52 protein-coding genes (2 of these 52 only partly in view) are annotated in these 56572 nt (G+C 71.6%); 24 read left to right on the forward strand and 28 right to left on the reverse strand.

All coding sequences use genetic code 11. The features are described 5' to 3' along the window. Both ACI2K4_RS28700 and ACI2K4_RS28705 read left to right on the forward strand, forming a co-directional pair. Positions 1-251 carry the 3' portion of a CoA-binding protein gene (locus ACI2K4_RS28700; RefSeq protein WP_404515820.1) on the forward strand. It extends 238 nt beyond the left edge of the window, so only the last 251 of its 489 coding nucleotides appear in the window; its start codon lies off the left edge, out of view; its stop codon occupies positions 249-251. 114 nt (positions 252-365) lie between these two features. Further along, positions 366-1451, forward strand: a complete 1086-nt coding sequence (locus ACI2K4_RS28705) for a DUF2293 domain-containing protein (RefSeq protein WP_404515822.1) — start codon at positions 366-368, stop codon at positions 1449-1451. A gap of 189 nt (positions 1452-1640) precedes the next feature. On the opposite strand, the gene ACI2K4_RS28710 is transcribed toward ACI2K4_RS28705, so the two are convergent. From ACI2K4_RS28710 to ACI2K4_RS28745, 8 genes are all read right to left on the reverse strand, one after another. Then, positions 1641-3485 carry a hypothetical protein gene (locus ACI2K4_RS28710; RefSeq protein ID WP_404515824.1) on the reverse strand — a complete coding sequence of 615 codons (1845 nt, stop codon included), beginning with the start codon at positions 3483-3485 and terminating at the stop codon, positions 1641-1643. Next, positions 3478-7962, reverse strand: coding sequence for a DUF6603 domain-containing protein (locus tag ACI2K4_RS28715; protein ID WP_404515825.1), 4485 nt, complete (start codon positions 7960-7962; stop codon positions 3478-3480). The genes ACI2K4_RS28710 and ACI2K4_RS28715 overlap by 8 nt, the downstream gene beginning before the upstream one ends. After that, entirely contained in the window at positions 7959-9284 is a 1326-nt protein-coding gene (locus ACI2K4_RS28720) for a ComEC/Rec2 family competence protein (RefSeq protein WP_404515826.1), read from the reverse strand. Before ACI2K4_RS28720 ends, ACI2K4_RS28715 begins: the two co-directional genes overlap by 4 nt. Before the next feature lie 64 nt (positions 9285-9348). Next, positions 9349-11601, reverse strand: coding sequence for a LamG domain-containing protein (locus tag ACI2K4_RS28725; RefSeq protein ID WP_404515828.1), 2253 nt, complete (start codon positions 11599-11601; stop codon positions 9349-9351). Then, on the reverse strand, positions 11598-11783 hold the full coding sequence (locus ACI2K4_RS28730; RefSeq protein ID WP_404515830.1) for a hypothetical protein: 186 nt from the start codon (positions 11781-11783) through the stop codon (positions 11598-11600). The genes ACI2K4_RS28725 and ACI2K4_RS28730 overlap by 4 nt, the downstream gene beginning before the upstream one ends. Positions 11784-11845: 62 nt before the next feature. After that, on the reverse strand, positions 11846-15421 hold the full coding sequence (locus ACI2K4_RS28735; RefSeq protein WP_404515831.1) for a hypothetical protein: 3576 nt from the start codon (positions 15419-15421) through the stop codon (positions 11846-11848). A gap of 445 nt (positions 15422-15866) precedes the next feature. Next, positions 15867-16457: a TetR/AcrR family transcriptional regulator gene (locus ACI2K4_RS28740; RefSeq protein ID WP_404515832.1), complete on the reverse strand. Its 591-nt coding sequence runs from the start codon at positions 16455-16457 to the stop codon at positions 15867-15869. Between the two features lie 77 nt (positions 16458-16534). Continuing rightward, the gene (locus ACI2K4_RS28745) at positions 16535-17929 is read right to left on the reverse strand and encodes an MFS transporter (RefSeq protein WP_404515833.1); all 1395 of its coding nucleotides are present in this window, start codon (positions 17927-17929) and stop codon (positions 16535-16537) included. A gap of 244 nt (positions 17930-18173) precedes the next feature. On the opposite strand from ACI2K4_RS28745, the gene ACI2K4_RS28750 reads away from it, so the two are divergent. Next, entirely contained in the window at positions 18174-18602 is a 429-nt protein-coding gene (locus tag ACI2K4_RS28750) for a Fur family transcriptional regulator (RefSeq protein ID WP_404515834.1), read from the forward strand. Positions 18603-18625: 23 nt separating this feature from the next. After that, positions 18626-20902 carry a catalase/peroxidase HPI gene (gene katG, locus ACI2K4_RS28755; RefSeq protein WP_404515835.1) on the forward strand — a complete coding sequence of 759 codons (2277 nt, stop codon included), beginning with the start codon at positions 18626-18628 and terminating at the stop codon, positions 20900-20902. A 56-nt stretch (positions 20903-20958) separates the two neighbouring features. Here the strand turns inward: katG and ACI2K4_RS28760 are convergent, their stop codons facing one another. Together ACI2K4_RS28760 and ACI2K4_RS28765 are read right to left on the reverse strand one after the other, a co-directional pair. After that, entirely contained in the window at positions 20959-21612 is a 654-nt protein-coding gene (locus ACI2K4_RS28760; RefSeq protein WP_404515836.1) for a response regulator, read from the reverse strand. 4 nt (positions 21613-21616) lie between these two features. Then, positions 21617-22969, reverse strand: coding sequence for a sensor histidine kinase (locus tag ACI2K4_RS28765; RefSeq protein WP_404515838.1), 1353 nt, complete (start codon positions 22967-22969; stop codon positions 21617-21619). Positions 22970-23137: 168 nt separating this feature from the next. On the opposite strand from ACI2K4_RS28765, the gene ACI2K4_RS28770 reads away from it, so the two are divergent. Both ACI2K4_RS28770 and ACI2K4_RS28775 read left to right on the forward strand, forming a co-directional pair. Next, entirely contained in the window at positions 23138-24109 is a 972-nt protein-coding gene (locus ACI2K4_RS28770) for an ATP-binding cassette domain-containing protein (RefSeq protein WP_404515839.1), read from the forward strand. After that, entirely contained in the window at positions 24106-24900 is a 795-nt protein-coding gene (locus ACI2K4_RS28775; RefSeq protein ID WP_404515840.1) for an ABC transporter permease, read from the forward strand. Before ACI2K4_RS28770 ends, ACI2K4_RS28775 begins: the two co-directional genes overlap by 4 nt. Positions 24901-25034: 134 nt before the next feature. Here the strand turns inward: ACI2K4_RS28775 and ACI2K4_RS28780 are convergent, their stop codons facing one another. From ACI2K4_RS28780 to ACI2K4_RS28805, 6 genes are all read right to left on the reverse strand, one after another. After that, positions 25035-26231: an NAD(P)/FAD-dependent oxidoreductase gene (locus tag ACI2K4_RS28780; RefSeq protein ID WP_404515841.1), complete on the reverse strand. Its 1197-nt coding sequence runs from the start codon at positions 26229-26231 to the stop codon at positions 25035-25037. A 92-nt stretch (positions 26232-26323) separates the two neighbouring features. Continuing rightward, a complete protein-coding gene (locus ACI2K4_RS28785) occupies positions 26324-27268 on the reverse strand; it encodes an RNA polymerase sigma-70 factor (protein WP_404515842.1) in 945 nt (314 codons plus the stop codon). A gap of 277 nt (positions 27269-27545) precedes the next feature. Further along, entirely contained in the window at positions 27546-28550 is a 1005-nt protein-coding gene (locus tag ACI2K4_RS28790) for a MerR family transcriptional regulator (RefSeq protein WP_404515843.1), read from the reverse strand. 6 nt (positions 28551-28556) lie between these two features. Continuing rightward, entirely contained in the window at positions 28557-29225 is a 669-nt protein-coding gene (locus tag ACI2K4_RS28795; RefSeq protein ID WP_404515844.1) for a HEAT repeat domain-containing protein, read from the reverse strand. Positions 29226-29258: 33 nt separating this feature from the next. Further along, positions 29259-29681, reverse strand: coding sequence for a hypothetical protein (locus ACI2K4_RS28800; protein ID WP_404515845.1), 423 nt, complete (start codon positions 29679-29681; stop codon positions 29259-29261). Between the two features lie 15 nt (positions 29682-29696). After that, positions 29697-30212 carry a hypothetical protein gene (locus ACI2K4_RS28805; protein ID WP_404515846.1) on the reverse strand — a complete coding sequence of 172 codons (516 nt, stop codon included), beginning with the start codon at positions 30210-30212 and terminating at the stop codon, positions 29697-29699. A 225-nt stretch (positions 30213-30437) separates the two neighbouring features. Between ACI2K4_RS28805 and ACI2K4_RS28810 the strand changes: the two genes are divergently transcribed. From ACI2K4_RS28810 to ACI2K4_RS28820, 3 genes are read left to right on the forward strand one after another with little or no spacing between them, the layout of a single operon-like run. Then, positions 30438-30800, forward strand: coding sequence for a DUF2089 domain-containing protein (locus ACI2K4_RS28810; RefSeq protein ID WP_404515848.1), 363 nt, complete (start codon positions 30438-30440; stop codon positions 30798-30800). Next, positions 30797-31057, forward strand: a complete 261-nt coding sequence (locus tag ACI2K4_RS28815; RefSeq protein ID WP_404515849.1) for a hypothetical protein — start codon at positions 30797-30799, stop codon at positions 31055-31057. The genes ACI2K4_RS28810 and ACI2K4_RS28815 overlap by 4 nt, the downstream gene beginning before the upstream one ends. Before the next feature lie 20 nt (positions 31058-31077). Beyond that, positions 31078-31509, forward strand: coding sequence for an SHOCT-like domain-containing protein (locus ACI2K4_RS28820; RefSeq protein ID WP_404515850.1), 432 nt, complete (start codon positions 31078-31080; stop codon positions 31507-31509). A 114-nt stretch (positions 31510-31623) separates the two neighbouring features. On the opposite strand, the gene ACI2K4_RS28825 is transcribed toward ACI2K4_RS28820, so the two are convergent. The 3 genes from ACI2K4_RS28825 to ACI2K4_RS28835 form a co-directional block, all read right to left on the reverse strand. Then, positions 31624-32694, reverse strand: a complete 1071-nt coding sequence (locus ACI2K4_RS28825) for a GDSL-type esterase/lipase family protein (protein ID WP_404515851.1) — start codon at positions 32692-32694, stop codon at positions 31624-31626. Between the two features lie 26 nt (positions 32695-32720). Then, on the reverse strand, positions 32721-33725 hold the full coding sequence (locus tag ACI2K4_RS28830) for an NADPH:quinone reductase (protein WP_404515853.1): 1005 nt from the start codon (positions 33723-33725) through the stop codon (positions 32721-32723). Between the two features lie 176 nt (positions 33726-33901). Continuing rightward, positions 33902-34501, reverse strand: a complete 600-nt coding sequence (locus ACI2K4_RS28835; RefSeq protein WP_404515854.1) for a TetR/AcrR family transcriptional regulator — start codon at positions 34499-34501, stop codon at positions 33902-33904. 221 nt (positions 34502-34722) lie between these two features. Here ACI2K4_RS28835 and ACI2K4_RS28840 point away from each other — a divergent pair, with 221 nt between their 5' ends. After that, complete coding sequence (locus ACI2K4_RS28840; RefSeq protein WP_404515855.1) at positions 34723-36186, forward strand: FAD-binding oxidoreductase; 1464 nt, start codon at positions 34723-34725, stop codon at positions 36184-36186. 130 nt (positions 36187-36316) lie between these two features. On the opposite strand, the gene ACI2K4_RS28845 is transcribed toward ACI2K4_RS28840, so the two are convergent. Beyond that, entirely contained in the window at positions 36317-36781 is a 465-nt protein-coding gene (locus ACI2K4_RS28845; protein ID WP_404515857.1) for a hypothetical protein, read from the reverse strand. 94 nt (positions 36782-36875) lie between these two features. On the opposite strand from ACI2K4_RS28845, the gene ACI2K4_RS28850 reads away from it, so the two are divergent. Continuing rightward, the gene (locus ACI2K4_RS28850) at positions 36876-37103 is read left to right on the forward strand and encodes a DUF6289 family protein (protein ID WP_404515858.1); all 228 of its coding nucleotides are present in this window, start codon (positions 36876-36878) and stop codon (positions 37101-37103) included. 199 nt (positions 37104-37302) lie between these two features. On the opposite strand, the gene ACI2K4_RS28855 is transcribed toward ACI2K4_RS28850, so the two are convergent. The 6 genes from ACI2K4_RS28855 to ACI2K4_RS28880 form a co-directional block, all read right to left on the reverse strand. Next, on the reverse strand, positions 37303-38379 hold the full coding sequence (locus ACI2K4_RS28855; protein ID WP_404515859.1) for a LacI family DNA-binding transcriptional regulator: 1077 nt from the start codon (positions 38377-38379) through the stop codon (positions 37303-37305). A gap of 95 nt (positions 38380-38474) precedes the next feature. After that, positions 38475-38666: a hypothetical protein gene (locus ACI2K4_RS28860; protein ID WP_404515860.1), complete on the reverse strand. Its 192-nt coding sequence runs from the start codon at positions 38664-38666 to the stop codon at positions 38475-38477. Positions 38667-38794: 128 nt separating this feature from the next. Next, complete coding sequence (locus tag ACI2K4_RS28865) at positions 38795-39682, reverse strand: arginase family protein (protein WP_404515861.1); 888 nt, start codon at positions 39680-39682, stop codon at positions 38795-38797. A 131-nt stretch (positions 39683-39813) separates the two neighbouring features. After that, on the reverse strand, positions 39814-40935 hold the full coding sequence (locus tag ACI2K4_RS28870; RefSeq protein ID WP_404515862.1) for a discoidin domain-containing protein: 1122 nt from the start codon (positions 40933-40935) through the stop codon (positions 39814-39816). A gap of 155 nt (positions 40936-41090) precedes the next feature. After that, the gene (locus ACI2K4_RS28875) at positions 41091-43163 is read right to left on the reverse strand and encodes a SpoIIE family protein phosphatase (RefSeq protein ID WP_404515863.1); all 2073 of its coding nucleotides are present in this window, start codon (positions 43161-43163) and stop codon (positions 41091-41093) included. 132 nt (positions 43164-43295) lie between these two features. Beyond that, a complete protein-coding gene (locus tag ACI2K4_RS28880; protein ID WP_404515864.1) occupies positions 43296-43970 on the reverse strand; it encodes an ANTAR domain-containing protein in 675 nt (224 codons plus the stop codon). Between the two features lie 203 nt (positions 43971-44173). Here ACI2K4_RS28880 and ACI2K4_RS28885 point away from each other — a divergent pair, with 203 nt between their 5' ends. The 11 genes from ACI2K4_RS28885 (at position 44174) to ACI2K4_RS28935 (ending at position 53802) form a co-directional block, all read left to right on the forward strand. Then, positions 44174-44920, forward strand: coding sequence for a glyoxalase (locus tag ACI2K4_RS28885; RefSeq protein ID WP_404515865.1), 747 nt, complete (start codon positions 44174-44176; stop codon positions 44918-44920). Between the two features lie 310 nt (positions 44921-45230). After that, positions 45231-45992 carry a DeoR/GlpR family DNA-binding transcription regulator gene (locus ACI2K4_RS28890; protein WP_404515866.1) on the forward strand — a complete coding sequence of 254 codons (762 nt, stop codon included), beginning with the start codon at positions 45231-45233 and terminating at the stop codon, positions 45990-45992. Then, the gene (gene pfkB, locus ACI2K4_RS28895; protein ID WP_404515867.1) at positions 45989-46933 is read left to right on the forward strand and encodes a 1-phosphofructokinase; all 945 of its coding nucleotides are present in this window, start codon (positions 45989-45991) and stop codon (positions 46931-46933) included. Before ACI2K4_RS28890 ends, pfkB begins: the two co-directional genes overlap by 4 nt. Before the next feature lie 132 nt (positions 46934-47065). Beyond that, positions 47066-48235 (forward strand): mannitol-specific PTS transporter subunit IIC, encoded by a 1170-nt coding sequence (gene mtlA, locus ACI2K4_RS28900; protein WP_404515868.1) that lies wholly within the window; start codon positions 47066-47068, stop codon positions 48233-48235. A gap of 32 nt (positions 48236-48267) precedes the next feature. Continuing rightward, positions 48268-48576: a PTS lactose transporter subunit IIB gene (locus tag ACI2K4_RS28905; protein ID WP_404515869.1), complete on the forward strand. Its 309-nt coding sequence runs from the start codon at positions 48268-48270 to the stop codon at positions 48574-48576. Continuing rightward, positions 48569-49027, forward strand: coding sequence for a PTS sugar transporter subunit IIA (locus tag ACI2K4_RS28910; protein WP_404515870.1), 459 nt, complete (start codon positions 48569-48571; stop codon positions 49025-49027). The genes ACI2K4_RS28905 and ACI2K4_RS28910 overlap by 8 nt, the downstream gene beginning before the upstream one ends. Further along, on the forward strand, positions 49027-50067 hold the full coding sequence (locus ACI2K4_RS28915; protein WP_404515872.1) for a zinc-dependent dehydrogenase: 1041 nt from the start codon (positions 49027-49029) through the stop codon (positions 50065-50067). The genes ACI2K4_RS28910 and ACI2K4_RS28915 overlap by 1 nt, the downstream gene beginning before the upstream one ends. 34 nt (positions 50068-50101) lie before the next feature. Then, positions 50102-50386 carry an HPr family phosphocarrier protein gene (locus ACI2K4_RS28920; protein ID WP_404515873.1) on the forward strand — a complete coding sequence of 95 codons (285 nt, stop codon included), beginning with the start codon at positions 50102-50104 and terminating at the stop codon, positions 50384-50386. Beyond that, the gene (gene ptsP / locus ACI2K4_RS28925) at positions 50379-52028 is read left to right on the forward strand and encodes a phosphoenolpyruvate--protein phosphotransferase (RefSeq protein ID WP_404515874.1); all 1650 of its coding nucleotides are present in this window, start codon (positions 50379-50381) and stop codon (positions 52026-52028) included. Before ACI2K4_RS28920 ends, ptsP begins: the two co-directional genes overlap by 8 nt. A gap of 145 nt (positions 52029-52173) precedes the next feature. After that, the gene (locus ACI2K4_RS28930; protein WP_404515875.1) at positions 52174-53220 is read left to right on the forward strand and encodes a methyltransferase; all 1047 of its coding nucleotides are present in this window, start codon (positions 52174-52176) and stop codon (positions 53218-53220) included. 126 nt (positions 53221-53346) lie between these two features. Next, the gene (locus ACI2K4_RS28935) at positions 53347-53802 is read left to right on the forward strand and encodes an Lrp/AsnC family transcriptional regulator (protein WP_404515876.1); all 456 of its coding nucleotides are present in this window, start codon (positions 53347-53349) and stop codon (positions 53800-53802) included. Here the strand turns inward: ACI2K4_RS28935 and ACI2K4_RS28940 are convergent. Continuing rightward, a complete protein-coding gene (locus ACI2K4_RS28940; protein ID WP_404515877.1) occupies positions 53783-54385 on the reverse strand; it encodes a histidine phosphatase family protein in 603 nt (200 codons plus the stop codon). The genes ACI2K4_RS28935 and ACI2K4_RS28940 overlap by 20 nt on opposite strands. 147 nt (positions 54386-54532) lie before the next feature. Between ACI2K4_RS28940 and ACI2K4_RS28945 the strand changes: the two genes are divergently transcribed. Beyond that, complete coding sequence (locus ACI2K4_RS28945) at positions 54533-54727, forward strand: CsbD family protein (protein WP_404515878.1); 195 nt, start codon at positions 54533-54535, stop codon at positions 54725-54727. Positions 54728-54820: 93 nt separating this feature from the next. Here ACI2K4_RS28945 and ACI2K4_RS28950 read toward each other — a convergent pair whose 3' ends face one another. Beyond that, positions 54821-56236 (reverse strand): KamA family radical SAM protein, encoded by a 1416-nt coding sequence (locus ACI2K4_RS28950; protein WP_404515879.1) that lies wholly within the window; start codon positions 56234-56236, stop codon positions 54821-54823. Between the two features lie 140 nt (positions 56237-56376). Between ACI2K4_RS28950 and ACI2K4_RS28955 the strand changes: the two genes are divergently transcribed. After that, on the forward strand, positions 56377-56572 hold the 5' portion of the coding sequence (locus ACI2K4_RS28955; protein WP_404515880.1) for a zinc-binding alcohol dehydrogenase. 836 nt of this gene lie beyond the right edge of the window; the window shows 196 of its 1032 coding nt (coding positions 1-196); it begins with the start codon at positions 56377-56379; the stop codon falls past the right edge of the window.

Here is a 56572-nt window from a genome sequence, read left to right on the forward strand (position 1 = left end):
TCGTCAACGTCTTCCGCGCGCCGAACGCGCTGCCGGGCATTGCCCAGGAAGCTGTCAGCATCCAGGCCGGCACCCTCTGGTGCCAGTTCGGCGTGGTCAACGCCGAAGGTGCGCGGATCGCCGAGGACGGCGGCATGACGGTGGTCATGGACCGTTGCATGAAGATCGAGCACGCCCGCTACCGGGGCCGGATGCACTGGCTCGGCTTCAACACCCAGCGCATCACGTCGGTCCGCTCGGGCCTCCAGTAGCGCGCGACAAACTCGCACCGGTGGGGTCGCGGGGCAGCGGACGAATCCCGCCGCCCCGCGACCCCACGGGGCACATCCCACGTCGGATCCGACGGCTGACTATCCTCGTTCGGCATGTCCACTGCCCCGCACCCGCCCACCGGATCGCCGACGGGCACCAAGCTGGAGCGGCGCGTCGTGGCCGCCGCCCAGGCCGCCCTGACCCGCCACCGGTACGTCGCACCGGTCGCCCTGCTCGGCGCGCTCGGCTGGCTTCCCGGTGACCTGGTCGACCGGTGGCGCCAGGGCCGTGTCCCGGAGTTGGAGCAGGGTGCGGCCGTACCCCCGGCACGGCTGCTGGAGGCGCTGGAGATTCTCGCCCGCTGGGCCCGCGGCGAAGGACTACAGCCCGGCGAGGTCGAGTACCTCGGCGCGACCCGGGACCGGCGTCGGCTGCGCTTCACCGCCGCCGACGACCCGGAGATCGAGCGAACGTACCGGACGCACTGGACCTCCGCCGCGCTCTCCGAGACCGCCCGGGAACGACTCGTCCAGCGGCAGAGCGCACCGCCCGACCTGGTGGTGTTCTCGGCGGTCACCGAGTGGACCTGTGCCGAGTGCGGCGACACCGGCGAACTGCTCGTCACCGAGGACGGGCAGACCCTCTGTCTGACCTGCACCGACCTGGACCACCTGGTCTTCCTGCCGGCCGGCGACGCCGCGATGACCCGGCGGGCGAAGAAGGCCAGCACCCTCTCCGCCGTGGTGCTGCGCTTCAACCGGACCCGAAAGCGGTACGACCGGCTCGGGCTGTTGGTGGAGCCGGCGGGGCTGGACAGCGCCGAGCGGCAGTGCCTGGGGGACGAGGCCGCGCGGGCGCGCCGCCGTGAGCGCGACCGGGAACGCCGGGCCGACCAGGACGTGGCCCTGATGGCTCGGATGGCCGAGGAGATCCTTCGGCTCTTTCCGGGATGTCCGGGGCACCGGGCCGAGGCGATCGCCGGGCACACCGGTCTGCGGGGCAGCGGCCGGGTCGGGCGTTCCGCCGCCGGCCGTGCCGTGGACGAGGACGCGATGACCCGTGCGGTGATCGCCTCCGTCCGCCACGAGGACACCGAGTACGACCGGCTGCTGATGGCCGGTGTCCCGCGCGCCGAGGCCCGGGAGCGGATCCGGGCCGACATCGACCGTGTCCTCGCCGCCTGGCGCTCCGCCCCCTGACCGTCGCCGGCCCGCACCGCCCGTTCGGGCCGGGCAGACCTGCCCGGCCACCCGGTCGGCCACCAAAACGCACTCACCGTAGCGTCGACAAACGACGGACCGACCCGGCGGGAGTGCGGGCCGACGTCACGGCCGACCACCGGCCGGCAGCGGGTCCGGGGCGGCGCTCGCCCCGGACCCCCGACTCGGTCAACCCCGCAGGAACGTGACCCGCTCGGCGGTCTCGGTGAGTTGCAGCGCGAGATCACCCGAGTCGAGGTCGGCCGGGGCGAGCCCGAGTGCCCCGGCGATCGCCGTACCCAACGCCGTCAGCGGTACGGTCCGCCGGTCGCCCAGTGGCATCGGCCCGACCGAGGCCGGGGTGCCGGTGGTGCCACCCGGAGCCCGCAACGTCTTGCCGAACGTGCTGTCGCCCAGTCGTTCGACCGCCAGGTGCTGCCCCTCCGGCGGCTGGTGCAGGTCCAGGCGCCCGAGTGGCAGGTCACCGCTGAACAGGCAGAGCAGGATGTCCGGCGCGAGCCGGGCGGTACGCCACGGTGCCAACGGCTGGGTGCCGGCCGCGTCGGCGTACCCGTCGACCAGCAGTCCCGGATAACCCGGAACCACCGCCGAGCGGATCAGCGCCCCGGTCACCGTGGGGAACTCCAGCGGCAGCGGGTCCGCCGCGTCCCGTCGCGCGTCCGCCGGCCCGAGCCGACCGATGCTGGTCGCCCCGTCGAGCAGGTGGCGCACCCAGCGCTGGTCCAGGCCGACGAACCGGACGCTCTCCACCGGCAGCAGCCGCTCGTCGGGCAGCAGGTAGCCGAACGGCACCCCCTCCAGCCGGGCCAGGCCGCGCAGCCAGCCGAGCAGCCCCTCCGGCATCGTGGTGTCGACGGTTGGCACCGCCAGCGGGTAGCCCTCGGACACGGTCTGCTTGGCGTCCGCGTCCCGCCGTCGGCGCCAGGTGAAAAGGCTGCTGCTGATGTCGGTGCTGCGTAGCGCCAGCAGCCGGCCGAGCTGCCACGCGGCGGCGTAGCTGACGTCGAACATGCCGACGTCCGGGTGCAGCCGCAGCAGTGCGTCGGCGGTGCGGACCGGTTCGACCGGGCCGCCGTCCACCGCCCCGACGGTCAGCGGCCCCCGGTACCAGCCGATGCTGCGGCCACCCTGGCGCAGCCGGTGCCGCAACGGCACCAGCCCCCGCCCCAGGTAGCGGTCGGTGGTCGGCTGGCCGACCCCGGGCAGCCGCAACTCCCCGTCGTCGGCGGCGAGGTCACGCACCAGCGCCGGGAAGGAGTGGTCGGCGCTGACGCAGGCGAACCGCCAACTCGCCAGGCTGATCACCGGCACGGTGGCGACCGTGGTCGCACCCCGCCCCGGGTGTGGCAGGTCCAGGTGCGAATTGCCGCTGCCGTCGACGGTGAACCGCTGCTCCAACGAGACCAGGTGGACGGTGCTGGTGGTACCGGCGGCCGGCAGCCGGCTGCCGACCACCACGGCCGCGTCCGGGTCCGCCGTCGGCCCGGTGCCACCGCGTACGTGCGCCAGCAGCCGCAACTGCGGGTACGGCGGGACCAGGTCGGTGAGCAGGTCCGTCGGTACGTCGATGACGGTCACCGGGTCGTCGGCCGAGTCGTGCTTCTCCCGGCTCGTCGCGGCGGCCGGCACCGTGCCCTCCCCGGCCAGTGCCCCCAGCGTGGTGGTTCGCGGCTGCGGCTGCTCGCCCTCGTCGAACAGGAGCAGCGCCAGCCACGGCGGCTGGTTGTCGCCGCCCCCGCCCGGGTCACGTTCCCAGGGCAGCGACGGCCGGTCCAGCACCACGTGCGGCAGCACGTTGGCGTGGTCGCCGAGGCTGCCCTCCGGTGGGAAGACCGAGCGGATCGCGTTCGGCGGTAGCGCGAACCGGTCGCCGCCCACGCTGAACTTGCGCACGGTGCTGAACGAGTCGGTCGTACCGCCTGCGGTGACCTGGTGGGACACGGTGATCGTGTAGTCGCCGGCGGCGAGCGACGGCCGGCGGTGCGCGGCGAACGTGACGGTGCTGTCAGGCATTTGCGGCCACCCGGGGGATCTCGTGGAACTGGCTGGTGTCGAAACTGGTCAGGTCGACCGAGGCGTCGGGCAGCAGCGCCGCCAGCACCCCGGCCCGGGCGGTGGCCACCGCCGGTGCCCGGACACTGCCGACGATGAGCTTTGCCCGTTCTGCGGCGTTGCCGGTGCTGTCGGCCACCGTCGCCGGGGTCTGGAGCGCGATCGCGTCGGCGACCTGGAACAACGCGGTGTCGGCCTGCAACGCGGCCCGGTCCACCCAGGCCGGCGCGGGTGCCGAGGTCGGGCGGGCGGTGACGGTGTACCCGGTGAGCAGGTTCGGCAGCAGCGCCGGGTCGGTCGCCGACGGGGTGAGCCGTCCGCCCCAGAGCGCCGCCGGCATGCTCTTGACCGCCGGCTGGTAGTCGAACCGGTCCTCCACCGCCACACCGTCGCGGGTGATCTGGATTCGGTGGGTCGCCGCCGCGTTGCCGACCGCCACCCCCATCGGCGCGACCCCGAACCGGGTGGTGGCCGAGCCGGTGTCCAGCGAGCGTTCGGCGCTGTCGACGCCGCGCTTGGCGACGCTGGCCGGGATGGTGCTGTCGGTGCTCAGGACCAGGGTGGTCGGATCGACCAGGCCCAGGTCGTCGCCGGCCGCGTCCGCCGCCGCCCGGTGGCTGTCACCGCGCAGGGTGACACTCAGCATCTCGTTGCCGGCCGGCAGCAGGGCCGACCGGAAACTGGACCAGGAGAGCGCCTTCGGACCGCCGCCCCGCCCGGCACCGAACGAGATCCGGATCGAGGTGATCGACAGGTCGATCTTCGCGGTGCCACCGAAGTCCGGTCCCCACAGGTCGACGTCGGTGCCGACGTGCACGCTGATGGTGTGCGTGCCGAGGAAGTGGTACGTGTACGACGCGCCGACGCTGACGTGCAGCGACGCCTCGTAGTGGTACGGCTGCCAGGAAATCAGGAAGTCCATCGCCGCGTCGAACCAGGCGCGCAGCGACCCGTCCTGGTAGACCGCGCTGAGCCCACCGCCGGCCATCAGGGCGCCCGGGGTGAGCGCGTAGTACGCCGACCCGGACATACTGAACTCCGACGACACCTGCCAGTTGAACCCGAGCCGGGGCACGGTCGGGTAGTGCGCCGGCACCGGGAAGTGCGGGTGGTAGCCGCCGGCGGTGAGCACGAAGTCCCCGCTGTGCCCGCCCGAGAACCAGGTCGAGAAGGCGATCCCGCCGGTCAGGTGGCAGGCCCGCGACAGCAGGAAGGAGTCACGGGTGAGCTGAGCCAGCACGGTCAGGTAACCGTCCTCGGGCACGAAACTGGCCCGCAGTGCCAACTGCACCTCGGCGATCGGGGTGATCGCCGGGCCGCCCGGCTCCCGGGCCGGCAGCGTCAGCGTCGACAACCCGAGCACGTCCAACTCGAACCGGTGCCCGAACGTCGCCGCGACCAGCACGAACGAGTCGACCATCTCGAACGAGGTGAAGTGCACCCCGGCGGTGAGCAGGATGTCGCCGACCGACGGCGGCAGCCACCTGGCCAGGGTGCGCAACTCGTCGCCGAGACTGGTCCCCTTCGGGCTGGTCCCGGTCGCCTCGGCGACCAGCGGGAACGACGCGACGTCGTCGACCGGCGGGAGCACCAGGCGCCGGTTGTAACCGAAACCGGCCGCGATGCCCCGTACGTGGAAGAACGGCGGCCCGCCGATCGGATAGTCCAACCAGGCGTAGACGAAGACCGACGGTCCCGCCGGCAGTTGCGCGTACGATCCGAGCGCGGCCAGCGACAGCTCTCCGTTACGAAGCTGCGCCGTGCCACCGTACGCGGGGTAGCTGACCCCCTCGTACACGATCTCGTTCCTGAGGAACGCCCCGGTGATGCTCACCGGTCCCTCGGTGTACGACAGCCCCAACCCCGCCAGGTCGAACGACGGCACCGACAACGGGTCGGTGAGCGACACCCCGACCTGGAGCCCCTGCAACGACAGGGTGAGCCCGCCGACCCCGACCGACGCGTCGAGCAGCAGCGCGAGGCGCGGATCCTGGCCGCCGTCCTGGCGGAACGCCAACCCGACCCGGGCGACCCGGACCGGGCCGAACGCGCGCTGCACCGGGAGCCAGGCCGCGTTGTCCGAGGTCGTGCTCTGGGCCGGCGGGATCGGCACCGGCCCGGCCGGCGGGCTGGTGGTCCCGTTCACGCCGCTCACCGGCAGCGTCACCGGCTGGTCGAGCGGCCCCAGCCGCAGGGTGCCGTCGACGGTGAACCCGGCGGGCAGCCCGGCGGCCGGCAGCGCGGGCACCGCCGCCGGGAGCAGCGCGTTGAGGGCGGTGACGTCGGCGGCGGCCAGGGCGCTCGTGGCCGCGAGGATCCGCAGCAGGTCCAGGCCGATCGTGGTGTCGCCGGCCAGGTGCTCGCCGACCACCGGCAACCGGGCCAGGTCGACCGTGAGCTTGAGGTCCACCCCGAAGACGTACGCCGTCCCGGCCCCGCCTGCCGGTTCGGTCAGGGCGAAGAGCAGGTGACGCGGATCGACGACGATCCCGTGCGGGACGTAACCGGCGGCGGTCGGGGAGACGGCACCGACGAGCGCGCGCATCTCCGGCACCGGGTCGGTGTCGGCGTGCGCGTACGACGCGGCCAGCCGGCGGGCGGTCGGATCGCCGGCCAGGTGCAGGTCGAGCCGAGGGTGGAAAACGCCGTCCTCGACCGGTACGGCGAGTTCGATCGCCCCGTCGAACGAGCGCTGCGCGGTGTCGACGGTGACCGTGATCGCCACGTCGGTCCCGTCGACCGGGAACCGGGCCTCGCCGGTGACAAAGAGCCGCTTGGCGCCGGTGGAGATGTCGACACCGAGGTTCTCCACGGTCAGTTCGGCCAGCGGCGCCGGCAGGGTGAGATCGGTGTACCGCCGGGCGAGGTCGTCGACGAGTCCGCCGATCGGGATGCGCTGGCCGGTGCCGGTCTCGCCGGAGAACTCCCACTGCCGCTGCGGGTCGGAGTCGTACGCCGCCCGTACGGCGAGCGTGACCGTGTGGATGGCGAGGGTGGCCAGGGCCCGGAAGGTCGTCTCCTGCGGCGTCCGGCGCAGGTCGAAGATGACGTCCACCAGGTCGATCCCGTCGGTGATCGGCCAGTCCCCGGAAAGTATGACCTCGCCGTCGAACGTGGTTCCCTGGCTGTCGGTCGGCATCTGGGCGGTGGTGTGGAACTTCACCACGCCCAGGTCCGGCAGGTGCGCCGGGTCCGAGTGGGTGAAGTGCTGGTACACCTCGCGGATCCGCAGTGGCGGGTCGCCGTCGCGCAGCGATCCGCCGAGCGTGCGGGTGGCCGGGTTGGCCGCGAGCTCCAGCACGCCGTGTTCCCCGATGCCCACCAGTCCGCTCAGCAGCACCGCCATGCGCGGGTTCGAGATCGGCGTGTCGATCCGTAGGTTCAGGTCGATCTGCTCCAGGGTGAGCAGGTTGTCGACGATGGTCCAGTCGGCCTCGGTGTAGACCTTCATGGTCAGGTAGTCAATGGGTGCCGAGGCGCCCGGTGTGAGGTGCAACGCGACCGGGCCGAGCGTGATGCCCGGTCCCGCGTCGATGCCGAACGGTACGGGGACGTCCGACATCCCGCCGATCCGCGCGATGTCGGCCAGTTCCAGCGGGCCGAGCCCGGTGAAGTCGGCGGTGAGGCCGATCGGGGCGCCCCACTGGCCGACCCGGGCGTCCACCAGCACCCGTCTGGTCCGGGTGTCGCCGGCCGGCCCGGTCGTCACCGGCAGCGCGCCGGTGATCAACAGGTACGCCTCGACCTCCTGGTCGACCGTGTAGCTGTTCAGCCGAGGCTCGCCGATCACCTCGTACCGCAGTTCGGTCATGGTGACCAGGCCGAGGTCGAGGGTGTGACCCTCGGCCCCGTAGAGCAGGACCAGCGGCACCGTCGGCGTTTTCACGTCGAGTGTGTCCGGTGCGAGCCGGACCATGGTGATCTCGCCGGTGACGGGGTGGCTCCGGCCGGGGAAGAGCAGCGCGATCGCGGCCATCTCGGTGGTGATCCGGAGCGACCCCTGGAACGTCATCGGCAGGTCCGCCGGTTCGGGCGCCGGTTCGGTGCCGGCGGGGTCGAGACCGGCGGAGTCGAGCACCAGGGTGGGCGCGTCGAATCGCAGGTCTCCGAGGAGACCGTCGCGCAGCACCGGGAAGGCGTCCGCGAGTGACCAGGTCGGGCCGGCGGTCGCGGTGACGCTCACGGCTATGACGGTCTGTCCGTCCAGGGTGAAGCGTACGGTCACCGCCATGGTGCCGAACGGTGCTCCGTCGCCGGTCCCGGTGACGACGACCGCTCCCTCGCGGTCGGACCGGGAGGCACCGGCAAGGGTCAATCGACCGGTGGACAGGAACCTGCCCAGGTACGCCGCGACGCGTGGCGGAAGCTGGTCGACCGGTAGATCCAGGCGGCCGGCGGCGACGCCGGCCAGCAGCGTCTCGAGTTCGTTCCTGGTCATGCCGGCTTCCAGACGAGGTCGAGCTTCGACTCGGCCCACGGCTCGGAGGTGATGGAGCCGGTGACGTAGACCGGAGCGGTCAACTTTGCCTTGGTCTGGACGATCTCGTCCTTTCCGACGACCCAGTACCAGACCTCATGTTCGTCGGCCGTGTTCGCGCCGAACTGATTGGCGTACGTGTTCACGACCTCGCTGTCCGGCAGGTGGTGGAGGGCCTTCCCGGTCTTTCCGGCGCTGACCACCGCCTGGGTCGTGGGTTTCACGAGTTTCACGAAGTCGGGCGAGGACGAGGTGAGGTTGCTGCCGTGATGCCCCACGTGTATCACGTCGACACCCGCCAGATGTTTCTTGTTCTCGGCGGCGTAGACGCTCTTTTCCATCAGGTAGATCTCAGTCGATTTGGTGGCGTCCCCGCAGAGCAGCAGCCTCTTACCGAAGACCTCGACGAGGAGCACCATGCTGGCCCGATTTTTCAGAGCGTCGGTGTCGTGGTCGTCGACGTACCGTTTCTTGACCCCACTGGCCAAAACGCTGATCTTGCAGCTGCTCTTCTCGTGATGGATGACGAGTCGGCCCCTGTCGTCGAGGTAGTTGAAGAGGTCACCCTTCTTCACCTCTTCGTCCGCGTCCTTCTGTTTCTTCTTTGCGATGTCCGCGTTGCTGTATTTTTTGTCCTGGTTGCTGCGTTTGGCCAGCGTGATGTCGCCCGCACCCCCGACGTCCTTGGCCTCCTCGTTGAAGGTGACCATGTACTCGAGGCCGGTGTCGAGCTGTGAATTCCGCACCCAGTTCTGGGTCGAAAACTGGTAATCCCCCATGTCTGCGCTGTGGTAGACCCGGTCGACCCGCGGCGACACCTTGTCCCGGGTCAGTACGGCGGCCAACTTGTTGTTGTGGTCGTCGTCCGGATGCGTCAGAACGAGGATGTCGAGCTGCCTCGTCGTGCCGCCCGGCCCCGTCCCGCCGAAGAACCTCTTGCTGTAGAGGCAGTACTGGGCGAATCGCTTCAAGGTGCCGTCCGCCAGACCGTCCGATCCGATGGAGCCACAGTCGACGAGGATGAGCTTTCCACCCGGTGTGGCCATCACGATGCAGTCGCCCTGACCCATCTTGACCCAGCGGGCGTAGAAATTGCCGTCGCCCGGGTACCCGGAAAGGTCGATACCACCGGCCGAGGCCGTCTTGTGGCGGGCCGTCAACATGTTGATGTCCTCGATGACCCCGTTGGCGGTGTTGTTGAGCACGAGCGTGGCTCTCTTCTTGGCCGTGCCACGATCGCTGGGTGCGGCCTCGACCTCGCTGATCTTGCGTTTCGGTGGCATCGGACTCTTCCTCCGGAGGCGGTGGGTGGAATCGGTCGCGGGCGGGTGACGTCGGCGGGGCGGATCAGAACGGGAACGGGAAGCGGCGACCCAGGTCGAGCAGGCGTCGCAGCTCGCCCTCGGTGAGAACGGTCGAGCCGAGGCGTAGCTGGGAGAGCGTCGCGGTCCCGGCGAAGATGTCGCGCAGGTCGTCGGTGGCGGTGTTGCCGTCCCTGAAGAAGAAGCCCTCCGGGCGGCCTTCGATCCGGTGCCAGAACTTGTGCGCGTGGTGGAACCGGATGCTGGGGAAGACCACCTGCCCCGCCGGCGTCTCCGGCTGGAAGAGCTCCAGGTACACCTGCTTGCCGAGGGCCCGGTCCGGTCGCTCCAACCGGAGGTGCCCCTCGGCCCCGGTGGCCAGCACCTTGTCCACCCGTACCGAGGTGAAGACGCCGAGCCGGGCGAAGATGTCGCTCAGATCGTCGCTGGTCGGCGGCCCCCACTTGAACATGAACCCCTCGGGGCGGCACTCCATCCGGTGCCAGAACTTGCTCGCGTGGTGGAACCGGATGCTCGGGTACGTCACCACGTTGGCCGGCGTCGCCGACTGGTACAGCTCCAGGTACACCTGGTTGCCGCCGGACTGGTCCTCCCGCCGCAACTGGAGATGCTCGGTGCCCGACTTCACCGTCAGCTTGAACGGGGCGCTGCCGGTGCCGATGCCCACCTGGCCGCCGACGAACAGCAACGGGCTCCGTTCCACCTCGACGCTGACAAAACCGTCCTGGAAGCCGGGGATGTTGCGGTACGACAGTGCCACCGGCGCGTGCCCCGGCGTGGCCAACCCGTAGATCGGCCCGATGCCCAGCTCCAGCCAACCGTCGGCGGTGATCGCGGTGTCCGCCTGCGGGGTCAGCGTCCACGTCGCCCGCTCGTTACGGATCAGGTCGTCGACATCCCAGGCGACGCCGGTGGTGCCACTCAGTGCCACCGCGATCGACTCGACCTGGCCGGAGGTGGTCAGGGCCCAGTCCCGGGTCTCGTTGGCCAACTGCACGTCGAAGGAGAGGACCAGCGCCGAGGCGCGCTCCTTGCCGACCTTCGCCGATCCGGTCAACGGGATCGGTACGTCCCGCGAGACGTTGGCCACCCGCAGCCTCAGCGAACTGGTCCCCGACCCGTCGCTGAGCACCCGGTTGCCGCCGACGAACGCGATGTCCAGCGGGATGTCCGGGCGGCCCCGGTGGTTCACCACCTCCAGCGACTGCTGCCGGGTGCCGACGATCTCGCTGGTCTCCCCGACGTACCCGAGGCGCTGGTAGGCAAGCTCCACCCGGGTCACGTGGGTGCCGTCGGTGCCGTCGGCGCGCAGCCCGGTCAACGGCAGCTCGATCGACTTACCCGCCGGAATCACCGTGTTCGCCGGCCCGAGCAGGTGCATCTCGGTACGGTCGTCGCTGGCCGCCAGGGTCCAGCCGGCCGCCGCCAGCCCGACCGCGCTCGCCGGGGCGAGAGTGCCCGCCCGCCAGTTCAGGGTGAAGTGCCGGCTCGCCGCCGACACCGGACCGCTGACCGGCCGGAGCGTGATGTCGTGCCGCGCGGAGTTGGCCACCCGCAGGGTCAGCGTCTGACTGGTGGCCGCGTCGTCGATGTACAGCACCGGCTGTTGGTCGACGTTGGCCAACTCGAAGTCGAGCGGGTGGGTACGGACGAACGCGGTGATCGGCGACTCGTCCACCGCCATCAACTCGCTGACCTCGGCGGGGCTCAACGGCACGTCGAACACGCGTACCGCGGCCACCGACATCGGCTGGTACTGGCTGGCGTTGCCCGCCGGCCGCCCGACCACGAAGCTGCCCTGCACCGTCGGCGGTGCCGGCACCATCTTCTCCAGCAGCATCGCGCCGTCCAGGTAGATCCGCAGCCGTTCCTTGCCCCGGGTCACCGTCAGGTGGTGCCAGGTGTCGAAGGTGAACACCCCGGCGGCGGTGTTGTACCTCAGGGAAGCGGGACCCGGCGTATCGGTGATGATGTTGCCCAGGAAGTTCACGGCCAGCATGGCGCTGCCCCGGCCCATCAGCGTCTGCATGCCCGAGGCCGGCTTCGGCACCCGGAACCAGCCGGAGAGCGTGTAGGTCGCGGACGGCGGTAGTGAGCTGGGCGAGACCACCGCGTCGCCCACCCCGTCGAGCACCACCACCGCGCCGAACTGGTCGTTCGGCGCGACCGTCGGATTGCCCTCGATCCGACCGTCGAACTGCCCAACGCCGTAGTCGACGATGACGTTGCCCGGGGCGATGTCGTCGAGCTGCCAGAACAGCAGCGGCTGCGGGCTCATGCCGACCGCACCGGGGACAGGCCGGGGCGCTCGGCCTCGACCGACGGGTTCTGCACCTGCGTGCTGGCCTGCCGGCCGATCGTCTCGACCAGCTCGTAGACCCGGGCGTACGGCAACTGGCCGAGCGCCTCCAGCACCAGGTTCGTCTGCTCCAGGGACAGGGTGAGATTGATCTGTGGCATCGGATCGCTTTCTCGTGCGAGGGACGTACGACGGGGGACTTGCCTTGCCGTGGGTAGGTAGATCAGTGGCGCGGGCGCAGGGTGAGCCAGCCCTCCCGGGCGGTCAGGCCGGTGGGGAACGCCTCGGCGAGCTCCGGCGGCTCGGCGACCTCGACCCAGTCGGCGCCGTCGCGTTCCCGCCACGACCAGACCCGGTCCGGGTCCGCCGCCGGGGAGACCAGGGCGAGGGTGTCGGCGCCGGTCAGCACCGGCGCGGTGAGGAAACCGGTCTCCAACCGGGCCAGCGCCTCCTGGTGGTGGGCCGGATCCAGCCGCGTCGACACGGTCGGCAGTACGCCGGTGGTGGCGTGCACCGCCCCGGCCGGCTCCAGCAGCACGGTCAGGGTGAGCGCCGGCAGGTCGACCCCGACCGCCAGCGGCGGTTCGGAGTCCTCTTCGGACTGGCTGACCACGTCGTGGTAACGGTCACCGAGAGAGCCGTCGGCCTGCTCCAGCCAGTAGCCCAGGGTGCCGTCGCCGAGCCGGCCCCGCTCGCCCAGGCGTACCGGGAACCGCACCGACGGGTACTCGTTGCTCTCCCGTACGTCGCGGTCGAGGTCCTGCCGGAAGATGTTCCAGTCCTGGTGGATCGCGGGCAGTCCGGGCGACTCCAGGTCGAGCGTGAGCCGCACCACCGCCACCGGCCGGCCGACCAGCACCGCCCGGGCCCGGTGCTGCCCCGGATCCTCCGGCTCCACCGCGTCCAGCGACTCGTCCAGCCCGGACACGAAGTCGGCCAGCCCGGCGGCGCCCAACCCGCGCAGTCGCCGTACCACCGTGCGCAGCCGCTCGTCGTGGATCAGCCCGACGTCGGTGACCGGTCCGTCCGGGGCCGACTCCCACAGCGCCTGCCCCGGGGCGGCCGGGTCGGCGTTCAGGTAGAGCGTGCCCAACCAGTCGCCGCCGGCCGCGTACACCCGCAGGCCGTCGTCGAGCGGGTCCGGCAGCAGCCAGCCGCAGACCGGGGACGACTCCGGCAGGCCGCTGAGCGTCTCCCCGGTGGCCTGGGCGTCGAGCAGTTCCAGCCGCACCCTCGCCGGCACCGCCAGCCGGGGCGGCATCGCCACCCAGGTCGGCCGGTTCGGCATGTCCAACCAGGTGGTGGTTCTCGGCTGGTCGACGTCCACGTCGTACCCGATGCCGAAGCTGTCCACGACGCGCAGCCGCCGCACCCGCAGCGCCCCCGCCCGGACCGGGTTGAAGTCGCTCAACGGCACCGGCGCGTACCGACCCTCACCGGCCACCGCCTGCTCCACCAGTTCGGCCAACGCCTGACCGCCGGGAAAGCCCAACGGGTCGGTGACCGGCAACTGCCGGACCATCCGCAGCATCACCAGGGCGTCGTTGAAACCACCGAGGCTCTGCGCCAGGTTGCTCTCCTCGTGCTCGGCGAGATGCCGGTACGCCGCCGCGAGCGTGCCCAGCCGAGGGTCGTCCCGCTGCGCCGCGCACCAGTCCAGCAACGGCCCCGGGTCGTCGGTCAACTGCTCGACCGTCCACGGGGTCGACCGGGCGGCGGTCCGTTCGGCGTTCGCACCGGCCAACGGTGTGCCGAGCAGGTAACGCATGATCCGGGTGGAGAGCACCGGCCGGGCCGAGGCCGACAGCACGGTGCTGCCGGTGTAGACGTTCGCCGCGGTGTCCAGCACGTCCCTGCCGGGCCGGGGCCGCAGCTCCCGGTCCCCGTACGGCAGGGTGTAGTTCGTCGTGACAAACGCCGGGTCGAAGTCCCGCCCGGAGGGGTCGAGGTTGTTGCCCGCCCGGGCCGGGAAGAACTCCACCTCCCAGTGCAGCATCACCGGGTGCCAGGGCTGCCCGGTCCACGACCGCAGCCCCGGGTGGTCCGGGTCCCCGGTGGCCAGTTTGGTGGCCAACCCGGCGAGCGCGTCAGCGAGCCGACCGATCCCGGCGGCATCCCGCAGGTCGGCCTCGACCAGCCCGGACTCCAACGGCAGGCAGGGCAACCGTCCGTCCGGCTGGTCGGCGCCGTCCTGGCCGTACCGGTCCGACGGTGTCGCCGCCGCGCCGGTCAGCAGCACCACCGGCTCGTTCGGCAACTGGTACGGTGCCGCCGGAACCTGTTGCAGCTCGAACCGGCTGCGCGCGGTGGCGACCGCCTCCGTGTTCACCACGTCGAGCGCCCGCTGCGCCGCCTGTTGGGCCGCCCGCAACCGGTGGGCCAGACTGTCGCCGCTGCCCACCGGCGGCCAACTGCCCAACCCGGCCAGCCGTGCCGACAACGCGGTCACCTGTCGCCGCAGATACCAGCCGACCAGGTCCGGGTTCGGGTAGTCGGCCCGGCCGCCCGGCGGCGGGTACGCGCACGCCAGGTACCGGTGCCAGTCGGCGAAGATCCGCCGCCGCGCGCCGGTCACCTCCGCCGCCGCCGCGTCGTACGCCGACTGCGCCTCGTTCAGCGCGACGAGCAACGGGCCGAAGCTCGCCGGCAGGGACAACCGCTCCCGCGCCTGCCGCTGCTCCACGGTCACCGGCACCCCGCCGGTACCGACCCCGGTGCCGTCGCCGTCGCCGTCGAGCGGGTCGTCGCGGCGTCGAACGGACCAGGCCACGCCGGAGGAGACCGTGGCGAACGACGCGTCGTGCCGGGCCTGGGCCAGCCGGGTCGGCAGATCCAGTACGGCGCTCTCCAACTCGTCGGCGACCGTCAGCGCCTCCAGCAACTCCTCGGTCTCCGTCTCGGTCACGCCGGGCAGCACCGTGCCGAGGTGCGCGGCGAGCGCCTCGGTGGCGGTGTTCGCCACCCAGACCCCGCTCTCGGTGTCGGTCCCCGGGCCGGCTTCGGGCGCCCGCTTCGTGCCGCCGGTGAAGGTCAGCCGGCCGAAGCAGACCGTCCGCGCCGGTACGCCCCCGCTCGCCTCCGGCACCGACCAGTCCAACTCCTCGGCGACGGTCTGCGCCCAGCTCCGGCCGTTCGCCGCCGCCAACACCGCCGGCAGCTCGTCGTCGGCGGCCTCGGCGTACCAGCCGACCACGTCGTAGCGCAGCCCGTCCGGCGGCGCCACCGCGCCGTAGTCGTCGTCGTGGAACCCGAAGACACTCGACGAGTTCGGGTAGAACGCGGCGAACGTCGGCTCGCCGTAGCCCAGCGCGGTCAGCGCGGCGACCCGGTCGGTCCCGGTGCCCGGCCAGGTCGACAGCGGCAGCGTACGACCGAGGTGACGGTACGGCCGACCGGTCGTGCCCCGGGGATCGGCGGGCAGCAGCGGATAGGTGACCGCGCCCCGGTCGATGTCGCCGAGCGCGTCGCTCTCCACCACCCAGCGGTCCTGGGCGCCGCCCGGTGCGGTCCGGGTCACCAGCCACCGGTTCGGCACCTGGGGCAGTTCGACCACCGACCCGACGCCGTGGGTCAGCCTGGTGAGCGCGTCCGGCAACGACCAGTGCAGGTGCACCCCGGCCCGCATCGGCCAGTCCTGCTGGAACGGCGTGGGCAGGACCGCGTCGCTGAGGTTGGGTTCGCCGGAGTCGACGTCCCGGCGGGTGGCCGGGTCGACGTACGGCAGGCGGGTGAAGTCGGTGGTGGGTCCGGTGACGGTCCGGTCGGTGGCGAGCCACAGGGCGTCCACCCTGACGGGCACGGCAAGTAAGCGCATGACGATGCGTTTCCCTAATCGGTAGCGGCGGTTCGGCTGCTGCGGTAACGCCGGTTCACCGTAGGGCAATCGCTGGCCCGGAAACGACTCGCAAAGCTGACAGCGCCGTCGCTGGTCCGTCCGACGTGGACATGTTATTCGGCGCCCGAAAAACGGTCGATCCGACGCCCGGTCAGGCTCCTTGCCGACACCCGCGACGATCGCCGACACACCTACGCTGACCAGCGAGACAGGCGGCGTCCGCGAGCATGTCGGGCGAGCGTCGGTCAAAAACCCGTCGGGAACAAAAATTGTACGAGTGTGAGCCCGGACTCATGTCGGCTTTCTGTGCCACGGGGTGCTGCTGTTGTGCAACGGACAGAAAAAGTCCGGCCTTTTGTCCGCTGGTTGATTGCGGGTTCTGTCCGCGGCCACCCCGACCGGAGCTGTCTCAGCGCACCGGGTGGAACGCGTCGACGACCATGTCCGCGTACCGGCGCCAGACCGCCGGGTCGCGTTCGTCCAGTGCGATCAACTGGCGCGCCGTCCCACAGAGCACGACGCGTACGTCCCGGTCGCCGACGTCCGGACGGATCGGTCCGGAGGTCTGTGCCTTGGCGAGCAGCTCCCCGATCTGCTCCAGGATCCGGGTCGCCTGCTCGCTCTCCTCGCCGAACAGGGTGTCGGCGAGCACCCGGTTGCCGGCCAGCGCGGCGAACAGATCCGGGACGTAGGCGCAGAGTTCGCGGTAGGCGTCCGCGCCCGCGAGGGCGAGTTGGGTGAGCCGTTCGAGACTCTGGAACCCGTCCCGGGTGACCGCCAGGACGAGGTCGTGCTTTGCCGGGTAACTGCGGTACACGGTTGCCTTGCCGACCCCGGCGCGCTCGGCCACCTGCGGAATCGTCACCGCGAGGCCGTGCTGGGTGAACAGCTCGCGGGCGGCGGCGATGACGCGTTCGTGATTGCGCCGGGCGTCGCTGCGGCGGGCGTCGCTGTGCCGGGCTGGCGCGGCAACGCCCGAACTGGGCAGATCGGTGGTCACGATCCCAGTTTGCCCCACCACGGTGATCGCCGACCACGCCGGGTACGCGGGCGGTGACGTACCCGGCGTGCCCATGGTCAGGCCGTCTTTCCGGCTGTCACGGGTTGCGCGGTCACGGCGACGCGGGGGATGAACGCTGCGGCGACCGCCGCCGCGAGGGCGCCACCGGCGCAGAACAGGAACGCGGCGGAGTACGCGGACGCGCCGGGCAACCCGCTCCCGGCCGACACTCCGCCGGCCAGGATGCCGGCCATGACCTGGGTGCCGATCGACGAACCCACGGAGCGGACCAGGGCGTTGACCCCGGCCGCTTCCGCCGCGCGGGCGGCTGGCACCGCGTGGACGACGGTCGTGGGTATCACGGCCAGGGCCACGCCGACGCCGAGGAGGGCGACGAGCGACCAGCACAGGATCGCCAACTGGCTGCCGTGCCCGACGGCGAGCAGGACCGAGCCGAGCGCCGTCACACCGGCCGAGGCGGCGAGCGCGGTACGGCCACCGTAGCGGTGCCAGAGGGCGGCGGAAACCGGGCCGCCGGCCATCATGGCCAGGCTGCCGGGCAGCAGGAGCAGGCCGGCGCGAGTGGCGTCGGCGCCGAAGCCGTACCCGGTGCTGGTCGGCGCCTGGGCGAACTGCGGCACCAGCACGAACGCCCCGAACATGCCGCAACCAACCAGGAAGGTGGCGATGTTCGTGGTGAGCACCGAGGGCAGGACCAGGAGTTTCAGGTCGACCAGTGGGTGAGCCCGACGCCGTTCCACCAGGCCGAAGAGGATCAGCACCGCCAGCCCCACGGCGATCAGGCCGATCGTGCGACCGGAGAGCCACCCCCAGGTGCCGGCCCGGCTGATCGCGAGCAGCGGGAGGGTCACGCCGATGCCGAGCAGCGCGGTGCCGGCCAGGTCCACCCGCCCGCCGAGTGGCTGTCCCGCGGCCTCCGGCATGCCGAGGCCGACGGCGGCGGCCGACGCGGCGGCCAGAACGGCGGTGATCCAGAAGATCCAGGTGTACGAGGTGTGGTCCACGACCAGACCGCCGAGTACGAGGCCGAGCCCGGTGCCGACGCCGAAGATCGCCGAGATCATGCCGATCGCCCGGGCGCGGCGCTCGGCGGGGAACGCCGACCGGGCGATTCCGACGGCCAGCGGGATGACTCCGCCGCCCGCACCCTGGAGTACGCGACCGGCCAGGACCACTCCCAGGTTGTCGGAGACCGCGCTGATCACTGATCCCACCGCGAACACCGTCAGGACGACCACGAGCATTCGGCGCCGTCCGAAGAGATCGCCGAGCCGGCTGAAGACCGGCGTGAGGACGGCTGCGGCGATCAGGTAGGAGGTCAACACCCAGGTGACGCTCTGTTGCTCGCTGTGCAGGGCGGACGCGAGGGCGGGCAGGGCTGGCAGGACCGTCGTCTGGGCCAGGGCGTACGCGAGCGTACCCAGCCCCATGGCGGCGAGCGCACGGTTCATCGGAAAGGTGTCCTTCATCGTCCCTCACAAGCGGACTCTGGGGTTCGGTTAGCGGGGAGAGGCTAACCGGACCCCGGAGTTCGTTTGTCCGGACGCCGCCCCGGATGTGGTCGAGCGCACAGCCCCGTCGACGGCGGGCCGACGTCGGGTCCGGCCGGGGAACGCCCATCCCGCTGCTGAGATGTACGGATTTGGGCTGGAGCCAAACTTGATTCGTTCCAGATCAGTGGGCTATCTTCATCGCGTGATGTCCGACTTCGAGGCGCGGTTGCGGGCGGTCTCGTTGCGCGTGACCCGGCCTCGACTGGCGGTGCTCGCGGCGCTGCACGACCACCCCCATGTCGACACCGACACGGTGATCGCGCTCGTGCGGGCGGACCACCCCACCATCTCCCACCAGGCGGTCTACGACGTACTGCGGGCGCTGACCGACACCGGTCTGGTGCGACGTATCCAGCCCGCCGGCGCCACCGCCCGCTACGAGTCCCGCGTCGCGGACAACCACCACCACGTGGTCTGCCGCTCCTGCGGCGCGATCGCCGACGTCGACTGCGCCGTCGGCCACGCCCCCTGTCTCACCGCCTCCGACGACCACGGCTTCGTGGTCGACGAGGCGGAGGTCGTCTACTGGGGCACCTGCCCCGACTGCGCGACCGAACGCACGCCCCAGTGATCCGCAAGCTCGGAAGGAAGCAGATGAGCGACACCCAGAACAACGGTCCCTCCAGTGCGCAGGGCGTGGACCAGAAGGCAGCGGCCGGCTGCCCGGTCGCGCACGACTCGGTGACCGCGCAGGGCAGCGAGAGCGAGAACCCGGCGATCGACTCGCCGACCCCGAAGACGGGCGGACGCCCGCGTACCAATCGGGACTGGTGGCCCAACCAGCTCGACCTCTCGGTGTTGCACGCCCACTCGTCCAAGGGCAACCCGCTCGGCGCCGACTTCAGCTACGCCGAGGAGTTCGGCAAGCTCGACGTCGACGCCCTCAAGCAGGACATCGTGCGGGTGCTCACCACCTCGCAGGAGTGGTGGCCCGCCGACTTCGGCCACTACGGCGGCCTGATGATCCGACTGAGCTGGCACGCCGCCGGCACCTACCGCATCCAGGACGGTCGTGGCGGGGCCGGCGACGGCGCCCAGCGTTTCGCGCCGCTCAACAGCTGGCCGGACAACGCCAACCTGGACAAGGCGCGCCGGCTGCTCTGGCCGGTCAAGCAGAAGTACGGCCAGAAGATCTCCTGGGCCGACCTGCTCGTGCTCGCCGGCAACGTGGCCCTGGAGTCCATGGGGTTCAAGACCTTCGGCTTCGGCTTCGGCCGCGTCGACGTCTGGGAGCCCGAGGAGATCTTCTGGGGTCCGGAGGACGCCTGGCTCGGTGACGAGCGTTACGTCTCCGAGGCGGAGATGACCGAGGGCGTCGGTGCGACCGAGATGGGCCTCATCTACGTCAACCCCGAGGGTCCCCGCGGCAGCGCGGACTTCCGGGCCGCGGCGCACTTCATCCGCGAGACCTTCGGCCGGATGGCGATGAACGACGAGGAGACCGTCGCCCTCATCGCCGGTGGCCACACCTTCGGCAAGACGCACGGTGCCGGCGTCGCCGACACCCACGTGGGCGCGGAGCCCGAGGGCGCCCCGATCGAGGCGCAGGGTCTCGGCTGGCTCAGCACCCACGGCAGCGGCAAGGGCGGTGACACGATCACCAGCGGCCTCGAGGTGACCTGGACCGACCGGCCGACGCAGTGGAGCAACCGGTTCTTCGAGATCCTCTTCGGCTACGAGTGGGAGCTCACCAGGAGCCCCGGCGGTGCCAAGCAGTGGGTCGCCAAGGACGCCGAGGAGATCATCCCGGACGCCTTCGACCCGTCGAAGAAGTACAAGCCGACGATGCTCACCACCGACCTGTCGCTGCGCTTCGACCCGGCGTACGAGAAGATCTCGCGCCGGTTCCTGGAGAACCCCGACGAGTTCGCGTTGGCCTTCGCCAAGGCCTGGTACAAGCTGCTGCACCGCGACATGGGCCCGGTCAGCCGCTTCCTCGGACCCTGGGTCGCCGAGCCCCAGCTCTGGCAGGACCCGGTGCCGTCGGTCGGCGGCGCGCTCGTCGGTGACGCCGACGTCGCCACCCTGAAGGCGAAGGTCCTGGCGTCCGGTCTCACCACCGCCGAGCTGGTCTCCACCGCCTGGGCCTCCGCCGCGAGCTACCGCTCCACCGACAAGCGCGGCGGTGCCAACGGCGCCCGGCTCCGTCTCGAGCCGCAGCGCGGCTGGGAGGTCAACCAGCCCGAGCAGCTCGCCTCGGTGCTGGACACCCTCGAAGGCATCCAGCGCGAGTTCAACGAGGCCGGCGGCGCGCAGATCTCGCTCGCCGACCTGATCGTGCTGGCCGGTTCGGCCGCCGTCGAGAAGGCGGCGCGTGACGCCGGTGTCGAGGTGACCGTGCCGTTCCGCGCCGGTCGCACCGACGCCACCCAGGAGCAGACCGACATCGACTCGTTCCGGGTCCTGGAGCCGCGCGCCGACGCGTTCCGCAACTACCTGCGCCCCGGCGAGAAGACCCAGCCGGAGGTGCTGCTCGTCGACCGGGCGTACATGCTCAACCTGACCGCGCCGGAGATGACCGTCCTCGTCGGCGGCCTGCGCGCCCTCGGGGCCAACACCGGCGGCGCCCCGCACGGCGTCCTCACCGACCGGCCCGGGGTGCTGACCAACGACTTCTTCGCCAACCTGCTCTCCCCGGGCACCCGGTGGAAGGCGTCGGAGTCCGGCGAGCACCTGTACGAGATCCGCGACCTGGCCACCGACGAGGTGAAGTGGACCGCCACCGCGGTCGACCTCATCTTCGGCTCCAACTCGCAGCTGCGTGCCCTCGCCGAGGTCTACGCCAGCCAGGACGGCCGCGACAAGTTTGTCACCGACTTCGTCGCAGCCTGGACCAAGGTCATGGAACTCGACCGGTTCGACCTGGTCTGACAGGCGCCAACCGACGGGCCCCGGTCGATCCCGCTGGATCGGCCGGGGCCCGTCGCTCAGGTCAGGCCCGCCTCGTACGCGAGGATGGCGGCCTGGACCCGGTTGCGCGCGTCGAGCTTGATCAGGATCGAGCTGACGTGGGCTTTCACGGTGCCTTCGACGAGGTAGAGAGCGCGGGCGATCTCGGCGTTGGTGTGCCCGGCGCCGACCAGGGCAAGCACGTCACGCTCCCGCGCGGTCAGCTCCCCGACCCGTCGCCTGGCGTCGGCGGCCCGGTCGAGGCCGGCGTCGCGGTAGCTCTCGATCACCCGACGGGCGACGGCCGGCGACAGGTACGCCGCCCCGCTGGCGACGGCGCGTACGGCGGTGATCAGCTCGCGCGGGTCGGACGCCTTGAGCAGGAAGCCGGCCGCCCCGCCACCGAGCGCCCGGGCGATGTAGTCGTCCAGACCGAAGGTGGTGAGCATGATGACGCTCGTGTTCGGCGCCACCGAGCCGATCACCTTGGCCGCCACCAGGCCGTCGAGTTCCGGCATCCGGATGTCCAGCAGCGCGACGTCCGGGCGGTGGGCACGTACCAGTTCGACCGCCTCGCGGCCGTGCGCGGCCTCGGCGACCACCTCGATGCCGTCGTCGGTGGCCAGGATCGCCCGGACGCCGGCGCGGACCATCGCCTCGTCGTCGGCGAGCAGCACCCGGATCGGGTTCATCCGGCTACGCCCGTTCCAGCCGGTCCTTGGAAACCAGCAGGCCGTCGGCGAAGCAGAGCCGGTAGAGGTGGTCGGCGCTGGTCAGCAGCCCGGTCCCGGCCTGGTAGTAGACACAGTTCGCGTCGGCCGGCGGCTCGGCGACCACCCTCGGCGCCTCGCCGAACTCGCGCGGCGGCAGCCACGGCTCGACCTGCGCCCGGGACTGACCGAGCCGTAACCGGTCGTACCGATCCTCCGGGAGCCCGGTCCGGGTCACGGTCAGCAGTTGTACGACAACGAGCCCCGCGACCAACGCGAGCCCGACGGCCAGCGGTAGCGCGGCCGTCTGCAACTGCCGGCGCCGGTTGAGCCGGTTGCTGACCCGCAATGCGAAGCCGGACCGGCCACCGTCACCGCTCGGCGGCCCGTCGTCGGGCAGCACCGCGGTCACCGACCAGCCACCGCCCGGCCGTGGACCGGCGTCCAACCGCCCACCGGCGAGCCGGACCCGTTCGTCCAACCCGATCAGCCCCTGCCCGCTGCCGCTACCCCCGGCCGGCTGGGTCGGTGCCTCGTTCACCACCTCGACCCGGGTGCCGCTGCCGTCGCGGGCGAGCGTGACGGTCACCGGGGCGTCGGGCGCGTACCGGGCGGCGTTGGTCAGCGACTCCTGGACCACCCGGTGGGCGGCGAGCCTGGCCATCGGCGACCACCCGGGCTCCGGCCCGTCGTGCCGCAGCCGTACCCGCAGTCCGGCGCCGCCGGCCCGCCGTACCAGGTCGTCGACGCTCTCGTCCGCCGGCTGCAGGGCGGCGTCGGCGTTGCCGAGCACCTGGACGATGTCGTGCAGCCGGCTCGTCGCCCGCACCGCGCCGGCCCGCAGCTCGCCGGCGGCCCGGCGCTGCGCGTCGGTGAGGTTGCCGGCCAGTTCGAGCGCGCCGCCGTGCAACGCGATCAGGGCCAGTTCGTGCCCGAGCGAGTCGTGCATGTCCCGGGCGATCCGGGCGCGCTCGCGCAGCCGGGCCTGCTCGGCGACGATGCCGTGCTCCCGTTCGCGCTGCTCGGCGCGGAGCCGCCGGTACCGGCCGACCCACCAGGGCAGTACCGAGGTGACAAACGTGCCCAGCACCAGGGTGAGCCAGGCCGAGCCGGGTTCGGGCGAGCGCCAGAACGCCAGCGCCAGGCCGACGAAGGCCACGGCGATGAACACCCACAGCGCGAGCGCGAGCGACGCCATCCGCCGGCCGGCCGGGTAGGCCAGCAGGATCATCACCAGCGGCAGCCAGTCGCCCCCGGCGACCAGCACCTGTGACACGGACAGCCCCGCCGACACCGCCAGCAGCGGTGCCCAGGCCAGGTCGGCTCGCCGGTATCCCACCCCGCCAGCTTACGAGTCGGCGCTGGTCGGGACCCCTGTCGAAGGTCGGGGGTAGGGGCCCGGCGGAAGACCGATGCCCCCGGCGGGCCGACCTCCATAGTCTCGGCGGACACTGCCCACCGTCCGGTGCCGGCGCGGACGCGACCGGCACCACCGACCAGGAGACACATGATCACCGCTCGCGGCCTGCACAAGCGGTACGGCGACAGGGTCGCCGTCGACGCCCTCTCCTTCGAGGTACGACCCGGAACGGTCACCGGCTTCCTCGGCCCCAACGGGGCGGGCAAGTCCACCACCATGCGCCTGATGTTGGGTCTGGACCACGGCTCCGGCGAGACCCTGTTCGACGGCCGCCGGTTCGACAGCATCAGGCATCCGATGCGCGAGATCGGCGCGGTGCTCGAGGCGAAGGCCTTCCACCCCACCCGTACGGCGCGTAACCACCTGCGAATGCTCGCCGCCGGCAGCGGCATCCCGGCCTCGCGCGCCGACGAGGTGCTCGACTTCGTCGGCCTGTCCGACGTGAAGGGCAAGCAGCCCAGGGGCTTCTCGCTGGGTATGGCCCAGCGGCTCGGCCTCGCGCAGGCGCTGCTGGGTGACCCCGGCACGCTCATCCTCGACGAGCCGGCCAACGGCCTGGACCCGCACGGCATCCACTGGCTGCGTGACGTGCTCAGGTCGCTCGCCGCCGAGGACCGCACCATCTTCGTCTCCAGCCACCTGCTCTCCGAGATGTCGCTGATGGCCGACCAGTTGGTGGTCATCGGGCGCGGCAAGATGATCTACAACGGTGACGTCGACGGTTTTGTCAGAACCTTCACCCGGACCAGCGTCCTGGTCCGGACGCCGCGGGCCGAGCGACTCGCGGAGGTGCTGCGTGGGATCGACCACGTCACCGTCGACCCCCTCGGTGACGGGGCGTTACGGGTCGCCGGTGCCGAAGCGGCAGCCATCGGCGAGGCGGCGCACCGCGCCGGCCTCGTGGTGCACGAACTGACCCCCCAGACGGCGTCACTCGAGGCCGCCTTCATGACCGCGACCGGGGCGTCCGAGGAGTACGTGGCCCACGGTCCCGCCGCCGCGCCGGTGCCGTCCGAACCGCTCCCGACCGGCCACGACGGCTCCGGAGGTGTCGCGTGAACGTCGCGCTCCGGTTCGAGTGGGTACGGCTGCACACCCTCCGGTCGACGTACTGGCTGATCGCCTCGGCGCTGCTGCTCAACGCCACCGCCGCCGTCCTGGTCGCGTACGTGACCCGGGACGACCCGTTGACCGGCGACATCGTCGGTACGGCGATCACCGCCGGTGGCGCGAATCCGCCGGTGCCGCTGGCGGCGGTCTTCCTGGCCGTCCTCGGCATCCTCGCCACCGGTCACGAGTACCGGTACGGCACCGTCCAGCCGACCCTGACCGCGATCCCGCGCCGGTCGACCGTACTCGCCGCCAAGATCATCGTCGTGGCGCTGGTCGCGACGGCCGTCGCGGTGCTCTCGGTGATCACCAACATCGCGGTGGGGATGGCTTTCTGGGGCGAGTTCCCGGACCTGGGCGAGCAGCCGCTCAACCAGGCGCTGCCCGGGTATCTCGTGATGGTGCTCCTCTGGGCGGTGCTGGGAACGGCCCTGGGGCAACTGTTCCGCGGCGTGGCCCCACCGCTGATCCTGATCCTGGCGGTGCCACTGGTCGTCGAGCAACTGATCTTCAGGCTGTCGTTCGTCCCGGCGCTGGACTGGCTGCGACCGGCCGTCAAATTCCTGCCGTTCCTCGCCGGTCAGCAACTGGTCAACCTCAACGGGGAGGCCGGCGGGACCACCACGGCCGGCTCCGGGTTCGAGCTGTTCGACCGGTGGGTCGCCGGTGGCGTCTTCGCCACCTTCGTCGTGATCGTTCTCGTCGCCGCCCGGACCTCGTTCGAGCGCCGCGATGCCTGACCGGACGACCGGCGGGTCCGGCGGCGGCGGAGGGCCCACGCGCCACCGATGAGGCCGACCGTCCGGCCCACGCCGCCACCGCCGTACGGGCGGTGGCGGCGTGGGGGAGCGGGTGACGGGGCTCGCCGAGTGCGCTACGCCGGTTCCCCGGCGGCCGGACCCGTCGTCACCCCTTCCGGGGCGACGCGGCGACGCCGGGTCGGCAGTCCGAGCATCGGATGGGCGACGCCCCAGGCGGCACCCTGGCAGACCAGCTCCTTGTAGACGGCGGCGAGCCGCCCGGTCAGGGCCGCCGGCACGGCCCGGTCGTCAGCGGTCACGTACTGGATCAGGCCCTCCTTACGGCCGAGCGAGATGCACTGGTTGAAGTAGCGCAGCGGCGCGTTCGGGAGTTTGCCACCGGTCAGCCGCGCCGTGATCGAGTCGGCGGCCTGCCACGCCATCGGGACGCCCGAGGCGCACGACATCCGCAGCGGCTTGTTCCCCGCGCCGTACGCGTGAGCCGCGTCGCCGACGGCGTAGACGTCCGGGTGTGAGACCGAGCGCATGGTCCCGTCGACCACGATCTGACCGGTGCCGGTCACCTCCAGGGAGGTCCCCCGCGTGACCGGGTGGACCGCGAAGCCGGCCGTCCACACGGTCACCACGGCCGGGATCACCTCGCCGCCGGCAGTGGTGACGCGGCCGGCTCCGACGCCGGTGACGGTGGCGTGCTCGTACACCGTGACGCCGAGCCGGGCGAGGACCTTCCGCAGGTGTCCACGGCCCTTCGGGGCGAGCCAGTCGCCCAGGCCGCCACGGGCGGCGAGGGCGACGTCGAGGTCCGGGCGGGCCTCGGCGATCTCGGTCGCGGCCTCCAGACCGGTGAGGCCGCCGCCGACCACGACCACGGTCTGCCCGGCGTCGAGGCGGGCCAGGCGCTCACGCAGCCGCAGCGCCCCCGAACGCCCGGCGATCTCGTACGCGTGCTCGGCGGACCCGGGTACGTCCTGGCTGTTCCACGCGCTGCCGAGGGCGTAGACGAGCGTGTCGTAGCCGAGTGTCCCGGCACCGTTCGCGTCGACGACCGCGACGGTCCTGTGGTCGACGTCGACACCGGTGACCTTCGCGACCCGCAGTTCGACGCCGGTGCCCGCGAACATCTCGGCGAGCGGCCGGGGCTTGAGACTCTGGCCGGTCGCGAGCTGGTGCATGCGGACGCGCTCGACGAAGTCGGGCTCGGCGTTGACGACGGTGATGGTGACGTCCTCGCGGCGCAGTCGCTTGGCGAGGCGACCGGCGGCGATGGCTCCGGCGTATCCGGCGCCGAGGACGATGATGCGGTGCTGCATGTCCGTGCTCCTGTCTGACGCGGGTTCGCCACCTGAACCGGGCGGCCCGCCGTTTCCTGACAGGTTCGCGATGTGAAGCACCTCACACGCGGTCAGAACGCCTCGAACAACGCTTCCCCGTGGTCGGACGCCGCGAAGCGCTCGGTGGCGCGCGCCAACTTGTCGGGGTTGACCTGGCTGTGGATCGCGGCGATGCCCTCGGCGGTGACCGCCAGGCACGTGACGCCGACGACCCGGCCGTCCACGACGGCCACCACGGCGGGGTCGCCGTTGGCGGTCCAGGCGTACATCCGCGGCGCACCGCCGAGCAGGGCACGCTTGGCTTCGGCGGGTCTGAACAGACCCCGTAGGAACCGGGCGACCGCGCGGGCGCCCTCGATCGCCCTGGCGCTGGCCGGGACCCTGCCGCCGCCGTCGCCGATCGAGACCGCGTCCGTGGTGAGCAGTCGCACGAGCGGTTCGACCCGGCCGCTGGTGGCGGCCGCCAGGAACTCCTCGACGATCCGCCGGGCGGCGGCCCCGTCGATCTCGGTACGGGCCTTGCCGTCCGCCACGTGCTTCTTGGCCCGATGGAAGATCTGCTGACAGGCGGTCTCGGAGATGTCGAGGATCTCGGCGATCTCCCGATGTGGGTAGTCGAAGGCCTCGCGCAGCACGTACACCGCCCGCTCGTTGGGCAGCAGGCGCTCCATCAGGGTGAGGACCGCGTACGACACGGACTCGCGCTGCTCGACGGTGTCCGCCGGGCCGAGCATCGGGTCCCCGGCGAGCACCGGCTCGGGCAGCCACCGGCCCACATAGGTCTCCCGCCGGGCCCGGGCCGAGGTGAGCTGGTTCAGACACAGGTTGGTGAGCACCTTGGTCAGCCACGCGTCGGGGACCTCGATGCGCTCGACGTCCGTGGCCTGCCAGCGCAGGAACGTCTCCTGCACCACGTCCTCGGCCTCCGCGGCGGAGCCGAGCAGCCGGTACGCGATGGCCTCCAGGCGACGCCGGGAGGCCACGAACCGGTCGACGCCGTCCGCGGTCAGGGGCATGGTCCGATCCTAGGCGAGAGCGGAGCCGGCGGACCCGGACCGTTCAGGCCCCCTTCGGGCGCTCCGCCGATCCGGGCCCGCCACCGGCGTGGCGCCGGTCAGGTGGGCCGCGCCCTCGCCGATCGCGGCGAACGAACTGCTGCCGATGACCGCGGGCGTGTAGTCACCGGGCGCGCGTCGCGCCGGACTGTCGAGGCCGGACAGTCGCAGTTGCCGCGCCGGGCTGACCACACCCATGATGCCGAGCGCGCCGCCGAGGGCGCCCGGGGTCCCGCCGTCAGCGTGCGTCGCGCCGGCCGAGGATGTACGCCGCCGTCAGCGCCACGGCCCGGTCCTCGTCCCGGGACAGCTCCGCCAGCGCACGTGACGCCGTGATCCCCGGAATGTCCGCGAGCGCCTGCGTCAGCCGCCGACGCACGGACGGCTCGACGTCACCGGGGGATAGGCGGTCGACGAGCCCGGCGGCGATCCGATCCGCCAACTCTGGATCACTCGCCAACCCGCTCAGCGCGTCGGCCGCGTCCACGTCGTTCCCCTCCTCCACAACCATGTCGATCAGCGTCGGCACCGCCTCGGCCACGCCACGGGTCCCGAGCGCCAGGGCCGCGTACCGGCGGACCACGACGTCTGGGTGCGCCAGGGCGTCGCGCAGCAGTGCCGTCGCCGCGTCGCCGGGAATCTCGGCGATGGACCGGACGGCACGTTCGCGTACCTCGGCCACCGCCGCGCCGAGCCCCTCCGCCAGCAACGCCGACGCGCCCCCGCCCGACTGCGCCAGAGCCCAGCGAAGCGCTCCGGCGACGTTCGGGTCCGACTCGCTCAACGCCGCCTCGACCAGTGCCTCGACCGGCACCGGCACCCCCTCGACCGAGGACAGGGCCGCCCGCTGACGCCTCCCGGCGCTCTCCGACCCCAACGCGCCCAACAGTGCGACGACCTGGAGGACGTCCTCCCAGCCGGCGGGTTCCGCGGCGCCGATCCGACGCAGCCGGGTGAGCAGCTCCGTCTCATCCGCGATGCGCTGCCGGGTCTGACGGACGAGGTCGTCGACGAGCCCGGAGGGGGTGAAGCCGGGATCGTCGAGCGCGCGCCCGACCTCACGCAGCGACAACCCCAGCGACCGCAGGCTCTCGATGTGGAAGATCCGCCGAATGTCCTCGCCGGAGTACTCCCGGTACCCGGTGCCGGTACGACCGGTCGGCCGTACCAGGCCGAGCGACTCGTAGTGCCTGAGCATGCGGGCGCTCACCCCGGACCGTCGTGCCACGTCACCGATCAACACTGCCCGTCACCCGTCCTGCCCTGTCCGGCCGAGGGCTACCACCCGCTTCGCCTCCTCGACCGCGAGCTCGAAGCCGGCATCCGGGTCACGCGACAGCCGTTGCGTCGCGATCGCGTGCTGACGTACGTCGGGTCGGGGATCCGTCGACGCCGCGCCCAGGATCGGCATGATCATCTCGCCGAGCGCGATCAGCGCCCGACTCAGACTCAACCGCGTCTGCCTGCTGCCGCGCCCGAGCTGTGTCGCCAACACCTCCGCCAACCCGGACTGCTCGCCCTCGGGCACCAGTACGACCGCCGCCCGCCAGGCGGCCCGCGCCACCTCGTCGTCGGCGTCGGTCAGCAGCGCCCGGGTGATCGCCGGCCATGCCCTCCGATCCCCGATCTTGGACAGGGTGTGCAACGCCTGGCTCCGTGCCTGAGCACGCTCCGAACGGAGCTCGTCGACCAGCTTCGGCACCGTCATCGATGCCGGGTGTCGGGTGAGTGCCCAGGTCAGCATCTCGCGTACGGAGAAGTCGGGTTCGACCGCGCATCGCTCGACGAGCTTCTCCACGAGCCGCGGGTCCGGGGCCGTGCCGACCGCCAGCGCCGCCCGCAGCCGGGTGGACGAGCTGCCGTTCTCCAACGCCCGAACAGCTCGAATGAAGTTCGTGTCCGGTTCCGGCCCGGTCATCGGTACCACCTCCTCGACACAGTGAAGCCCTTGTCACTGTGTCAAGGTCAAGCCGTCCACCGACGGGTAACGGCGGTGGTGACGCAGACCGAGCAGCAGGTCACGCCACGGTGACGACCAACCGTACGTCGCCCCGACCCGGACCAGCGCCACCGCGAACAAACCTCCGGCGAGGTCACCGCGCCCCGCCAGTTCGCCGATGGTGCCGCGCAGGACACCGGGATCGATCGACTCCGGCAGCTCACGTAGCCGGGCACCGACACGCTCGGCGGTCCGGACGGCCAGGGCCGGTCGGTCCGCGCAGAGGTCGGCGAGCTCCCGAAGGTTGTCCAGCCGTCCGAGGCCGACCAACGTCGTGGCGGCCGTGCCGGCGAACCCGGGCCGCCCCGCGAGCCAACGCGCCGCCGTGACGAGCCCCGGTGGCGGGGTCCCGCTCGGTCGGCACGGCCGAGGCACGGTGAGAAGTCGCGTTCAGTTGGTTCCGGCGGTGATCGGAACGCCCTCGTCGGCGCACGCCTTGCGCAGCCCGGTCAGGTGGGTGGCGGCCGGGCCGAGGGAGTCCTGCGGCGGTAGCCGTTCCGCTTCGGGCATCTGGTTGAGCCGCCAGGCGAGGTCGACCAGGGCGATCCCGTGTTCCCGGAGCCGGTCGTTGTGGGAATTCTCGAACCGGTCGCGGGCCTCCCGGTACTCCTGCTCGGTGAGGTCACTTCCGCTGCCGGCCGGCTTGCCGGTGATGGTGCCGCCGGCTCGGATGATCTCGCAGGCGGCGACGCCACTGTCCTCGCGACCGAACCGGTCGTGGACGACGTAGCCGCCGCCGACGACCACGACCAGCCCCGCCAGGACGACGATGCCGACCCGGACCGCCGATCTTCGGGTACGCCGCGCTGGTGCCGGGGTGACGCCCACCTCTGCCCGGTGCGACGACCCGTCCGGCCCCAGTTGCGGCGGGTGCGGGTCGGGGCTGGTGGGCGGCTGGTGACTCAACGGGCCTCCTCGGAACAGGCTGATGCGCCGTGAGCGTGCATGTTAGACACCCGCCGTGCGTGCCGCTGACCCGGGAACAGAACCGGTCGAATCAAGGACAAAATGCCAAGCTGCTTACGAAAGTTCAAGATCGTATTAGAAAAATCAAAGTTTGAGTGTTGACGGCTTAAGAAACTCAAAGTACAAATGAATCGTGAACGTGTTGCCGAGAGTAAGGGGTCGCGGATGGACTGGCAGGAGCTGACGGACCTGACGCGCGGAGAGCCGTTCGTGGTCGAGCGGGTCCGCCTCGCCGGCAACGGCATCGCGGTCGAGGGCCAGTTCGAGCCACCGCAGCTAGCTCAGCTCAGCGCCGACGACCAGGTCTTCGTCGCCGCGTTCGTACGGTCGCACGGGTCGATCAAGGAGATGGAACGGATCTTCGGGGTGAGTTACCCGACGATCAAGTCCCGGCTCAACCGGATCGCCGAGAGTCTCGACTTCGTCGACACGGATCCGGCACCCAGCGGCGCCGATGTTGTCGATCGCCTGCGACGCGGGGAGATCGACGTCCAGGAGGCGCTGGCCGAGCTGGAGAGATCCCGATGATCCCGCAACTGGTGACGTACCGTCAGCGCCGCCGCGACGGTCGATGGCTGCGGCTGTACGTCCCGGTCCTGCCGGTCCTGCTGCTGTTGTCGCCCCTGCTGCTGCTCGCCGGGCTCGCCGGTCTGGTCGCCTGCCTCGTCTTCCGGGTCAACCCGGTGGGCGCGCTGCGCGGCACCCTCGGCCTGCTCTGGTCGCTGTCCGGCACCCGGTTCGAGATCCAGGACGGCCGCACGGCCGTGCTGGTAAGCGTCAGATGATTCAGAAGGAGAAGAGCACGATGGACGAGCAGCGCCGCCAGATCCTGCAGATGTTGGCCGAGGGCAAGATCAGCGCGGCCGAGGCCGAGCAGTTGATCGACGCCCTGGAACGAGAACAGCCCGAGTCGCCACCGGGGCCCCCGCTGCGCCCGAAAGCCCGACCCAAGTACCTGCGCGTGCTGGTGAACTCCGCCGAGACGCCCGGCACCGACGGGCCGACCCGGGTCAACATCCGGGTCCCGCTGCAACTGCTGCGCGCCGGAGTCCGGCTGGCGAGCCTCGTCCCTCCGCAGGCACTCACCAAGGTCAACGCGGAGCTGAGCAAGTCGGGGGTACCGATCGACCTCACCGAGCTCAAGCCGCAGCACATCGAGGACCTCATCGAGCATCTCGACGACGTCACCGTCGACGTCGACGATCCCGGCACCAAGGTGCAGGTCTTCTGCGAGTGACACCGCCGCGACGTCCGGCGCCCGGGTGAACCCGCCGCTACCACCCGTCCGGTGGTAGCGGCGGCACCGACTCGGCTTCCGTCCGCCGATGCTCTCGGTGTCTCTCGGTGTGTTCTAGCGGGTGAGGTCGTCCAGGTTGACGGCGTCGGCCATGGCCTTGGCACCCCGGTCGTTCAGGTGCATGCCGTCGCCGCTGTCCAGCGCGGGGTGGATGTGGTCGGGAGCATCGGGGTTCGCGACGGCTCGGCCGACGTCGAAGACAGAGTCGACGACATCGGTCGTACGGATCCAGTCGTTCACCTCGCGCCGTACGGCCAGCCCCTCGGGCGTGCTGATCGCGGGGCCGGCGCCGCCGAACGGACCGATGGTGGCGGCGAGGACCTTCAGGCTGGCCCGGTGGGCGCGGTCGGCCAACCCGGTGAAACCCTCGATGAGGGCGTCGGCGGTGGTCGGAGGTTCGCCCAGCATGTGTGGGAGGCCGATGTCGTTGATGCCGAAGTGCACCAGGACATGGGTCAGGGCGGGAATCGAGAGGACGTCGCGGTCGAAACGCGCCAACCCGTGCTCGCCAACCCCGTCACGCAGCAGGCGGTTTCCGGCGATGCCCTGGTTGACCACCCACCCCCGGGCGAGCCGCCGGTTGAGGAAGTCGACGGAGCGGCGGTTCGCGCCGGTCGTGGTGCCGACCCCCTCGAACCACGAGTCGCCGAAGGCCACCCCGACCGGGGTGTCCGGTGGGGCGAGCACGTCGACGCCCGAGATGTAGAACCGGGCTTGCACCTGCTCGGCCCGGGGGAGCGCGGGAGACGCGACGTGGTTGCCGCCGGCTATCCGGGCGATCTCCGCCGGCCGGTGGGAGTAGGTCGCCAGACCGGTCTCCGCCGGGAAGTAGAGGCTGACGACCAGGTCCGTCCCGGCGGCAACCGGGAGATCGACCTGGTCCGCGACGGCCTCCTCGCCCGCCGGGATGACAAACTGCTCGGCGCCGTCGAAGGTCAGGGCCGCCTGCCGGTCACCGACGTCGACCGTCGCGGCGGCGACGGTCACCGGGGTGCGGCCGTAACGGTTTGTCAGGCGTACGCGGAAAGCCTCGCCGCCGCCGGCCATGTGCAGCGGTTGACGTACGGTCTGGTCGGCGAAGCCGCGGGGCTGGCTGAACTGGAGCCGCTGATAGGGATCGATCACCGCGGTACGGAAACCGGCTGTCCAGATCATGGCTGTCCGGTCCGGTTTCCTGCGAGGTCCAGCACGACCCGGCCCCTGGCCGAACTGTGCTCGACCAGCTCGTGCGCGTCCGCGATCTTCTCCAACGGCAGCCGGGCGGCGATCGGGTAGCGCAGGTCACCGGCGACCAGCGCGGCCGTCAGGTCCGCCGCGGCGACCTCGTTCGCCGGCTCCGGGAAGTCGTCGTTGCTGAGGAACCTGACCGTGATGTTCTTGAAGCTCAGCGGCCAGTACGGGATGCTCGGTTCGGTGGCACCGGTGGCGTAGGTGGCGATCACGCCGCCGTACCGCAGAATCTCCAGGTTGGTCGTTAGGTTGGCGTCGAAGGCCAGCTCGGCCACCCGGTCGACCAACTCCCCGCCGGTCCGCTCCAGAATTCGGGCGGCGACGTCGCCACCGGCGGTGTCGACCGCGTGGTGCGCGCCCGCGGCCAGCGCCTGTTCGACCTGCTCCGGGCTGCGTACCGTCGCGATCACGGTGGCGCCGCCCCGGCGGGCCACCGCCAACGCGGCCCGGCCGACCGCGCCGAGGGCTCCGGTGACGACAACCCGCTGACCCGCCACCGGCCCGTCGGCGAAGATCGCCCGGTGGCCGGTGATGCCCGGGATGCCGAGCCCGGCCGCCTGCTCGTACGGCACCTCGGCGGGAAGCGTCACGGCGTGCCGGGAGGGCACCACGGTGAGTTCGGCGGCGGTGCCGGACGGACGGTACGCCTGGGCGAGGTAGACCCAGACCCGTTCACCGATCCGGGACGGGTCCACGCCCGCTCCGACCGCGTCGATCACCCCGGCCCCGTCACCGTGCGGGACGATCCGGGGGAACGCCATGGTGGATCCCCACCAGCCCTGTCGTTTACCCAGATCGCCGACATGGATCCCGGAAACCGACACCCGGACCCGTACCTCGCCCTCACCCGGCTGCGGATCGGGCAGTTCACCGATCTGGAGCACCTCGTGAGCCGGACCTTGCCGGTCGTACCACGCCGCGCGCATCACGAACCCGCCGGTCCGGTCGCGGTGGCGCCGACGAGGCCTGCGCGATCGGCCTCGGAGCTACGCGGCATCGCCGGCCGTGCGGGGGGCGGGGCGTCGGCGCGTGCCGAGGGCACACGGAATCGGGTCATCTCGACGGTGGTCATCGCTTCTCGATCCAATCGGGTACTGGACATTCAACCGTTGATGCCGAGCATCAGCCTGAGCTGGGTCAGCAGGACGTCGCGGAAGCCCTCGGGCGACGGTGAGGGGTGATGCTGGACGCGGGAGAGGATCAGTCCGGCGAGGGCCGCGAGGAGCAGGTCCGTGACGGCCTCGGCGTCGTGGGTCAGCGTGAACTCACCCCGGTCGGCTCCCTCCCGTACGGCGGTGAGGAAGGGCGCGCGGTAACGTGCCTGTACTTCCGCGCTGTAGTCGCGGAGCTCGTCGTCGCGCATGGCGGATCGCCAGAACTCGACCAGGATCTGCCTCGTGCGCTCCGGGTTGTGCAGACTCCGGTCCACCATCGCGACCAGCCGGTGCCATGGGTCGGGTTCGGCGGCGGCCACCGCCCGCAGGGCATCCACCTCCCGGTCGGTGAACACCGCCATGGCCTCGATGACCATGTCCGCACGTGAACCGAAGTAGGTCTGCAAGGTGCTGATCGCGACGCCACCGGCCGCCGACACGTCCGCGAACCGGGTGTTCTCGTAGCCACGGGTCGCGAGCACGTCGGCCACCGCGTCGAGGACCGAGGTCCGCTTCTCCCCGCCCGCACGCCTCTTCCGGATCACCACCGGGCTACGCCTGGGTCGCGGTGTCGAAGTTCCAGCGGATCATGTTCTGCGGGTCCCACTCGGTCTTTGCCGTACGGAGCCGTCGGCACGGAGGTACGGTATCGCCGTGCCGGTCACGTCGAGCGATCCTTCGCCTCGATTGTGATACCGGACACCCCGCTTCGCTCGGCTTGCGCCCAACCGGCCGGCTGGAGCCTGGACGAGGTGTCGAATTCGCGCACGTGCCGGGCATCCGGCCGGGTCGGCTCGGCGCCCGGGTGGGCGGTGAACGGGACCAGAAAGGCCACGCGATGACGTACGTGATCGACCAGGACGACCTGGCCCGGCTGGTCGCGCAGGTCGCCGGCCCGGTCCTGGTCCCCGGCGACGACGGATACCGCACGGAGACCGCGGCCTGGAACGCGGCCCTGGTGCAACGCCCGGCCGTCGCGGTCGGTGCCACCTCCGTCGCCGACGTGGCGGCTGCCGTCCGCTTCGCCAGCGAGCGCGCCCTGCCGGTCGCCATGCTCGCCACCGGGCACGGTGCAGTCCTGGCCTCGGACGGCGCGGTCATGATCAATCTCAGCCGGATCAACGGGATCAGCGTCGACGCGAAGTCGGGTACGGCCACGATCGGCGCGGCCGTCAGGGCCCAGCAACTGATCGACGCCGCGGCCCAGGTCGGACTGGCACCGTTGGCCGGTTCGTCGCCCAACGTCGGCGTGGTCGGCTACGTCCTCGGCGGCGGGCTCAGCCCGAGCCTCGGCCGCGTCCACGGCTTCGCCGCCGACCACGTACGCGACGCCGAGATCGTCTGCGCGGACGGCACGCCTCGCCGGGTCGACCCGGACCACGACCCCGACCTGTTCTGGGCGATCCGGGGCGGCCAGGGGAACTTCGGCGTGGTCACCTCGCTCACCATCGACCTGGTGCCGCTGACCCGCCTGTACGGCGGCGGGCTGTACTTCTCCGGCGAACACGTCGAGCAGGTCCTGGACGCGTTCCGCCAACTGGCCGCCGCTGCCCCGCCGGAGCTGACGCTCTCGGTCGCGTTCATGCGGCTGCCGTCGACGCCGTCCGTGCCGGAACCGCTGCGCGACCGCTTCGCCGTCCACGTACGGATCACCTACCTCGGCCCGGCCGCCGACGGTCAACGCCTCGTCGCGGATCTGCGCGCCGCCGCGCCGACCCTGATCGACACGGTGGCCGAGATGCCGTACACGGCGATCGCCACCGTCCACGCGGACCCCGTCGATCCGGTCGCCACCTACGAGATGTCGTCCCTGCTCCGCGAGTTTCCCGTGGCGGCGGCCCGGGCGCTGGTCGCCGTCGCCGGCCCCGGCGTCGACTCGCCGGTGGCGATGATCGAGGTCCGACAGCTCGGCGGCGCGCTCGCCGGGGAGCCGCGGGTGCCGAACGCCGTCGGCAACCGCGACGCCGCGTTCCAGCTCTCCGCGGCCGCGTTCGGCGCGCCCGGCATGGCGGAGAGGTTCCGTACGCCGCTGGCCGAGCTCGCCGAGGCGTTGCGGCCGTGGGCGACCGGCCGCAGGCAGGCCAACTTCCTGACCGGCTACGACACCACGGTCGAGGCGGTGGCGCGAGCCTACGAACCGGACACCTACCGCCGTCTGGTGGAGATCAAACGCGCCTTCGACCCCCACAACACCTTCCGCGTAAACCACAACATCGCCCCGCCGCGGCGTTGAACGGGCCTGCGGTGACGGTCGCGGGTCTGCTCCTCCGGCGCGGGCGCGAGCGACGCGGTTGAGGGCGAGGCCGGCGATCGTTCCGGCGCGGGTCGGCGCCTCCCGCACCGCACCGCGTCGCTCGGCCCGGTCAGGCCCGGACCAGTGCCGCGAGCTGTGGCGACGGGGAGTCGGTGATCGTCGCGGGGTCGGGACGTTGCGCGTCGACCGGTTGCCCGAAGCTGTGATACGTGATCTTGAGCCTTCCTTGGCTCGGTTTGACGCCGGTCAGGTCGAGTTCCAGTCGTCCGAGCTGGCCACCTTTCTCGGTCCACGCCGTGAACGGGACGTTGCTCACCTGGTCGCGCAACTGCCCGACGGCGCCCTGCCCGAGGCCGCGCGACTTGGTGAGGTCCAGGGTGCCGAGGAAGGAGTGGCCGCCGTCCCGCTTGACGGTGACAATGCAGTTCACCAGGTTTTCGGCGCCGGTGACATCGTCACCGGCGGACATGAAGTCCAACGGGTCCACCCCGGCCGCACGCACCTCGACGAGCACCCGGCGGTCAACGGCGGCGAGGGGAATCGGTCTAACGGCCGCCCGCGTGGTCGGCGACACGGCCGATGGAAGATCGCCGATCGGTCGTTGACGGGGACGGAGACGACTGGCGATGATGACCTTCAATTCACCACCATGATCGAAGGGAACCCTCATGCTCCGACGTGGCCTCGTGGCCGCCCTTCTCGCCGCCGGACTGCTGGCCGCCACCTCGGCCCCCGCGCAGGCGATTCCGCCAGGTGAGAGCCTCATCGTGATCGCCTACTACTCCGACGCGGCGAAGACACAGGTCATCGGGCAGCAGTGGCAGGGTTGTGGCCAGCCCCCGGGTAGCTGGGGAACCCTGGCCGGCTACCGGACCGTCTTCTTCACGCCCTGCTGATCGAACGCCCCGAACCGTCCCCGGTGGACGGGTTGGGTCATGCGTCGGACCGCGAGGTTCGCGATCGCGGTCCAGCGCATGAGCGGCACCGCCCGAGTGACACCGGTCGAGCGCGCACCGGGTGCACGCGGTGAGGCGTCGCCGGTGCGTGCAGGTGGAGCCGGGGTCGGCCGCCCGTGCCGGCGTACGGCACCAAGCCTCAGCTCGGCGGCGGCGCCGTGCTCTCCCGTACGACCAGTTCGGTGGGGAGCAGGACGTGCTCGACCGTGCCGGCCCGGCCCCGGCGGTTGTCCTGGATCGCCCTCGCGAGTGCGGCGGCGGCGACCCGACCCTTGGCCTCGACATCCTGGCGGACCGTCGTCAGCGCCGGGCGGACCTGAGCGGCCAGCGGGCTGTCGTCGAAGCCGACGACCGACAGTTCGGCGGGTACGCGGATTCCGAGATCCTCCGCAGCCTGCAAGGTGCCGTACGCGACCGCGTCGGAGAAACAGAGCACGGCGGTGGGGCGGTCCGGACGGTCCAGCAACAGCCGCGCGGCCGCCCGCACCCGTTCCGGTACGGTCCCGTCCTGCCGGGCGATCAACGGTGTGATCCCGGCCGCGTCGAGGGCGTCGCGCCAGCCGAGCAGCCGTTGCCGCGAGGCGTGCCCGTCAACCGCGACATCGTCGGGCTCGACCAGCCCGTGTCGGCCGTGCGCCCCCGACATCAGCAGCCCGATCTTCCGGTGCCCCAGGTCGATCAGGTGCTGCGCGGCGGCGCGGGCGCCGGAGCGGTCGTCGACGTTGACGGCGGGTGTGCCCCGCACGGGGTCCTGGTCGATGTAGACCAGGGGCAGCCGGCGGCGGACGAGGTAGTCCACCGCCGTCGACGTCGGGTCGCAGGAGTAGACCAGCGCGCCGTCGATCGCCACGTCCCGGGCGGGGACGACCTCGCCGTCGTCGGACGAGGTCAGCAGGGTGAGCGCGAGCCCGGTGGGGCCGAGTTGTTCGGCGATCGCGCCGAGGAAGCTGGTCGCGACCGGGTCGCTGAAGGCGAACCGCAGCGAGGAGGTCAGTACGATGCCGACCGCACCGGTGGTGCCCCGGGCCAGGGCGCGCCCGGCTGGGTCGGGCCCGACGTAGCCGACCTCCTGGGCGGCGGCGAGGATTCGTTCGCGCAGCGCGGCGGAGAGCTGGTCGGGCTTGGAGAACGCGTTCGACACCGTCATCCGACTGACCCCGACGCGGTCGGCGATCGTCTGCAACGTCACCCGCTGGGCCACGTCACCACCAGTCATTCGATGTCGACCGTCACCGGGGGAGTGGCCCGCGGCGGGTCGTCCGGTTTGGTCCGGCGCCGACGGGTCGTGGCGGGCACCGTTGTCCACCGAGGCTAGCAGGCGGCCGGTCCGGCCGGCCTGATCACCTGGGCGGCGTGGACGAGGCCCTCGGCAAGCTTCTCTCGGACCAGCCGCGTGCGTCGGGTTCGTTCGACGTGCGGAACGACCGGGGCGTCGGGGCGGGCGCTGTTGAACTCGAACTCGACGCCGTTGAGCGTGGTGACAAATGCGGCCGGCATTTCCATGACGAACTCCTGCCTTCCCGGCGATGTTCTCTGTATCGATACAGTAAGCGGGTCGACTGTACCGGTCAAGAGAAAACTTGACCGGTACAGCAACTCGGTTCCAGTGGCACCGACACCGTCGTGGCCGCTCAGTCGAGCAACGCCGTGACCAGGGTGTTCACCAACTCCACGGCGACGTGTCCGTCCGGATCGAGGTCCGGGTCGTAGATCGTGACCTGCATGCCGACACAACCCGGATCGTGGACCAGTGGACGCAGCAGCTCCACGAGCTGCGCATGGTCCAGTCCGCCCGGATCGGGCGCGTCGGCGGCCGGCATCACCGACGGATCCAGCACGTCCGCGTCGAGGTGGACGAAGTAACCGTCGTGGGCGGCCAGCCGCCGGGCGACGCGGCCGCCGACCGAGGACGGTCCCTCGGCGAGGATCTCGGGCGTGGTGTGCACGTCGATCCCCAGTGCGCGGACCTCCGCGATCTCCCCGTCGTAGTCACGCACGCCGAGGACGACCAGGTCCTCGTCCCGGCAGTACGGTGCGAGCCGGTCGATGTCGGCGATGTCCGGCTGACCCCGACCGGTGACGATTGCCGTACCCTCGCCCGCCGACGCGCCGACGTTGTCGGAGTTGCCGGCGTGCCGGAAGTCGATCGACCCGTCAAGGTACGCGATGCCGTACCGCCCTCGGCGGCGAAGCGCGAGCGCGGGCCCGAACAGGATCGAGCAGTCCCCGCCCAGGAGCAGCAGGAAGTCGCCACTGTCGATCACCGACCCGGTACGTCGGGCGAGCCGACGGGTGTATCCGGCGAGGGCGTCCGCGTTCAGGACACCGTCCCCGGGCCGCCAGTCGCGGGTGTCGTAGCGCGGAGGCACCACCACGCCCGCGTCCCGTGCGCCGAGCCGCCCGAGCAGGCCCTGGTCACGCAGCGCGCCGGCCAGCTTGTAGCAGCCCGGCACCAGACCCGGCGCCGGGGCGCGCAGACCCAGGTTGGACGGTGCGTCGAGGACGGTGACCGGTCGCATCGAGGAAGAGTAGAGCGAAGGTGCGACAGTCCCGCGACGACGCGTTGACATCCCACCCCGGGCGAAGCCGCTTCCCGGGGCCGACGCGGGTGCGGCGGGTCGGCGCGGCGCGACCGCCACCCGGGGCGTTGTCAGCGTACGGCGATCTCGAGCAGTGAGTATCCGTAGTCGGTCGAACGCTTGGTGCCGTACACCCGGACGAAGCGGGCGGGCAGCTTGGCGACCTCGACGACGACGGTGCCGCCCCGGCCGCTGCTGGTGTGGTAGACGGACTTCCACGCGGTACCGTCGACGGAGACGTCCACCCGGTACGCAGTGGCGTGGGCGTTCTCCCAGTTCAGCTTGATCTCGCTGATCTGCCACCGGGCACCGAGATCCACCCGCAGCCACTGCGGGTCGCTGAAACCGCTGCTCCAGCGGGTCGACGGGTCTCCGTCGACCGCGTTGGACGCCGCCCACGCCCCGTGCTCGACACTGGACGCGGTGACCGTGCTGTTGAGCGCGAGGTTGCGGCCCGAGGTGTTGACCGAGGCTTTCGGCCCGGGCGGGGACGCCGTCGCGGAGCCCTCCTGGGTGACCGGCCGTCGCGACGGGCCCGGTGTCGCCGCGCCGGAGCTGCTCGGGCCGGCGGAGGGCGAACCACTGCCGGTTCCGGTGCCGTCGGGGGCGCCACCGGTCGCCGGCACCGTGATCGGCGCGGTCGCCGTCGCCGTCGCCGTCTCGGGTGCCGCCGCCGGTGTTGTCTCGCCGGTGCTGCGGGTGCCCGACCAGAACAGGGAACCGGCGACCAGGACGGCGGCCACGGCGGCGCCGGAGACGATCCGTACCCGGGGGTTCCGGGGTCGGCCCGTTCCCGCCGGCCCCTCCGTCGGCGCTGTGACGGCCGGCGTCACCGGTGGGACCCGCTCGCCGTCGCCGCCGGAGGCGGTGACATCAGGTACGTCTTCGGCCGCGTTCGGTACGCGGGTGCTCCGCAGGAAAAGGTTGGCCGGAGTCGTCCTGCGCCGCGCCGCCGGCCGTGCCGGCGGTGCCGGCTCGGAGAAGGGCGTCTCCGGGCTGGTGCTGCCCGGGCTGGTGCTGCCCGGGTGCGGTCCGGCAAAGGGAACCCTGGTCGGCAGGCGCGCCGCGGACTGCGACGCGCGGGGCGGGGGCACCTGGCCCGGAACACCCGCCGCACCGTGCGGGTCGGGAGCGCCGCCGGACGGGGTCGTGCCGTCCGGGCCGTCGAGCCGTCGGTCGACAGGGTTCGCCATCGTGGCCTTTCCTCTGCGAAGGGCGGTTACGGGAGCGGACGGGTGGCGGTGGGCCCGCACCACCATAGTCAATCAGCACCGATATCCGATGTAGACACCACAGGAGCGCCCCGAAGCTGCGTATGGCCCCATTGCTGGCAAACCCGCTGACCCGGTCAGGGGCTGGTCGGGTTCTCGGTACCGGGTGGCGCCTGCGGGTCGCTTGTCACGTGGTCGAGCCCGACCAGGGTGAGGATCATGTCCGCCGGCCCGGCGGTGGGCGCGTACAACCGCAGGACGGTGCTGTTCGCCCGGTGTGTGGCGGCCAGCCGGTGAAGGGCGGCGACCCCGGCGCTCGCCAGGTGGCTGACCCCGGTCAGATCCACGGTGAGGTCTCTCGTGCCGGAGATTCCGGCTTCCCGCACCGCCTGCTCCACATGGGCGGCGGTGGCGGCGTCCATCGGACCGTCGATCCGCAGGCGTGGCGCGGGGGACCAGGGCTGCTCGATGATCAGCAGCGGGTCGGCCTGTGCCGACGGGAGCACCGGACGCCTCGCGGGTAGCTGGTCGGTGGTGAGGAGCCGGGCCGGACGGGTGAGCGCGTGTTCGACGGTGGCGGTGGTGCCGTACTCGTCGTGGTCGACGCACAGGTTGTCGACCATTGCGGCGGTCAGTCGCAGGCCGAGCCCCCGGTCCGGCGAGGGGCGGGGCTCACGCCACGTACCGTGGTCGCGCACCCGCGCCCGCAGGTGGCCGTCCGGGTGCAGCGTCACGGTGATCTCGCAGGTCGCACTCTCGTCCGCGTGGTCGGGGTAGGCGTGTTCGAGGCTGTTGGTGACCAACTCCGCGAGCGCGTGCCGTACCGCCGACTCGTCCACCGGGTCGGCGCCGCAGGCGGCCAGCCACCGGCTTGTTCGCGTACGCAGCAGGCGAAGTTGGTCGGCGCCGTTGCTCGACAGGGTGAGCCGGAGCGGCTCGGGCGGGTCGACACGCCGCCCGGCGAGCAGGGTGATGTCGTCGGTGTGTCCGGTCAGGCGGGTGAGCAGTTCCAACGTCTGGGTGCACACCCGCTCGGCCGGAAGCAGCCCGTCGTCGCGCAGCGCCCGGTCGGCGGCGATGTCCGCCGCCGCCTGGGCCAGCTCCACGCTGGCCTGGGACAGCGAACGTCCCGGCCGCTCGATGATGCCGTCGGTGTACAGCAGCACCGTCGTGCCGGGGTCGAGGGTGGCCGTGCCGGTCACCTCGGCGGTGAACGCGCCGCCCACGCCCAGCGGGCCGGCGCCGGTGGTGGGCAGGAACCGGCCGTCGCCCTCGGCGGTCAGCAGCAGCGGCGCCGGATGCCCCGCCGTGCAGTACGACAGCTCGCCGGTCACCGGGTCGAGCAACACCACACAGACGGTGGCCGCCCGCGCGCCGGGAATCCAGCTCGCCGCGCTGTTCAGCGCCTCCAGTGCGGTCAGCAGGTCACCGGTCGCCAGCAGGCGTTCACGCAGCAGCACACGTAGCTGTCCCATCGTCGCCGAGGCCGCCAGACCGTGCCCGACCACGTCGCCGACCACCAGCGCCACCTGCCCGCCCGCCAGGACAATCGCGTCGAACCAGTCCCCGCCCGCGGCGGTCTCCGTGTTCGCCAACAGATAACTCGCGGCGACCTCCACCCCGGGCAGCACCGGAAGCCCCGCCGGTAGCAACTCCCGCTGGAGCGCGTCGATCACGTCGCGCGCCTGCTCGTACCGTCGCTGGGCCTCGGCGGTCCGGGCTCGCGCCGCCTGACGTTCGCGGTTACGTGCCGTGACGTCCTCGATCTGGGCGATCAACCCGGCCACCCGGCCGTCCGCGCCGTTGAGCGGAGTGATGGTGAAATCGACGAAGAGTTCGACATGGTCGCCCCGGTCGGGTCGGTCGAACTGGACGCGGAAATCCCGCAGGCACTCGGCCTTTCCGGTGGCGTAAACCCGTTCGTAAATCTCCAGGGCCTGCTGGCCCGCGAACTCGGCGAATGCCTTCCGCAATGGCTGGCCGATGACCTCCTGGCGGCCGACGTACTCCCGGAATGCCGCCGTGGCTGCGGCCAGGCGCAGTTCGGGGCCCTCCATTCCGACCACCATCAAGGGCATCTGATCAAACACGAGGCGGACCATCCGAGTGTCGCCCACGAGTGGCACGGGGTCGTCCTCGTCATCGCCGGCCGGCGTCTCCGACACCTTCTTCTCCCGCTTCGTACCGATGCTGCGAACCTGCTCAGGCATACCACGGCCGGGATCGCACCACCACGACCGCGTCATCACGAACGTGACGGCCCGCCGACGTCCGTGGTCGGATCGCATCCGGGTCGGAACCATTCGGATCGTGCCGTGGGAGAGCCCGTCACCAGACGACGGTCAGTCCACCCACAATCGCGCGCGTAACGTGTGGGTGGCGCGCGCGGCGGCGTCGGTGTTCGGCTCGGAGGCCCCGCCCATGCGACTTGTCACCCGGGCCGCCACATCGCGCAGCTTGACGTTGCCCGTCTGCGAAAGATTCCTGAGCACCTCGAACGCCTCGTCGGGACCGAGTCCGAAATCCCGCATGAGCATTCCCTTGGCCTGCTCGATGACCGGCAGGCTGGCCAACTGCTGCTCGCGCTGGCGCAGCCGCTCACCCAACGCCGCGAACTGGGTCCCGTCGGCGGCGTCGCCCGGCATGGCCTCCCGCACGCTTGCGTACACCGAACCCCGCCATGCGACGTCGGTGCGTTCCAACACCCGACGCACCGCCGCGGACGCCACCACCCGTAGTTGCACTCCCACCTCCCGGCAGGAGCGCCGGACCGCGAGCAGAGCGTTCATACCCACGGCGGCGAGCGTGTCCGTCTCGCCCAGGTCCACCACCACCGTGCCGAGGGGCACCCGGTCGACCCGCGACAGTTCTCGCACGGAACGCTCCACGCTCGGGACGACCTCGCTGCCGAAACCGTCCACCAACGGCACCACGCACACCGTCGTACGTCCGGGTGCGCCGGCGATGGCCTCACGCTCAGCGACGGCGTGCAGTTCGGAGACGGGCAGATCAGGCATCGGCGCCCTACCTCTGCGGTGCATTAAATCGGACTCAACACCTCATAGTGCCATCTATGCGGACGGCTCGCAAAGACCCGGGCGAGTCGTCTTTTGTCATTCGACGCGCGCACCTCGACCCGCTCCGGTCGGTCCATATGCGGTGCGGGCCGGGCCGCTGGCACAATGGCCGGACTTCGACCCGGACCGGAGGTAGGGCGCCGATGACGACCGAGGAACGTGTCCGACCGAACGAGGCGACGGTGCCGCTGCTGCCGTGCGTGTCGGCGGAGGAGACCCTGACGTTCTGGCGTGCGCTCGGGTTCGAGGTGACCTACGAGCAGACCAGGCCGTACGTGTATCTGGCTTTCCGGTGGAGCGGGTTCGAGCTGCACTACGGCTCCGCGCCGGCCGGACTGGACCCGTCGGCGGAGGACGCCGGTGGTTGCCTGGTGATGGTCGACGCGGTCGCGCCGTACCACGCCGCGTTCGCCGAGGCGATGCGCCGGGCGTACGGCCGGGTGCTCGCCACGGGGCGGCCCCGGATGACCCGCTACCGGCCCGGCGCGTCCCGGTTCAGCGTTGTCGACCCGTCCGGGAACACCATCATCTTCGTCCGGCGGGACGAGCCGACGGAGTTGGAGTACGGCGGTTCGAAGAAGCTGAGCGGGTTGGCCCGGGTGCTCGACAACGCGCGGATCCTGCGCGAGTTCAAGAACGACGACCTGGCCGCGTTCCGGGCGCTCAACTCGGGGCTGCGGCGCCACGGTGACGCCGCCACGGACGTCGAACGGGCCCTGGCGCTCGCCGGGATGATCGAGCTGTCGGTCGCGCTCGGGGAGTCCGAGCGGGTGCCGGACCTGGGCGCCCGACTGCGGGTGCTGCGACTGAGCGGCTCCGAGTGCGAGCGGGTGCGACAGGCGGTCGCGGACCCCGCCCTGCTCCAGCCCTGGATGCCCGACGCCGCCTGAGGCCCGACGGGTGTGTGGTGACCGTCGGCGGTCCGCCGCCCGGACCGGACCCGCCGGCATGCCCGGTTCTGTGACTCCTGGTGGGTAGGCCGAGGAAACCACAGAAACGGGCATTCTCGTACCCGCCGCTGGTCTGCGCCTCGACTCTCGTCTGAGCAGGCCGTACCGCTGCCGACCCGACGGGCGATATGTCCTGGATCACCGGGATCGAGTCCGGGAGATGACAAGAAAGTTACGCCCACGTGTTGACTGCCCACAGAAACGGGCGTAAACAAAAGCAAAGCCAACACGAGCAAGCGGGTGAACAGGGATGTACGCCGAGGAACGCCAGCAGGAGATCCTGCGCCTGGCCCGGGCGGAGGGGCGGGTGGACGTGATGGTGCTGGCCGAGGGCATGAACGTGACGGCCGAGACGATCCGCCGCGACCTGACCGCACTCGAGCGGGCCGGTCTGCTCCGCCGGGTGCACGGCGGAGCGATCCCGGTCGAACGCATCGGCTTCGAGCCCGCGCTCGCCACCCGGGACGCCGTGCTCATCGCGGAGAAGGAGCGGATCGCCAAGGCGGCCCTGGCCGAGGTGCCGGAGGAGGGCGCGATCATCCTCGACGCCGGCACCACGACCGCCCGGCTGGCCCAGTTGCTCCCCGTCGACCGGGAGCTGACCGTGGTGGTCAACTCCCCGGTGCTCGCCGCCGCGCTCGGGCCCCGCCCCAACCTCAGCGTGCTGCTGCTCGGCGGCCGGGTGCGGGGCAAGACACTGGCCACGGTGGACGACTGGGCGCTGCGCCCGCTCGCCGAGATGTACGTCGACGTCGCCTTCATGGGCACCAACGGCTGCTCGGTCGAACGGGGGATGACCACCCCGGACCCGGCGGAGGCGGCGGTCAAACGGGCGATGATCGCGGCGGCCCGCCGGGTGGTGCTGCTCGCCGACCACACGAAGATCGGCAACGACTACCTGGCCCGGTTCGGCGCCCTCGCCGACCTGGACCTGCTGGTCACCGACAGCCGGCTCGACGAGGATCTGGCCGACGAGGTCGAGGCCGCGGGCGTACGGGTGGTGCGGGCATGATCGTCACGGTCACCCTCAACCCCAGCCTGGACCGGGCGATGGAGATCGACGCGCTGGTACGCGGTGAGGTCATCCGGGCCGCGTCGGCGCACATCGACCCGGGCGGCAAGGGGGTCAACGTCTCCCGCGCCCTGCTGGCCAACGGGGTGGCGTCGCGGGCCGTGGTGCCCTGTGGCGGCGACGAGGGAGCACAACTCGTCTCGATGCTCACCGCCGAGGGGGTCGACCTGGTGGCGGTGCCGATCGCCGGCCGTACCCGGTCGAACGTCACCCTCGCGGAGCCCGACGGCACCGTGACCAAGATCAATGAGTCCGGGCCGGTGCTGTCGCCGGACGAGTTCGCGCGGGTCACCGAGGCGGTGCTGGCGGCGGCCGACGCGGCCCGCTGGGTGGTGGCCTGCGGCAGCGTCCCGCCCGGCCTGCCGGTCCGGGCCTTCGGTGAACTCTGCGCCCGCCTGGTCGGTGCCGGGGTGCGACTCGCGGTCGACACCAGCGGCCCGGCCCTGCGGGCCGCCGCGCGGGCCGGCGCGGCCCTGCTCAAGCCGAACCGGGAGGAGCTGGCCGAGGCGGTCGCCACACCACTGCACTCGCTCGGCGACGTGGTCGAGGCCGCGCGGCGGCTGCGAGAGGAGGGCGCCGGGGCGGTGCTGGCCAGCCTCGGACCCGACGGCGCCGTGCTCGTCGACGAGCACGGCGTGCTGACCGGTGAGTCGACGGTGCGGCACCCCCGCAGCACCGTCGGGGCGGGCGACGCCCTGTTGGCCGGCTTCCTCGCCGCCGGCGCGACCGGACCCGAGGCGCTGGCCGAGGGAATCGCCTGGGGGGCGGCGGCGGTGAGCCTGCCGGGCAGCCGGATGCCCGGCCCGGCCGACCTCGACCGGGACGCGGTCCGGCTCCACCCCCGCCCGGACCTGGTCCAGCCGCTACGAACGCCAGGCTGATCCGCCGTGACCAGGTGGGCGCGGACCGGCGCACACACCACGGGGTACGGCGACACACCCGGATCTTCCGGGAGGACGGACGAAACGACCAGCGCCTAGGCGCGAGCCATACTCTGCGAAGGAGTCTCCCTCATGGCTACCTCATACACCCCCGAGGTCCAGGGAACCGGGTTCAAGGCCTGGGTCCAGCGGATCGGTGGCCACCTGGCCGGCATGGTCATGCCCAACATCGGCGCGTTCATCGCCTGGGGCCTGATCACGGCGTTGTTCATCCCGACCGGCTGGATACCCAACGAGCACCTGGCCCAGCTCGTCGACCCGATGATCGGGGTGCTGCTGCCGGTCCTGATCGGCTACACCGGCGGCCGGATCGTGCACGGACAGCGCGGCGCGGTGGTCGGCGCGGTCGCCACCATGGGCGTCGTGGTCGGCGCCGACGTGCCGATGTTCCTCGGCGCGATGATCATCGGCCCGCTCGCCGCGTACCTGCTCAAGCTCTTCGACCGGCTCGTCGAGGACCGGATCCGGCCCGGTTTCGAGATGCTGGTCGACAACTTCTCCGCCGGCATCATCGGCGGTGGCATCGCGCTGATCGGGGTCTGGGTGATCGGCCCGGTGGTCGAGCAGCTCACCACCTGGGCCGGCGACGCCGTCGACTGGCTGGTCGGCAACAACCTGCTGCCGCTCGCCTCGGTGCTGGTCGAACCGGCCAAGGTGCTCTTCCTCAACAACGCGATCAACCACGGCGTACTCAGCCCGCTGGCGGTGGCCGAGGCGCAGGAGACCGGCAAATCCATCCTGTTCATGATCGAGTCGAACCCCGGCCCGGGGCTCGGCCTGCTGGTCGCGTTCCTCCTCTTCGGCCCGCGCAGCCTGCGCCCGAGCGTGCCGCCCGCCATGATCATCCAGTTCCTCGGCGGCATCCACGAGATCTACTTCCCGTACGTGCTGATGAAGCCGAGGCTGATCCTCGCCGCCATCGCCGGTGGCGCCACCGGGGTCGGCACCTTCATGGTCACCGGCGCCGGACTGGTCGCCACCCCCTCGCCGGGCAGCATCTTCGCCTACGCGGCGGTCACCCCCAAGGGCGGCTGGTTCGGCGTCTTCCTCGGTGTCCTGCTCGCCGCCGCGGTCTCCTTCGTGGTCGCCTCGGCGCTGCTCGGCTTCGGCCGGCTCAACGGGGACCAGGAGGCCGCCGAGGAGACCGACGAGGCGGCGGCGCAGGGCCAACTGCCGCCGGCCACCGACGACGCCCGCGAGACCAGCCCGGCCACCGCCCGTACCGCCAACGCAGAAGGCTGACCCACACCGTACGAACGAGAGGGGTGCCCGTCATGGGCAGCATCAACGGCAAGGACGTCCACAAGATCGTGGTGGCCTGCGACGCCGGCATGGGCAGCAGCGTCATGCTCGCCAGCCAACTGCGCAAGCAGCTCAGGAAGTTCTCCGTCACGGTCGAGCACACGCCGGTCAACTCGATCCCGGCCGACGCCGACGTGGTGGTCACCCACAGTGGACTGGCCGCGCGGGCCCGGGCCAGCGCCCCGGACAAGATCATCGTGCCGTTCCAGGTCTTCCTCGGCGACCCCGCCGTGACCAGGGTGGTCAAGGCGATCGAGAAGGGCGACGAGATCAGTGGCTGACCAACTCGCCGACCTGCTCGACCCCCGCGCCCTGCGACTGCACGAGACCGCAGCCGACCGCGACGACGCCATCCGCCGCTGCGGCGACCTGCTGGTCGAGATCGGCGCCGCCGACCCGGCGTACGTGGAGACCATGCTCGCCCGCGAACGCTCGGTCCCCACGTACATCGGGGAGGGGGTGGCCATCCCGCACGGCACCCTCGGCGGCAAGGACCTCGTGCACCGCGACGCACTCGCCGTACTCCGGTTCCCCACCCCGGTGGACTGGGACGGCCAGCCGGTCACCGTCTGCGTGGCGATCGCCGCCCGAGGCGACGGCCACGTCGAGATCCTGGCCCGGCTCGCCGACATCCTGCTCGACCCCGACCAGGCCCGCGAACTGCGCGAGGCCACCCACCCCGATGACGTGCTCCGCCTGTTCACGGCGGCGGCACAGGAGGACAGCAACTGATGAAGGTCGTTCGTTTCCACGCACCCGGCGACGTACGGATCGAGGACGTACCCGAGCCCACCCCGGGCCCGGGCGACGTCAAGATCCGCGTACGCAACTGCTCCACCTGCGGCACCGACGTCAAGATCTCCAAGTTCGGGCACCACCACATCCACCCGCCCCGGGTGATGGGACACGAGATCGCCGGTGAGGTGGTCGAGACCGGCGCGGACGTCACCGGCTGGTCGGCCGGCGACCGGGTGCAGGTCATCGCCGCCATCCCCTGCGGACGGTGCGCCGAATGCCGGCGCGGCCGGATGACCGTCTGCCCGAACCAGGAGTCGATGGGCTACCACTACGAGGGCGGATTCGCCCAGTACCTGGTCGTACCGGCCAAGGTCCTCGCCGTCGACGGGCTCAACCGGATCCCGGACGGCGTCGGCTTCGCCGAGGCGTCGGTCGCCGAACCGCTCGCCTGCGTCCTCAACGGCCAGGAACTGGCCCGCGTCGGCACCGGCGACGACGTCGTGGTCATCGGCTCCGGCCCGATCGGCTGCCTGCACGTACGACTGGCCCGCGCCCGGGGCGCCGCCCGGGTCTTCCTGGTCGACCTCAACCGGGCCCGGCTGGACCTGGCCGCCGACCTGGTCACCCCGGACGCGGCCATCTGCGGCGCCGAGGTCGACCCGGTCGACGAGATCCTCAAGCTCACCGAGGGACGCGGCGCCGACGTCGTCATCACCGCCGCGGCCTCGGGTGCCGCCCAGGAGCAGGCCATCGCCATGGCCGCCCGGCAGGGGCGGATCAGCTTCTTCGGCGGCCTGCCGAAGGACAACCCGATCATCGCCTGCGACTCCAACCTCGTGCACTACCGGGAACTGACCATCGTCGGCGCCAACGGATCCAGCCCTGCCCAGAACGCCGAGGCGCTGCGGCTCATCGCCAGCGGCGCGGTGCCGGTGGCCGATCTGATCACCCACCGGCTACCGCTCGACCAGGCCGTCGACGCGCTCGGCGTCGTCGCCCGGGGCGAGGCCATCAAGGTCACCATCGAGCCCTGAGCCACCGGGCCCCGAGTCGAAGAGGGAGAGCACCATGCCCACGCGTACGGTCGCCGTTGGATCCGCCAGCGGTCTACACGCCCGCCCGGCGGCGTTGTTCGTCGCCGCCGCCACGGCACAGCCGGTCCGGGTGACCATCCGGGTCGGCGACAAGCGGCCGGTGCCGGCCAACAGCATGCTCTCGGTGCTCTCCCTCGGCGCCAAACGGGGCACCGAGGTGGTCATCGAAGCCGAGGGGGAGGGGGCCGACGCGGCCCTCGACACCCTCGCCGACCTGCTCCTGCGGGACCTCGACGCGGAAGAGCAGGCCGATGCCTGAACCGTCGACCCGGCCACCGCTGCGCGGGATCGGGGTCAGCCCCGGGACCGCCGCCGGCCCCGTCCTGCGGGTCGGCGAGGTGCCCACCCTGCCCGAGCCGACCACCGTCACCGACCCCGCCGCCGAGGCCGACAAGGCGGTCGGCGCGCTCGCCACCGTCGTGGCCGAACTCGGCAGGCGGGCCGACCGGGCCCGCGAGCGGACCGCCGCCGACGTGCTCCGGGCCCAGGCCATGATGGCCGACGACCCGGTCCTCGCCGACGCCGTACGCGACGAGGTCACCGCCGGTTGGGACGCCCCGCACGCCGTCGACGCCGCGTTCGCCGGTTACCGGGCGGTCTTCGAGGCGGCCGGCGGCTACCTGGCCGAACGCGTCGCCGACCTGGACGACCTGCGCGACCGGGCGGTCGCCGTCTGCCTCGACCGACCGATGCCGGGCGTGCCCTCGCCCGGACACCCGTACGTCCTCGTCGCCCGGGACCTCGCCCCGGCCGACACCGTCGACCTCGACCCGGACCAGGTGGTCGCCCTGGTCACCGAGGTCGGCGGCCCGACCAGCCACACCGCGATCCTGGCCCGGGCGCTGGGACTGCCGGCGGTGGTCGGCTGCGCCGACATCACCGGCGTCGCCGACGGCGAGACGGTCCTGGTCGACGGCACCACCGGCCTGGTCGAGACCGGCCTCGACCCGACCACCCTGGCCGCCCGCACCACCACCCGGACCGCCACGGCGGTCACCAGCTCCGGACCCGGCCGTACCGCCGACAACCACCCCGTGGCACTGCTGGCCAACGTCGGCTCCGCCCGCGAGATACCGGCGGCCGACGCCGCCGAGGGGGTCGGCCTGTTCCGCACCGAACTGCTCTTCCTCGACCGCACCCGGGAACCCGGCCTCGACGAGCAGACGGCGACGTACCGGGAGGTGTTCGCCCGGATGGGCGGACGCCGGGTGGTCGTGCGCACCCTCGACGCCGGTGCCGACAAGCCACTGCCGTTCCTGGCACAGGCGGCGGAACCCAACCCGGCACTCGGCATCCGTGGCCTACGGGTGGCCCGACGGCAACCGGCGGTGCTGCGTACGCAGCTCGACGCGATCGCCCGCGCGGCCGCCGACACCGGCGCGGAGGTCTGGGTGATGGCCCCGATGGTCGCCACCCGGGCCGAGGCGGCCGGCTTCGCCGAGGCGGTCCGGGCGGCCGGGCTGCCGAAGGCCGGGGTGATGATCGAGGTGCCGGCGGCGGCACTGCGCGCCGGAGCGCTCCTCGAGGCGGTCGACTTCCTCAGCATCGGCACCAACGACCTGAGCCAGTACGCCTTCGCCGCCGACCGGCAGTGCGGCGACCTGGCCGAACTGCTCGACCCCTGGCAACCCGCGCTGCTGCGGCTGATCTCGGAGGCGGCCGCCGCCGGGCGGGCCGCCGGCAAACCGGTCGGGATCTGCGGCGAGGCGGCCGCCGACCCGCTGCTCGCACCCGTCCTGGCCGGGCTCGGCGTCACCAGCCTCTCGATGTCCGGACCCGCCCTGCCGGCGGTACGCGCGGCGCTCGCCCGACACACCTTCGCCGAGTGTGAACGGCTGGCGAAACTCGCCCTCGACGCCGACGACCCCCGACAGGCCCGGTCCCTGGTCGAGACCGCCTGACCGCCCCTACCGCCGGTGGCATCGCCGGCCAGCCGCGCCGACGTCCCCCGCGTCGGCGCGGCGCCGGACGGGGTGGCCGGGCGTCAACCGAAGCCGTAGCATGTCCCCAACTGAATAGATGACTTACGATCTTCGGGGGGGATCAATGGTCGATCAACCGGTACGTCGTGTCTTCGTGCCACCACAGTCCGGCGACCCCAACCCGGACCAGCCACCGCCGCTGAACCCCGCCCGGATCACCGGTGTGGCCTCCGGCTTCATGACCGCCAAGGCACTCTTCGTCGCCGCCGAGGTCGGCCTCTTCGCCGCCCTGCCCGACGACGGCGCCACCGCCGAGACCATCGCGCAGCGGTGCCAACTCCCGGTCCGCAGCGCCCGGGCGATCGCCGACCTGCTGGTCGCCACCGGCCTGGTCGAGCACGACGGCGAGCGCTACCGCAACGCCCCCGACACCGAGGCCTTCCTCGCCGGCCGAGGGCCGCTCGACATGCGCGCCATGCTGCGCTACTGGGATCTCGTCAGCTACCCGACCTGGACCCGGGCGTCCACCGCGTTCCGTACCCGACAGGGAGTCAGGGCCGAGCAGCTCAGCGAGGAGCAGACCAGGGCGTACGAGTCCTCGGTGGCCCTGGTCACCGCCGAGACGGCCGCCGACCTGGCCGAGGCGTACGACTTCGGCCCGCACACCCGACTGCTCGACGTCGGCGGCGGTATCGGCACCTTCGCCAAGCCGATCCTGCGCGCCTACCCACGGCTCACCGCGACCCTGCTCGACCTGCCCGACGTGGTGGACGTCGCCCGCGCCGAGGTCGCCGCCGACGCCTTCGCCGACCGGCTCGACCTGGTCGCCGCCGACGTCTTCGTCGACCCGCTGCCGGCCGGGCACGACGTGGTGGTGGTGGCCAACTTCCTGCACCTGTTCTCCCCGGAGCGCAACCTCGAACTGCTCGCCCGGTTGGCCGAGGTCGTCGCACCCGGCGGCCGGCTACTGCTCGTCGACTGGTTCCGCGACCCGGCCGCACCGCACCCGGCGACCCGCCTCGGATCGGGCGAGTTCCTCATGATCAGCGGCGGTGACACCTACGAGGCGAGCGATGTGACGGGGTGGCTCGACCAGACCGGTTGGACGCCGGTGGAGCACCTGCCGCTGGCTGCGCCGGCCGGACTGATCGTCGCCGAACGCGTGGGATGACGGGGTAGGAGCCGGCACGTGCCGCAGGAGCCCGACGCCCGACCCGTTGATGCCGGTCCGGGTCCGGGCTCCCGCCGTGTGCGATCAACTTCGCCGGACTGGGCCCTTGGCGGTAGGTTCTTCGCCGTGGAGGAAGTCGATCGCGCCATCATCGCCGGGCTGACCACCGACGGCCGCATGTCGTACACCGACCTGGCCGAGAAGGTGGGACTGTCGGTCTCGGCCGTGCACCAGCGGGTACGCCGGCTGGAGCAGCGCGGCGTCATCACCGGCTACACCGCCCAGGTCTCGTACGACGCGCTGGACCTGCCGTTGACCGCGTTCGTGGCGGTCCGGCCGTTCGACCCGTCGCAGCCGGACGACGCCCCGGAGCGGCTGGCCCACCTGCCCGAGATCGAGTCCTGTTACTCGGTCGCGGGGGAGGACTTCTACCTGCTGCTGGTGCGGGTCTCCGGCCCGGCCGACCTGGAACGGGTGTTGCAGGAGATCCGCACCTCGGCGAACGTGACCACCCGTACCACGGTGGTGCTCTCCACGCCGTACGAAAGCCGGCCGCCGAGGATCAGCCGCGACCTGGACTGACCGGGAGCGAGGCCGCGCCACCGGTGTTCCAGCGCAGGATCACCGGCCGGTCGTGTTCGTGGCCGAGGGCGGAGACGGTGGCGGTGTCCAGCCGGAGCAGGCCGCCCCCGCTCGCGGGTAGGCCGATCCAGCGGGCACCGGCCACCCGGAGGCTGTGCCCGTGCGCGACCAGTGCGACGTCACCCTGATCGAGCAGCGTGGCGGCCCGGGCGAGTACCCGGTCGAGCCGGGCACCGACCTGGTCGGGGGACTCCCCGTCGGGGCAGCCGTCGGTCCACAGGTTCCAGCCGGGGCGGTCGACCTGGATCTCGGCCGTGGTCCGCCCCTCGTAGGCGCCGTAGTTCCACTCGGCGAGGTTGTCGTCGACCGAGGTGACCGTCAGGCCGGCGAGTTCGGCGGTGTGCCGCGCCCTGGCCCGGGGACTGGAGATCACGGCGGCGAAGCTACGCCCGGCCACCTGGTCGCGGACCGCGCGGGCCTGACGCTCGCCCTCGTCGGTCAGGGGAATGTCGGTGTACGAGGTGTGCCGGTGTCCGGCACTCCACTCGGTCTCGCCGTGCCGGATGAGAACGATCTCTGTCACCTGGTCAGTTAAGCACGTGAGATGCACCTAGCTTCCTAGGACGCACTACGGGGTGTGGCAGCTCCCACCTCACGAACAAGGTGTCAGCGACCCCGGGCCGGGAACTCATCTCGTGGCCGAACACCCGACTACTCACGAGGAGTCGAGATGAGCCTCACCGACAAGGCCAAGAACAAGGCTCAGGAGATGGTTGGCGCTGCCAAGGAGAAGTACGGCGACGCCACCGACAACGAGCAGATGCGCGCCCAGGGTTCGCGGCAGCAGGCCGGCGGCAAGGCCAAGCAGGCGGGCGAACACGCCAAGGACGCCGGTAAGAACGTGAAGGACGCGTTCAACCGGTAACCGCGGGTGACGTAGCCGTGGACGCATAGGCGACAGTGGGGCCACCGGTCACGTACCGGTGGCCCCACTGGTGTGCGCGTCGCGGTCGCGGTCTCAGTCGAGCGGGCTCGGCTCGTGACTGGTCCACCAGGAGCGACCTGACTCGGGCAGCGTGTCGATCGGGTCGTAGTAGGCGTACCGGCGGCCGAGCGCGGCCAGGTCGGCCGACTCGATCGAGGTGCGGTAGTTCTTGGTCCAGTAGGAGATGCCGCGCTCCCGGTCGTACTCGGTGAGCATGTGCACCCATCGTTTGCCGACGAACGGTACGTCGCAGACGATCCGGGGGGTGGCGTAACCGGGCAGGTAGCCCATCATGTCGTGTTGGAGCTGCTGGGCGTGCCAGACCGGGACCCGCCAGTGTTCGGCGTTGGGGATCATGTCGCACATGTAGAAGTAGTAGGGCAGGATGCCGGCTTCGCCCTGGAGTGCGAAGCAGAGGTCGAGCAGGTCCGGTGCGGTGGCGTTCACCCCGCGCATGAGGACACCCTGGTTGCGTACGTCGCGTACGCCGACCTCGAGCGCGGTCTGGGCGGCTCGGGCGACGAGCGGGGTCAGCGACTGGGCGTGGTTGACGTGGGTGTGGATGGCCAGGTTGACGCCGCGCCGGGCGGCGGTGCGGGCGACCCGTTCGAGTCCCTCGACGACCTCGGGCTGGAGCCAGTGCTGGGGTAGTCCCATCAGTGCCTTGGTGGCGAGGCGGATGTCGCGGATGGTTTCGATTTCCAGCAGTCGCATCAGGTACGACTCGAGGTTGCGCCAGGGCACGTTGGCGACGTCGCCGCCGGAGACGACGATGTCGCGTACGCCGGGGTGGGCGCGGAGGTAGTCGATGTGGGCGGTGTAGCGGTCGACGGGTTTGAGGGTGAGTTTGAGTTTGTCGACGGTGGGGGTGGAGTTTCCGACCAGGTCCATCCGGGTGCAGTGGCCGCAGTACTGCGGGCAGGTGGAGAGCAGTTCGGCGAGGACCTTGGTGGGGTAGCGGTGGGTGAGGCCCTCGGCGACCCACATGTCGTGCTCGTGGAGTGAGTCGCGGGTGGCGTACGGGTGCGAGGGCCAGTCGACGCGTCGGTCGGAGGCGACCGGGATCATGTAGCGGCGGATCGGGTCGGCCATGAAGGCGTCGGTGGTCACCGGCCCGTCGGGCACCATTGTGTTGATCATTTGTGGTGGGACCAGCATCGACATGGTGGCGAGTGCGGCCTGGTCGGTGGCGAGGTCGGTGTAGAAGCTCTCGTCGACGAGGTCGCCGAGTACGGCGCGGAGCTGTTTGGCGTTCTTGACGCAGTTGACGCGTTGCCACTGGGCGGATTCCCACTGTTCGCGGGTGACGTGGCGCCAGCTGGGGAAGCGGGTCCAGTCGGGTTCGACGAGTGGGCGGCGGCGGTATTCGTAGGGCTGGCCGGCGCGGGGGGTGGTGGTGTCGGTGGGGCGCGGCTGGGGGATGGCCTCAACTGGTTGTGTCTGCGTCACGGCCCCTCCTCAGGCTGCGCGGTATCGGTGACGGACCGAAGGCTACTGGAAAATATCCTGTTGAGGAATTAGTCTGCCGGAAGTTTTCCCGCAGAGCGAGCGGTTGGCAACGTGAGTGACCTGGGAGGGAGGGTTTCGAGATGACTTCACCCGTGGGGTTGCACCGTGTTCTGGAGCCGGTTGGTGTGTTGCCTCAGGCGGCGTGGCGGCTGGATCCGTACGCGCCGTTGGGGGTTGACGAGGTGCGGGTCCGGGTGGAGCGGTTGAACCTGGACGCGGCGAGTTTTCGGCAGTTGTCGGAGAAGCATGGTGGGGACGGGGTGGCGGTTCGGGCGG

Source organism: Micromonospora sp. NPDC050397, assembly GCF_044901685.1.
Classification (GTDB): domain Bacteria; phylum Actinomycetota; class Actinomycetes; order Mycobacteriales; family Micromonosporaceae; genus Micromonospora_G.

What these genes read in the sequence shown, in the direction of transcription:
- ACI2K4_RS28710 (WP_404515824.1), bottom strand. Translation starts at nt 3,485, where the DNA reads ATGCCTGACAGCACCGTCACGTTCGCCGCGCACCGCCGGCCGTCGCTC.
- ACI2K4_RS28870 (WP_404515862.1), bottom strand. Translation starts at nt 40,935, where the DNA reads ATGGCGAACCCTGTCGACCGACGGCTCGACGGCCCGGACGGCACGACC.
- ACI2K4_RS28745 (WP_404515833.1), bottom strand. Translation starts at nt 17,929, where the DNA reads ATGAACCGTGCGCTCGCCGCCATGGGGCTGGGTACGCTCGCGTACGCC.
- ACI2K4_RS28880 (WP_404515864.1), bottom strand. Translation starts at nt 43,970, where the DNA reads ATGCCTGATCTGCCCGTCTCCGAACTGCACGCCGTCGCTGAGCGTGAG.
- ACI2K4_RS28830 (WP_404515853.1), bottom strand. Translation starts at nt 33,725, where the DNA reads ATGCGCGCGGCGTGGTACGACCGGCAAGGTCCGGCTCACGAGGTGCTC.
- ACI2K4_RS28905 (WP_404515869.1), top strand. Translation starts at nt 48,268, where the DNA reads ATGGGCAGCATCAACGGCAAGGACGTCCACAAGATCGTGGTGGCCTGC.
- ACI2K4_RS28855 (WP_404515859.1), bottom strand. Translation starts at nt 38,379, where the DNA reads ATGACTGGTGGTGACGTGGCCCAGCGGGTGACGTTGCAGACGATCGCC.
- ACI2K4_RS28705 (WP_404515822.1), top strand. Translation starts at nt 366, where the DNA reads ATGTCCACTGCCCCGCACCCGCCCACCGGATCGCCGACGGGCACCAAG.
- ACI2K4_RS28815 (WP_404515849.1), top strand. Translation starts at nt 30,797, where the DNA reads ATGATCCCGCAACTGGTGACGTACCGTCAGCGCCGCCGCGACGGTCGA.
- ACI2K4_RS28875 (WP_404515863.1), bottom strand. Translation starts at nt 43,163, where the DNA reads ATGCCTGAGCAGGTTCGCAGCATCGGTACGAAGCGGGAGAAGAAGGTG.
- pfkB (WP_404515867.1), top strand. Translation starts at nt 45,989, where the DNA reads ATGATCGTCACGGTCACCCTCAACCCCAGCCTGGACCGGGCGATGGAG.
- ACI2K4_RS28820 (WP_404515850.1), top strand. Translation starts at nt 31,078, where the DNA reads ATGGACGAGCAGCGCCGCCAGATCCTGCAGATGTTGGCCGAGGGCAAG.
- ACI2K4_RS28770 (WP_404515839.1), top strand. Translation starts at nt 23,138, where the DNA reads ATGATCACCGCTCGCGGCCTGCACAAGCGGTACGGCGACAGGGTCGCC.
- ACI2K4_RS28725 (WP_404515828.1), bottom strand. Translation starts at nt 11,601, where the DNA reads ATGAGCCCGCAGCCGCTGCTGTTCTGGCAGCTCGACGACATCGCCCCG.
- katG (WP_404515835.1), top strand. Translation starts at nt 18,626, where the DNA reads ATGAGCGACACCCAGAACAACGGTCCCTCCAGTGCGCAGGGCGTGGAC.
- ACI2K4_RS28720 (WP_404515826.1), bottom strand. Translation starts at nt 9,284, where the DNA reads ATGCCACCGAAACGCAAGATCAGCGAGGTCGAGGCCGCACCCAGCGAT.
- ACI2K4_RS28780 (WP_404515841.1), bottom strand. Translation starts at nt 26,231, where the DNA reads ATGCAGCACCGCATCATCGTCCTCGGCGCCGGATACGCCGGAGCCATC.
- ACI2K4_RS28760 (WP_404515836.1), bottom strand. Translation starts at nt 21,612, where the DNA reads ATGAACCCGATCCGGGTGCTGCTCGCCGACGACGAGGCGATGGTCCGC.
- ACI2K4_RS28915 (WP_404515872.1), top strand. Translation starts at nt 49,027, where the DNA reads ATGAAGGTCGTTCGTTTCCACGCACCCGGCGACGTACGGATCGAGGAC.
- ACI2K4_RS28930 (WP_404515875.1), top strand. Translation starts at nt 52,174, where the DNA reads ATGGTCGATCAACCGGTACGTCGTGTCTTCGTGCCACCACAGTCCGGC.
- ptsP (WP_404515874.1), top strand. Translation starts at nt 50,379, where the DNA reads ATGCCTGAACCGTCGACCCGGCCACCGCTGCGCGGGATCGGGGTCAGC.
- ACI2K4_RS28920 (WP_404515873.1), top strand. Translation starts at nt 50,102, where the DNA reads ATGCCCACGCGTACGGTCGCCGTTGGATCCGCCAGCGGTCTACACGCC.
- mtlA (WP_404515868.1), top strand. Translation starts at nt 47,066, where the DNA reads ATGGCTACCTCATACACCCCCGAGGTCCAGGGAACCGGGTTCAAGGCC.
- ACI2K4_RS28795 (WP_404515844.1), bottom strand. Translation starts at nt 29,225, where the DNA reads ATGACCGGGCCGGAACCGGACACGAACTTCATTCGAGCTGTTCGGGCG.
- ACI2K4_RS28730 (WP_404515830.1), bottom strand. Translation starts at nt 11,783, where the DNA reads ATGCCACAGATCAATCTCACCCTGTCCCTGGAGCAGACGAACCTGGTG.
- ACI2K4_RS28810 (WP_404515848.1), top strand. Translation starts at nt 30,438, where the DNA reads ATGGACTGGCAGGAGCTGACGGACCTGACGCGCGGAGAGCCGTTCGTG.
- ACI2K4_RS28785 (WP_404515842.1), bottom strand. Translation starts at nt 27,268, where the DNA reads ATGCCCCTGACCGCGGACGGCGTCGACCGGTTCGTGGCCTCCCGGCGT.
- ACI2K4_RS28860 (WP_404515860.1), bottom strand. Translation starts at nt 38,666, where the DNA reads ATGGAAATGCCGGCCGCATTTGTCACCACGCTCAACGGCGTCGAGTTC.
- ACI2K4_RS28945 (WP_404515878.1), top strand. Translation starts at nt 54,533, where the DNA reads ATGAGCCTCACCGACAAGGCCAAGAACAAGGCTCAGGAGATGGTTGGC.
- ACI2K4_RS28850 (WP_404515858.1), top strand. Translation starts at nt 36,876, where the DNA reads ATGCTCCGACGTGGCCTCGTGGCCGCCCTTCTCGCCGCCGGACTGCTG.
- ACI2K4_RS28865 (WP_404515861.1), bottom strand. Translation starts at nt 39,682, where the DNA reads ATGCGACCGGTCACCGTCCTCGACGCACCGTCCAACCTGGGTCTGCGC.
- ACI2K4_RS28885 (WP_404515865.1), top strand. Translation starts at nt 44,174, where the DNA reads ATGACGACCGAGGAACGTGTCCGACCGAACGAGGCGACGGTGCCGCTG.
- ACI2K4_RS28715 (WP_404515825.1), bottom strand. Translation starts at nt 7,962, where the DNA reads ATGACCAGGAACGAACTCGAGACGCTGCTGGCCGGCGTCGCCGCCGGC.
- ACI2K4_RS28890 (WP_404515866.1), top strand. Translation starts at nt 45,231, where the DNA reads ATGTACGCCGAGGAACGCCAGCAGGAGATCCTGCGCCTGGCCCGGGCG.